The sequence below is a fragment of the Flavobacterium collinsii genome, assembly GCF_902804485.1.
Classification (GTDB): Bacteria; Bacteroidota; Bacteroidia; order Flavobacteriales; family Flavobacteriaceae; genus Flavobacterium; species Flavobacterium collinsii.
Genome location: NZ_CADCST010000102.1, coordinates 57,672 through 115,342 on the forward strand (window position 1 = coordinate 57,672; position 57,671 = coordinate 115,342).

The following is a 57,671-nucleotide window of genomic DNA, read 5'->3' on the forward strand; positions in this document are numbered from 1 at the left end:
GCGAAACCAAAAATTGCCGACTATCCTTTTACAACCTTAAAACCAAACTTAGGAATCGTTGCATACAGAGATTATCAATCGTTTGTAATTGCAGACATTCCTGGAATTATTGAAGGTGCTGCTGAAGGAAAAGGATTAGGTCATTACTTTTTGCGTCATATCGAGCGTAACTCAACATTATTGTTTTTAGTTCCGGTTGATACACCGGATATTAAAGCAGAGTACGATATTTTGGTAAACGAATTAACCAAGTACAATCCTGAAATGTTAGACAAAGAACGTCTTTTAGTAATCTCGAAATGTGATATGCTGGATGACGAACTTAAAGCCGAATTGAAAACGGAATTAGATGTCGCTTTCAAGGATATTCCATACATGTTTATCTCATCTGTGGCCCAACAAGGGTTAACGGATTTAAAAGATAAGCTTTGGAAGATGCTTAATGACTAAAAAAAATACAATTTGTAAAAAAGGTGTTCTGAAAAACAGAGCACCTTTTTTGTTTTATATAATGTTAAATTCGTAATGAAATGCTAAAAATTTGCTGAGATATTTAATTTCAGGATGGACTGCAATAATATAATTATGAAAATGAGTTATATTCGCGTCACTTAAACAAAATAACATGAAAAAAATAGTTTTATTCTTGACCATGTGTCTGATGGCTTTTCCTGTAAGGGCTGACGAAGGAATGTGGTTTTTGATGTTTATCGAAAGATTGAACCATAGAGATATGGAAAAAATGGGCTTGCAATTGACAGCCGAAGAAATTTACAGTATCAACAATCATAGTTTAAAAGATGCTATTGTACAATTTAACGGAGGTTGTACTGCAGAAATCGTTTCTAAAGAGGGATTGGTTTTAACAAATCACCACTGTGGTTACAATGCAATTGCAGAACTTTCTTCAGCAGAACAAAATTATTTGAAAGACGGTTTTTGGGCAAAACAAAGAAGTGCCGAAATGAAACCGAAATCACTATACGTGCGTTTCTTTGTACGTATGGACGATGTTTCTAAAAGAATTTTATCAAAAGTAAACGATAAAATGACTGAGACTGAAAGAAACAAAGCGATTCAGCAAGAAATTGCTTTGATCGAAAAGGAAAATAACGAAGGCGGAAAATATACCGTTTCTGTTCGTCCTTTCTTTCAGGGAAATGAATATTACTATTTCGTTTACCAGGATTATACAGACGTTCGTTTAGTAGGAACGCCACCTGAAAGTGTTGGTAAATTTGGAGGAGATACTGACAACTGGGAATGGCCTCGTCAAACAGGTGATTTCTCTATGTTCAGAGTTTATGCAGATAAAGACGGAAATCCGGCAGCTTACTCTAAAGATAATGTGCCTTTGAAACCTAAACATTACTTACCTGTAAGTATTAAAGGGGTTAAAGAAAATGATTTTGCAATGATTTTAGGATATCCTGGAAGAACAAACCGTTGGATGCCAGCTGGAGGAATTGAGCAAAATGTTAAGTTTGCTTACCCTGCATGGGTTGAAGGTGCTAAAACCGGAATGGATCAAATGAAAAAGTATATGGACAAAGATGCAACAGTTCGTTTGCAATATGCGTCTAAATATGCTTCTACAGCAAACTACTGGAAAAACCGTCAGGGTATGATCGATGCTTTAACAAAAGCGGGGACAGCAGAGATTAAAGCGGCACAGGAAGATAAATTCTATGAGTGGGCTACTAAACCGGCTAACAAAGAAAAGTACGAGAATGTAATTCCAACAATTAATGATTATTACAGAGCTACGAATCTAAAAGCAATCCACGATAATTACTTAACACAGCTTTTGCGTACCTCAAATTATGCTGGTGGGCCGGCTAATTTAGGAAATGCACTGATCGCCTACTACAACGAAAACGACGCTAAAAAAGCAGAAATGTTGCCAAAGATCAACGCATTAATCGAAAGTATTTATGGTGAATTTTATGCACCTCTTGAAAAAGATGTCTTAACGGCACAGTTGAATTTATATGCTTCCAAAGCTGCTGAATATGGTTTAGCGACACAGATTGCTAAAATGAAGTCAGAAAACAATGGTGATTTTACTGCTGATGTAGCAAAAGCAACTGAAATTAGTTATTTTACTTCTAAAGAAAAAGTATTGGCATTTATGGCTAATCCTAAACCATTAGCGATTGTACACGATCCTTTGTATATTATTTCTAACGACTTAATGACAAAATTCCGTTCTAAAACAGACGATCAGTTGAAAGCCGATGATGGTTTTGCAAGCGCATACCGCAAATTGGTGGAAGGTTTAAGAGAATCTAAATTGAATGCAATTCAATATCCGGATGCTAACTCTACGTTGAGATTAACTTACGGAAAAGTAAGAGCGTTACCTGCTGATCCACGTAACGATGCTAAAATAAATAATTATACTACCATGGAAAGTATGGTGAAAAAGTATAAAGCAGGAGATCAGGAATTTGATTTGCCAAAACGTTTATTAGAATTAAACAAAGCAAAAGACTTTGGGCAGTATGCTGATAAAGCAGGTTATATGCCGGTAAACTTCTTAACAGATAACGATATTACAGGTGGAAACTCAGGTTCTCCGGTATTAAACGGAAAAGGAGAATTAATTGGAGTTGCTTTTGACGGAAACATCGAAGCCATGGCTGGAGATGTTATTTTTGATTCTAAATTACAAAGAACAATTAACGTAGATATTCGTTACGTACTTTGGATTATTGACAAATACGCCGGAGCTAAAAACATTATCGACGAAATGACGATTATTAAATAATTCTGGTTTCTAAATAAAAATCAAAACCGACAGATTTCAAGAATCTGTCGGTTTTTTTGTGCTTTTTTTCGCCACGAATTCACGGATTAATTAAATAAAATTCGTGGCGGAAATTCTTTGCAACATTCTTTTGAAATTTGGGATTTTATTTTTTGGAATTTATTCAGGTTGTTAATTCACTTTTACTCTAATTCCTTTAGTATGACTTGTAAATTCTGGGGCATACATACTTTGAATTGTTGTAATCCCATTAGAGAATTCTCCGCTGTTGTTTACTCTTATATCATATTCTATAACATAAGTTCCTTTATTGATTCGGTCAAAGAAAAAGTGAGTTGCTGCATCCTTTGTACTCATATAGTAACCCAAACGATCTTTATACTGATATTGAGAAAGCACAGTTACGGGTTCAAAACAAGAAGCTCTCATGTCTTTTAAATGAATATATTCTGTGTCTTCTTTTGACGTAATGATTAATCGAACCGTAACTAAATCTCCGATTTTTAAAGAGTTTTTAGAAGTGATCTTTTCTAATTGATCTCCTTTTAATGTACTTTTCTTTAGATATAATTCCTTCGAAACGGATAGAACTGATCCTGAATTGGTTTTAATTTTATCCAAGTCTTCAAAGTACTGCCAGTAAGCTCCGCCAAATGCAGGGACTTTTGATTTGTTTTGAATAGTGATTGAAGCCATATCTTTTTTAACTTCATCGGCATTCCAGTTTAGTTTGATATAACCGGTTTCAGCTTCTTTTTCATTTTCAGCCAATTTTTTAGTTAGAATTTTTTGGTCTCCTAATTTTATAACAGTATTGTCTTTTACAGTAAGCCAGTCTGTGCCTTGCATTAATAAAGTATAAACAGCTTCGGTAGTAGATTTAGTCGTTGGCCAATTTTTGGTTTGTTTATTTTTTAATAGCCATACTTTCATTGCATCTACTGATTTGGTGTCCTGATTTACTTCGGCGAAAGCCTCAATTAATAGAGATTGAGTTTCAATAGGTGCCTGATACCAATTCCAACCTGCTTTATTGGCAATCCAGTACATTCCCCAATCTTCGTTGTTTGAAGATGTTTCTTTAAGACTTTCTACTATTTTTTTAGCGGTTTCTTTTTCTCCAAAACGATTCAGAGTTAATGCAGCCAGTCCTTTTTCATAAATAGAATAGTTTAGCCAATCTTTTTTAGCTGCTTCCAAATAAAGTTTGGTGGCTTTCTTTAAAGTGTCTGAAAGCGGATATTTCTCTAGATAAAAACTTCTGGTATATAAATAATGAAGATCAGAATATGGGTTGATCCAAATTAGCTTTTCCGCAGGTTTTAAATCTTTGGTTCTGTTTTTATAGTATTCTAAAAATTTATTGTCTAAAAACGGAATCCCCGTTTTTGCAATTTGGTCTATCTTATCGTCATCACTGGTTTTAGTCAACTTTGATAAATGACCTAAACCTGCCAGAATATGTCTGGTAATGTATTCGCTTTCATCGCTTCCTTCAAACCATGAAAATCCTCCGGATGCTTTTTGTTTTTGTTTTAATTTTTCGAAAGTGACCTCTTGAGAAGTTTTCATTTTCTCCAGATCAAACAAAAGTGCAAGATTCTTTTTCTTTTCATCTTCGCTTTGCGCATCATTTAGCCACGGAGTTTCAGCAAGAATAATCGATTTTAATTCTTCATTTTCTTCTAGTTTAGACGTTAGTTGTCCATTTTTTCTCCAATTTTCAAAAACAGTTGCAATCTTCGGATTATTTGAAATAATCTCCGAAGCCAAAGCATTGGCATAAAAACGGGCAAAAGTTTGTTCCGCACATTCATGCTCGTACTCCATTAAATAAGGCAAAGATTGAATGGCTATCCAAGATGGATTCGAAGTATATTCGAATGTAAATTGGTGATTCTTTAAAGTTGTTGAATTGTTGTTTTTTAGGTTGTTAAACGTATATTCTTTTGTTGAGTTTTCACGAACCCAGATAGGAATACTCTCTGTAACAAGCATATTGTTTGTCAAAACCGGAAGCATGTTTTCTTCTCCATCAGAAAAATTACCTGATTTAGCCAGAATTTTATATTGAACGCCTTGCAAACCTTCTGGAACAGAAATCGTCCAGGTTGCGGTTGTATTTCCAAAAGCAGCGACATTAAAATTTCTAACATTTTTCGCGTTAAGCATTTTGGCGTCGATGGGCTGCATGGTTACAGCATCAAAAAATTGTAAACTGGCGATTCCGGTTTTTGCTTCGGCAGTAACATTCGAAATTTTAGCACTAATTACTATAGTATCTTTTTCTCTGAGGTAGCGAGGGAAATTCGGCAGAACCATTAATTCCTTTTGAGTAATGACGCTTTTCTCTAAATAACCGGAAACAGCATCTTTATTGTGAGCCAATAAACGAAGTTTCCAAGAAGTTAAAGCTTCCGGAGATGTAAAGTTGAAACTTACTTTTCCGGTAGAATCTGTTTTTAAATTAGGTAAAAAGAAAGCGGTTTCAGAAAGATTTTTTCTAGTTTTTACTTGTGTTAAGGCTTCTAAGGCTTTTTTGGTGGTAATGATTATGGCTCCGTTTACGGCTTTTCTTCCATAAAGTGCAGTTGCTATGTCGGCTTTTAATGTGTTAATTGAAATTATTTCTGAGGAGCTCAGATTTTTTACAGTTTCTTCGTTAGAAATTTCCCCATCAACTACATATAGTGTAGATTCACCCATAACCAAAGATGTCAACCCTTTTATTGTTTTTTTTCCAGTAATAAATTTAGTTTTATTGGTTTGAGAATATTCAGGTTTTATAAATTTTACTTGGTCAATTTTAACCGATTGTTCTGCAAGAATAGCAACGGGAGCTCCCGCTCCTACAGGTTCATCAATGGTTAAAACAGCATCAGGATCTCCCTTAATCGTTTCGGTCCCTATTTTTTTGTCTCTAATCTCTACTCCGGTTATATGGAGCGAATCTCCGTATCGACTATTATTGAAGCCAAAACCAAACCAGTTTAATTGTGTTTCTTCCTGAAAGTATTTATGCATATGTAATACTCTATTTATGTTTTTTAAATAAGAATGCATTTTTTCGAAACCTAAACCTGATTTTATGTTTGATGTATTGTATCGGTAATTATTTAAATTTAAAATATTCCAGTCTCTTTTAGTAAATTGATCTAGTGAACTATCATACATTGAGGCTAGTACTTCGGCCTCAGTTTTTGTGTTAATTGATTTTAATTGAAACGACCACGTTTCATTACTTCCCGGTTCAATTTTATTTCTAAAACTTTCTATTAGCAATTCTAGTTTAGATTCTTCTGTTTTTAAAGGTATTTCCAGCTCATCATTAAAAATTTCGTTCTCAAAAATGCTTTGAAAACTTAAGCGAATCGATTTTTCGAATTCTTTCTTTAAAGGAACTTTGATCGTTAGTTCATTATTTTCTATATGATATGTGTTTTCGAAATAGTTTAGATTACCATAATTTCCGCTTGTAATAATATATAAATCGGGAATTACAGAAGAGAGCTTAATTTCGACAAAGCCATCTTTTTTAGGATCAGCGTTAATTTGTTCTGCAGTAAATAATTTACTTGGATTAAATTTGTCTTTGCTTTGCTTGACTTCAAAAGTAGAAACCGATTCTATCGGATTATTAAAGGTGTCTTTTGCAGAGAAAACAATTTTGTAATTCCCTGATTTGTAATTTGAAATAAAATCAAGAGTTATTTTTTTGTCTTTCTCGGTATCTACTTTTTTTGAAAACAATAAAGTTTCGTTTGTTTTATCTGTTTTAGTCTCGCGAATTTCATATGGAAATAGTTTTTCAAAATCAGATTCTGAAATGGTTTCTATTTCTGGTTTGAACCAGATTTGTTCCTTGAATTTAGTAGACAATGGACTTAGAAAGTATAATTTAAAGTCTCCTTTTGCTGCTAAAAATTCTCCGTTTAAATTAGTGCTCGTAAGTGTAACTTCATTTTTGTTTTTTGTTTCAATTTGACTTGGAATGTTCGCATTAATAATCAAGTCATGAAACCCTACTTTAATGATTGTTTCAGAAGTATGAGTTTCGCCATTAACATCAGTAACATCAGCAATAATTCTATAATTGAAAATAGGCAATTGTTCTTTTATCGCATTTTGTGAAGGTTTTGCAATAAATTCAATCACGAATTTTCCTGAAGCATCTGTTTTAGTTTCGCCGGTTGCTATGGTTTCATTTTGTTCTTGTCCATAATAATTTCTATAATAATTTGTAAATCTATTTACTTTATAAGTAACTTTTGAGTCAGAAATATTGCTTCCGGAAAATGCTTTTGCGGTTCCCTTTACTTTTATAGATTGATTGACCTGATAGTTTTCTTTTTTAGGGTCAAAATCTACTTTAAACTTTGGACGTTTGTATTCTTCGACTTTAAAATTAGTTTGTGAGCTTTCAAGTATTACGCTATCCCAAAAGGTTAAATTTGGTCTGTTCTTTAAATCAATATCTTCCTTTGTAGCCTCATCAGGTTTAACTGCATAAATATTGAAATTACCTGTCAAACTGTTTTTAGGTAGTATGAATTCTCCTGAAAATGAACCGAATTCGTTAGTAATAATTTCAAATTCTTTAAAGATTTGATAATTTGTATCCTTCACTAAAATTTTAAAAGTAGTATTTGAGACAGTGCTTGTTTTGCTTTTTTTCTTTTGAATTGCGATTCCTTTATAATAAACGGTTTGTCCAGGACGATAAATAGCTCGGTCCAGGTAAAATTCTACTTTGCCATTAAAGGTATTATCTTCTTTTTGGGTGTATTGTATTGTATGTCGAATATAGTTTTCCTCAATTGTAATGGTGTCATTTTGTAATGAAAATTCAATATGATTTTCATTTTCATCATCTTTATCTTCATCATCTTTATCTTCATCATAATTAATATTTGTCTCTGTGTAAGAAGCCAATCCGTTTAGATCTGTTTTAAGATTGTAACGAGATGTTTTGATTGTTACATTTTCAAGAGGTTTTCCGGTTTTTCTATTCAGAACCTGAAAGTTTTTCTTATTATCTTCCTGAGATGCGAGAATACTTAAATTAGAAATTGTAATAGTTTGAAATGCATAAGTTTTTTCATCCAGGGTATTTAAATCACTTTCAAAATAAACTAAATAACTGCCTGTTTCCAGATTTGGTAAAAGGACTTCTGTTGTGTATTGAAAATAATCTTTTTTATTTTGAAGCTGATATTCTCTAAACGCAATTTTGTTTTTGTTCTTTATAATTATTTCACTGATACTATCCTGGTTGTATTGAGATTCGGCTGTTAATTCTTTTATCTTTTTCTGATCTATTTTATAAAAAGAGATATTTAAACGATCTATGTTTTTGTAAGTAATTGATGCTCTTGTGTTCTCATTGTTGTAACTGTATTTTTGAAGTTCAACGCTTAGTGATTTTGAGGTAATGTTTCGCTTTTCGTCCAAAGCAGATTGCGCCGTATTAGTTTCGCTATTTAGTTTTATAATGCTATCATATATTTTTACAGCTTCAATATTATAATCAGGATGTAATTCTTTTGATGCCTGGTCAGCTAGAATTTCAGCTTTTTTTAATAAAATTTTTTGTGTAAGAATTATGTCATTGGATTCTTTCTCAAGTTTATCTAAAACTTTTTTGAGGTCATCTTTAGATTGTGGAAGGAAATCACTGCAGTAAATAATTCGGTCAAATTGATTTTCTAAAGATGGGTTACTTAATTCCAGTTTTTGATGCAGTTCCAAAATCTTTTTAAGATTTTCTTCTGTTATTATATTTAAATTAAACTTTAAAAAATCTGCGGAATTTCCTAAAAGCTCATTTTTATGGTTTTCAATTTCACTGCTTTCAGCTTGCCATGGATGAGATTTGTTACTAAAAAAATAGATGTTTTCTTTCAGGAGATAATCATACAAGTTTTCAGTTTTTAATTTTTCGATCGTTAAAAATTCAAAAATTGCCTGATATTTTATTAAAGGAGTTGCCTTTAAAACACTTTTATTTTCTAATGTTTTTTCCAGAATGGTTATGATTTCTTTTTCGGCTGTCAATTTATCAGACTGAAGATTGTAGTCTTCAATTGAAGGAATCACAACACTATCAGCTACAGCATACGCTTCTTCTTCGATAATAGCTGCAGTCTTATCAACAGTAAAAGCTACATACTCTTCATCTGAATATTCATTTAGACATTTCGCATAAACCAAGTTTAAAATTGCTTTTGAAGGGATAGAGACACGATTAATATCCGTTTTAAGATTAATTAAAATTTTCTTTTTAGCATTTTCGTCAACTACCTGCAAATATTTCGATTGATAAAAGAAACATTTTATCATTTGTACTTCATCTTTCTGCGCAACCGCTTTTTTATAGATCTGATTTACAACTTTAGAGGCAGATTTGATTTTACCATTATTTTCGTAAGATGAAACTTTTATCCATTTTTTGTCATTTTGCTGTGCAAATAATGCGGTTGAAAGCAGTAAGAAAACAAATAGTATATTTTTCATAAGTTAGTTTTAATAAAGAGAGTGTTGTTTTTTATTAAAGGTTGGGAGAGTACTCTAATAAATTTTGTACAAATTACTAATTTATCCTTAAAAGCAAATGAGACATTTTATAATTCCTTATTTTTGAAAAATAATTAACCGATTTAAGCGTTGAATTCTATTTTCGTTTTATCGAATAAACAGTTCAACAAACAAACGATTTAACGTATTCAATGAAAACACATTTCATCGCCATAGGCGGAAGCGCCATGCACAATTTAGCACTTGCATTGCACAATAAAGGATATCAGGTTACAGGAAGTGATGATGCTATTTTTGAACCTTCAAAATCAAGATTGGAAAAAAAGGGAATCTTACCGGTTGAACTGGGTTGGTTTCCTGAAAAAGTCACTGCTGATATTGATGCCATAATCCTCGGAATGCATGCGAAAGCGGATAATCCGGAGTTGCTAAAAGCGCAGGAATTAGGTTTGAAAATTTATTCTTATCCGGAATTTTTGTACGAGCAGTCTAAGAATAAAACCCGAGTGGTAATTGGAGGCTCTCACGGAAAAACAACAATAACTTCGATGATTTTGCACGTAATGCATTATCATAATATTGAAGTCGATTATATGGTTGGAGCACAGTTGGAAGGTTTTGACACTATGGTGCATCTTACTGAAGAGAATGATTTTATGGTTTTGGAAGGGGATGAGTATTTATCTTCTCCAATAGACAGACGTCCAAAATTTCATTTGTATCAACCTAATATTGCTTTGATCTCAGGAATTGCATGGGATCATATCAATGTGTTTCCAACGTATGAGAATTATGTTGAGCAATTTGAAATTTTTATTGGGAAAATTACAAATGGAGGTATTTTGGTTTACAACGAAAATGATCCGGAAGTAAAACGTGTTGCGGAAGCCGCTACAAACCCGATTCGAAAATTAGCCTATTCTACACCAAAGTATACAGTAAGTGATGGAGTAACTTTATTAGAAACTCCCGAAGGCGATATGCCAATTGAAGTTTTTGGAGCACATAATTTGAACAATCTGGCGGGAGCCAAATGGATTTGTCAGAACATGGGTGTTGATGAAGCTGATTTTTACGAAGCAATTGCCAGTTTTAAAGGAGCTTCAAAACGATTGGAGAAAATTGCTGAAGGAAAAGGAAAAGTAGCGTACAAGGATTTTGCACACTCCCCAAGTAAAGTCGCTGCGACTACAAAAGCAGTAAAAGAGCAATATCCAAACAGAACTTTAGTAGCTTGTCTGGAATTGCATACCTATAGCAGTTTGAATGCAGAGTTTCTCAAAGAATACGAAGGAGCTCTTGAATATGCAGATGTAGCGGTAGTATTCTATTCGCCTGATGCCGTAAAAATTAAACAACTAGAAGAAGTTACTTACGAACAAATTGCAAATTCTTTTAATCGCGAAGATTTGATTATTTATACAAATCCTGCTGAGTTCAAAGAATATCTGTTCAATTTGAATCTTGAAAATTCGGCATTATTGCTAATGAGTTCTGGAAATTACGGAGGTTTGAATTTTGATGACGTAAAAGGGCTGATTAATTAGTCAATTTGAAAATTAGATAATATGCCAATTGCAATTTTGCAGTTGGCATTTTTTTTTAGATTTTTTTGCGGATGTTTATTTCCAATAGCTATAATGTCCGGTAATTTTATACCGAAACAAACAGTCTTCAAGAACTTGCCCGCTACCAACATTGTGGACAATTAAGTTGCGTTTTCCGTCTGCTGATTTTTTACTGGTAACAATTCCAATATGGTCTAGTTTGTTGTTAATTAGCCAGGTGACAATTTCACCTGTTTTATAATCATTTGCATCTTGAGTGACAGGAAGCTTTTTACCTTTTCGTTCAAAGAAAACTTCTAAATTTGGAACTCTTCGATGATCTATATTGGTGTCGGTTGAAGTCAGTCCCCACTTTTGTAAAGACGGATATGCTTCGAAATTTGTAACCATATCTTCATGTACTTCTTTTTGTAGATCAATATTTAATTTTCGATAAGAGCGAATTATAACATCTGTACAGACTCCTTTGTTCGAAGGAATATCTCCATTCGGGTATTTTATTGAAAAGTAGGTGGGGTCATAGTCTATTGAGGAATCAATAATTAATAATGCCGCATTGGATAATCTTTCAGAAAAAGTGTTTGAAGCTGCAGATGACAAACTTTCTGTCACAATGCTTTTTCGCTCTTTTTGGTTGCAGGCGAAGAGTAGGAAGAGGATAGGAAAAATACACATTATTTTCATGCATTTAAAATAAAACATTTTTGCGAGCTGTGAGCTTAATTGAAATAAATTAATTTGAGATTAATGTTGTTTCATATGAATGATTTTTCTTATTTTTTATATATTAGCCATCTAAGAGTATTGTAAAATGAATGCAAGTGTGAAAGTTGTAAAAACAACAAGTGAGGCTCAAGATTTTGTAGCAACTTATTTTCCTATAACAGATTGGTCTGAAGAAGATCGTCCTCGCGAGAAATTGATACGTAAAGGTAAAGAAGCTTTGAGTGATGCTGAATTAATCGCACTGTTAATTCGCTCAGGTAGTCGAAATGAATCGGCAGTACATCTTAGTCGGAGAATTCTGGTGAGTGTTGATAGTCTCAATGCTTTAGGGAAACTATCGATTACGCAGTTGCTAAAATACAAAGGAATAGGAGAGGCTAAGGCGATTGCAATTATTGCAGCTCTAGAGCTAGGACGCAGACGAAGATCGGAGGATGCTGCCCAGTTTGCTAAAATCACTTCCAGTAAAATAGTCTTTGATATTATGCAACCCATAATTGGAGAGTTACCGCACGAAGAATTTTGGGTGCTTTTTCTGAATAATTCAAATAAAGTAATTTCTAAATCCCAGTTAAGTAAAGGTGGAATTACGGGAGCCATTGTCGATGTGCGTATTGTTTTTAAATTAGCACTTGAAATTGGTGCTACCGGATTGATTTTGTGTCATAATCATCCATCGGGAAATTTGGAGCCGAGTGATGCCGATAAAAAGATTACAAAAAAAATAAAATTAGCTGGCGAGAGCTTAGATGTTAAAGTTTTGGATCATTTGATTATTACTGAAACAAAATATTATAGTTTTGTAGATCAAGGAATTTTATAAATTATGAATACCACTATTACCGATGTCTTTTTTGATTTAGATCACACACTTTGGGATTTTGATAAAAACTCTGAAATGGCTTTTGATCGAATTTTTAAAAGTAAATATCCCGAGATTAAAACACAGGACTTTATTGAGAAATATGCTCCAATAAATCAAGCATGTTGGAAATTGTATCAAAACGATAAAATAACACATCTGGAGTTGCATTACAATAGATTGAAGTTTTCTTTTGATGCTTTGAATTATGTCATTTCAGATGAAAGCATCAATGAAATTGCCAATGATTATATCGAGTTTTTAACCGATAATAATCACCTTTTCGAAGGAGCAATTGAAGTTTTAGAATATCTGAAACCCAAATATAAATTGCACATCATAACCAACGGTTTTGCAAATGTTCAGGATAAGAAAATTAATAATGCCGCACTTTCGGGTTATTTTGAAACTATAACAAATTCTGAATTGGCGGGTGTGAAAAAACCAAATATTATTATCTTTGATTATGCGATAAACATTGCAAAAGCTTCGAAAGAGAGTAGCATTATGATTGGTGATTGTCTTGATGCCGATGTCAATGGCGCATTAAATGCAGGTCTGGATGCTATTTTTTTTAATGAAAAAAGAATCGAAGCACCGCAAAATATTAAACAAGTGAACCATTTATTAGAACTTAAAAAATATTTATAATTATGAGAATAAAATTTTTGTTGCTTGCATTTCTTACATCAGTTATCGGATTTTCACAATCGGTTAATGATTATAAAGCTGTTATTGTGCCGCTAAAATATGATTTTCTTAAAACAGAAAACCAGTATAGAACGTCAACAATGACAAAGGCAAATTTAAACAAAGCCGGTTTTCAGGCTTTTTATGCTAATGAGGTGTTGCCGGAAGGCTTTGGTGATCGTTGTGATCTTTTATATGCCGATGTGAAGAAAGAAAGTGGGTTTTTAATCACTAAGCTTTTTGTGGAATTTAAAGATTGTTATGGTAAAGTAATTTTTACATCAGCAATAGGAAAAAGTAAAGAGAAAGAGTATGAAACGGCTTACAGAGAGTGTCTTGATCTTGCATTTGTTTCGATAAATGCTTTGCGTTATAAATATAGCGGTAAAAGTGCCAATACAGCAAAAACTTCGATTCCTGCTACTCCGCTAACGGCATCAGCTGTTGCAACGAAAGTTGTAGAAGTAGCTCCGGTAGCCGATATGAAAGATCCTAATTTGTTGTATGCTCAGCCAACAGAAAATGGTTATCAGTTAATTGATAAAACACCAAAAGTAGTTATGAAGTTGTTAAAAACATCACGTCCTGACTCGTTTATAGCTATAAAAGATGGTGTTCAGGGATCTTTGAATGCAAAAGATAATCAATGGTTTTTTGAGTACTATAAAAATGATCAGTTAGTTTCTGAAAAAATTTCAGTAAAATTCTAAAATACGATACGGCTTTAATAGCCGTATTTATCTTTCCAGCGGTTCTTTAAAAATTCGCGGTTGCTATTCTCTCTTGAATTGTGCCCAGGATTGTAAAGAACCGTTTCTTTTATAGCATCAGGTAAAAATTCCTGCTCAGCAAAATTATTGGCATAATCGTGCGAATATTTATAATCATCGCCATAACCGAGCTCTTTCATAAGCTTGGTTGGTGCATTTCTTAAGTGAATAGGAACTGGTAAATCTCCGGTTTGTTTTACCAATTGCTGTGCATTGCCAATAGCCATGTACGAGGCATTACTTTTAGGAGAGGTCGCCAGATAAATAGCACATTGACTTAGTATAATTCTGCTTTCCGGATAGCCAATTGTCGTTACTGCCTGAAAGGTATTGTTAGCCATGATAAAGGCAGTCGGATTAGCATTTCCAATATCCTCACTGGAGAGAATAAGCATTCTTCGGGCAATAAATTTCACATCTTCACCACCTTCAATCATTCTGGCCAGCCAATAAACAGCCCCATTCGGATCACTGCCGCGAATAGATTTTATAAAGGCAGAAACAATATCATAATGCTGTTCTCCACTTTTATCATATAAAACGGTATTTTGTTGAACCAATTCGAAAACACGATCGTTGGTAATAATTATTTCATCACCTGCCGATGCATTAATGACAAGTTCAAAAATATTGAGCAATTTTCGTCCATCTCCTCCAGAAAGTCGGAGCAAAGCCTCAGTTTCTTTTAAGGTAATGTTTTTAGAAGCTAAATAAGTGTCTGTTTTTATAGCACGGTGCAGTAGAGCCTCTAGATCAGCTTTTGTGAACGCGTTAAGTACGTAAACCTGGCAACGTGACAATAATGCAGGAATGACCTCAAAACTTGGGTTATCTGTCGTCGCGCCAACAAGTGTAATCCAACCTTTTTCGACAGCAGCCAAAAGCGAATCTTGTTGTGACTTGCTGAAACGATGTATCTCGTCAATAAATAAAATAGGATTTTTAGCTGTAAACAGTCCACCGCTTTGTTTGGCTTTTTCGATTACATCACGAATGTCTTTTACACCTGAATTTATGGCACTCAGTATATAAAAAGGTCGTTTTGATTCTTGTGCAATGATTTGTGCCAAAGTAGTTTTTCCAGTTCCCGGTGGTCCCCAGAAAATTAATGACGGAATGATTCCTTTCGAAATTTGCTGCGTTAAGGATCCATTTGGTCCAACCAAGTGACTCTGACTGATATAATCTTCTAAATGTTGTGGGCGAATACGCTCGGCTAAAGGTGCTTCCATTTTGTAAAATTACTATTTTCAGTTTTAATTTTATAGTTTTTAGAAGCTATTCCTGCTGTCTGCTTTATCTTTTGCCTCCGCCGCGGCGGATACAAAAGGATGCCGCTCCCATCAGGGCTAAAAAGGCATTTGAGAATGTTATTGTCAACTGACAAATTATCAGTAAATCGTAATTGGATAGTTTTTTGATGTGATCATTTAAAATTAACTGATAAATTATGAACGACAACCACTTTAAATTTACGACTTCAGTTATAGGACTTCCGGTATTTTTTGTTCTTTTTTTGTGGATTGTTTACTGGGTTCAGATCCGTTTTGATTTTGACTTTTATCAGTATGGTATTTATCCTCGGGATTTTTTAGGTCTGCAAGGTGTCTTGTTCAGTCCTTTTATTCATGAGAATTTGAGTCATTTATACAACAATTCCATACCGCTTCTGGTATTATTAGCAGCACTACAATTTTTTTATCCAAAGCAATCCTTTGCGGTTATCGCTTATGGTATATTGTTTTCAGGATTCATAACTTGGATTATTGGTCGCGAAAACTTTCATATAGGTGCCAGCGGATTGATTTATGTTTTGGTAAGTTTTATTTTCTTTAAAGGGATACAAACAGGCTATTATCGGCTGGTTGCACTTTCACTATCGGTTATTTTGCTCTATGGCGGAATGATTTGGTACGTGTTTCCGGAGGTAGATAAAACCATTTCCTGGGAAGGACATTTGGCAGGTTTTATTACCGGATTTGCAATGTCTTTAATGTATAAAACTCCGGAGTACGCAAAGCCTATTGTCTATGAATGGCAGAAACCGGATTTTAATCCTGAAGAAGATCCTTTCATGAAGCATTTCGATGAAAATGGAAATTTCGTAAATACAGAGATTGTAGAGGACGAGCAGGAAGTATTAGTGACTTATTTTAATTCGGATGTTTCGGTTAACTATATTTTGACAAAGTCTGAGGTTGAGGAGGATAGGTAGTGTTGGGTGAAAATGTTTATTTTACCCGTAGCTTAAGTTTGTAATTAACAGTAATACAATTAAGCTACAGGTTTAAGAAAGAGTATTTAGGAGTATATTTTGAAGACATTAATTTGTCATCATAATTCTCAATTCTTTATATTATTTAACTTCTCTGGCGAACAGCTTCATACAAAAATGCACCGCAGGCAACAGAAACATTCAAAGATCCAATTGATCCAAACATAGGTAATTTTGCTTTTTCGTCTACAATTTTTAGCACAGAAGGATTTATACCCCTGTCTTCAGACCCCATAATGATAGCTACTGGTTCATTTAATGCAATGTCGTATATGTTCTGATCCGTTTTTTCAGTTGCCGCAACCGTTTTGATTCCTGATCCCTGAAGATAAAAAATTGCATCTTTAATGTGTTCAACTTTGCAAATAGGAACATTAAATACTGCTCCTGCCGAAGTTTTAACAGTGTCTCCGTTTACCGGAGCCGAACCTGCTTTCTGTACAATGATTCCGTTTACGCCGGTGCATTCAGCAGTTCTGATAATGGCACCAAAATTTCTTGCGTCTGAAATTTGATCCAGTATTAAAAATAAAGGTTTTGATCCTGATTCAATTGTTGATTCAACTAAATGTTCCAATTCTATAAAACCAATAGGGGAGATGGTTGCTACTGCTCCCTGGTGATTATTTGGAGTTAGGCGATTTAGTTTTTCTACAGGTACATACGAGAAATTAATGTTAGCGCGTTTCATCACTTTCATTAGATCTTTCATTAGTTCTCCGGAAATCTCTTTTTGAATAAATACTTTATCAACTTCTTTTCCTGCCTGAATGGCTTCTATAATGGCTCTAATTCCAAATATTTGATGTTCTTTTTCCATGGGACAAATATAGGTATAATGTTGGGATAAAAAAAAACCACTCTGACTGAACTGAGTGGTTTTAATAGGTTTATAAATGTATCAGGATTAATTATCCCACCACACTTTTGTTGTTAATGTAACATAAGGAATCGGAACTCCAGGTCCAGCAGCTAAAGAAGCACCGTTAACATTAATTTCTTTTTGAGGATATGGTAATCTTCTTGGAGTAACTCCATTGGTACGGTTAGTGGCAGGAGGAGTTAAAACAGGGAACCCTGTTCTTCTCCAGTCGACAAATGACTCATAAGATGCTTGATACATCGCGATCCATTTTTGGTTCATGATTCTTTGCAATGTATTGTTGTAAGCTACCGAAGGGTTAGCAATATAAGTTGCTATGTCACTATTTACGATGTGATCTATACCAGCTTCAATAAAAGGCTCTATTTTTGCTGCTTTTACATTATCTTCTACAGCATTACAGTCATTTGTTATGGCTTGTTCATATGCCGTTTTTGATTTTGCAAGGTCACCAGCCCTAAAATAAATTTCAGACTTAATAAATTCTACTTCTGCTGCACTAATAAAAGTAACAGGTGAGTTAATTGAAGCGTAAGCTGGGCCTACACGAGAAAATAGATTTTCTCCTGAATCGTCTAAATCCTGACCCGGAAGGTTACCTAAGTATTGTCCCTTTAAACCTGATCCGTTGTTTTTAACAGGTAAGAAGTATAAAGTAAGTCTAGGATCGCTTAAAGCTTTCATGTTGTCAACAAGGGTGCTACATACTGCCTGATCTTTTCTACCTGATAATACATCAAATTGATAAATAGGGTTTGCACCTGTAGCGATGTCTGTAAACTTCACTTGCGCATTATTCGTTGTAGTTGTTGTACTACGGGTAATTAGTAATGGGTTGGTTTGTAAAAAGGTCAGCGCTTGTGTTGGATTTCTTTTACTAAGATGATTAAGTAATCTTAATTTTAAGGAATTAGCAAATGCTTCCCATTGGGTTACATTACCACCATATATTAAGTCAGCCGATCCAGGATTAACACCGGCATTGCTTTTTATGTTTACAATTGCCTGATCTAAAACAATAAGTAATGCAGGGTAAATTGTTTCTTGTTTATCATAGGCAGGTGTAATGTTTGCTAGCCCTTTTAAGCTTTCGGTATACGGGATGTCTCCGAATATATCTGTTGCAACACTGAAAGTATAAACTTGAAGAACCCTGGAAATACCAAGAGTAAGATTGTCACCTGAAATCTTAGTTTGATCTTCAATTGACCTTAAATCTATTAATACATCGTAGAGACTTGCCCATAAACCATCAGTGTCTCCTGATGTGATGTTGTACTGTCCAAAATTTAAAGGCTGCCCTCTATGTCCGGAATAATGCTGTACAATACTTGCAGGCATTCTTGTCCCGTCTCCGCCAAGAGTATAAGCTAAGTTAACTTCTGCAGCTGATAATAATGTTACAAATGGAACTTCTGTTGGGTTGTTTGGGTCATTGTTTATGTCTAACTCATTTTCACAAGATACAAATACCGCCGCCAATGTAATTAAGCCGATATGAAATATTCGCTTAAAATATTTGTTGTCAATTTTTTTCATTTTCATTAATTTAAGTATTAGAATTGCGCTTTTAGGTTGAAACCAAAAGTTCTTGTAGTTGGGAATGCAAATCTGGAAACACCTTGTGCATTACCAGTTCCAAAAGAGCTCGATTCCGGATCGATATGAGGAACATCTGTCCAGATAAATAAATTACGACCATATACTCCCAGATCCAGAGAACGAATATATTTGTCTTTTAACTTGAAAGAGTATCCAAGAGTAACTTCTCTTAGCTTAACCCAATTGTTTTTGTAAACGTATTGTTCGTTAGGATAAGCGCCTAATCCATACCAGTTTGCATCACGTTTCACCACAACGTTATTGTCAGCTCCTGTAGTAGCATTTACTCCCGGGAAAATATAGTCATCGTTACGATTTAATGTCTCTTTACTAACACCATAAAAATCTAACAATTCACCAGTTCCACTGTATAAATAACCACCTTGTCTTATGTCAGCAAGTGCTGTAAAATAAATATTTTTGTAGTTAATGGCTGTGCTTAGACCACCAGTCCAATCTGCCTCAGTATGGCCAAGAATTTGACCGTCTAATATAGAAGGGATTCCGTCGTCATCTACTAATACTTTTCCGTTTGCATCTCTGGCGTACCCCGTTCCAACTATGGTACCTAATCTTTCCCCTTTTACAGCAAAGATTGCAGGGTTTCCGCCAAACCCACCAAGGAAAATTCTGTCTACACCCGGATAAGTTTCGTCAACACGTGATCTAATTCTACTAAAGTTGAAAGATACATCCCATCTGAAATCTTTTGTTTGAATAGGTGTTGTTCTTAACATAAGTTCAAAACCTTTCGAGCTAGTTTGTCCGCTATTGATAATTGTGGCAGTTGAACCTGTTGCAGGAGAAATATCTAATGGGATAATACCATCAGTATTCACGTTTCTGAAGTATGATGCATCTAAACCTATTCTATCTTTGAATAATTTTAATTCAACACCCACCTCATATTCTGTAGTGAATTCAGGAGTTAAATTAGCATTACTAATAGTATTTTGGATTGTGTATCCTGCCAGGTTATTAAATGGAAATTCTATTCCTATAGTAGTAAATCCATCTGCAAATATCCCTTTTCTGTAAGCAGGCTGTGTTAAATAAACATCAGCATCTCTACCTGTTTTCGAAGCACCTACACGTAATTTACCATATGTAAGTACGTCAGATTCGATTTTGAATGCATCCGTAAAAATTACAGAAGCACTTACTCCTGGGTAGAAGAAACTTCTGTTGTCTTTTGGTAATGTTGAGCTCCATTCATTTCTTGCAACCACGTTTAAGAAAAGATAATTGTCATAGCTAAGAGATAAGTCTCCAAATACTCCAAATAATGTTCTTCTTGAGTTGTAAATATATCCAGGAGAGAATGTCTTGATGTTGTTCGTATTGATAATTCCTGGAAGAATTAGTTCGGTTCCGGTAATTATTGAATTTTGGACAGTTCTATTGTTGTAATCTTGTCCAGCTGTTAAAGTGGCTTTAAACTTATCAGTGATATCTTTATTGAAAGTAGCAGTCAATGTAGAGTTGGTTTCCTGACGAGTAACATTGTCGTAACTTAGATATCCTCGTGGATTACCTCCAGTGTTGATGTCTTTGAAAAGAGTTCTTTTGTCAGATAAATAGTCATTACCAAGACGATAAGCTAACTTGAAGCCTTTAGCTACATCAAAGGCGAAGTTTAAACCTGTAATATATCTTTGGCTATCAGTACGAGCTGAGTTTTTGTTAACAGTCCAGTATGGGTTGTCAAAAGCTCCTCCACGGAAGTTAATTTGAGTTCCGTTCGGTCTTTCATATCCGTAACCTTTTAAATCCCATGAAACAGGAGCGTGGAATAATGCGAAAAATGGATTAGATCCGTCTTGTCCCGCATAAGCAAGGTCTCCTTCAGAAGCGTTGTAGCTTAAGTTAACACCAGCTGTAAATCTACTGCTGAATTTGTAGTTACTGTTAAAACGACCATTGAATTTTTGATATCCTTGATTAGGAACAATAGAAGTTTGTTTTGATTGTCCAATGGATACGAACATATCGTACGCATCAGTAGAATTTGAAAGAGAAATATTATTGTTATAAGTTATTCCTGTTTGAAGGAATTGCTTTCTCGGGTCAAATACTTTTAATTGAATTTGTTGTGCTCCTAATCCTTGAGCTGCACCTGCTCCAGGGCTTGATACAGTTTGTCCTGTAATTCTTGGACCAAATGATCTGGAAGTACCTTCTTGATAAGTTACACCGTTTGATCCCTGTGCATATTCAGTTTGAAAATCAGGTAAAACAAGAGCATCATCTATTCCTACGGAACTAGTGAATTCAATTACAGGTTTTCCTGCTTTATCAGAACCTGTTTTTGTTGTAATTAAGATAACACCATTCGAACCACGATTTCCATACAATACAGCTCCGGCAGCACCTTTAAGAACTGTTACGCTTGCAATATCATTTGGGTTGATGTCAGCGGCTCTGTTAGGGCTATTAAATCCTACTACAGTATTATCGTTACCATCGTTGGCATTACTCATTGGAATTCCGTCAATAACATAAAGAGGTTCATTGTTTCCTGTTATTGATTTGTTTCCTCCTCTGATTACCAATCTACTTGCTTGGCCTGGAGCACCTCCTGAAGCAGTTACTTGAAGACCGGAAACTTTTCCGCTAAGACCATTTACAAGGTTTTGGTTATTTCCTTTGTTAAGATCATTTCCAGATACTTTTGTTGTGGCGTAACCGATAGCTTTGTCAGATTTTTTAATACCTAATGCTGTTACGACTACACTTTCAAGTTCCACCGAATTATCGGCTAACTTTATGTTAACAGAAGTTGAAGATGCAGCTACTTCTTGAGATTTCATCCCGATGTAGCTAAATACCAAAACTTGATTTGATGAGGCTTTGATAGAAAATTTACCATCAAAGTCTGTTTGTGTTCCTGTTTTTGTTCCTTTAACTAGTACACTAACACCCGGTAAAGGCATTCCTGTATTGTCAGAAACTGTTCCAGAAACAGCTCTTTCTTGCGCAAAAGTAAGTTGCGCAACTAGTACTAATAAAAGTACTAAGAATCCATTGAACTTTAGTTTCATTTTTATGTGTTTTGAATTAGTTTGGTAAAAATCTTAATTATTTGTTAATCTACCTAATATAAAAAGCTTTTTTTTTACCCGTATTATTTAATTATTACGGAATGTATTTTTTTTGCGTTAAAATACGCCTGTTAATGCGGTATTGTTGATTTTTCGATTAAAATGTGATAATAGTGAGAATTATTGGAGTTTTATGAAATGTTAAATTTTGGAAATTGAAATTAAGATTGTTTCTTTTTTTTATCAATGTTCAAAAACAATATAAGAGATTGTTTTGTTTTAATATTTAGGAAAGGTGTAGATAAGAAAAAAGGGCACTCATCTTATGATGAATGCCCTTTTTAGGAGTTGTTTAGGAATTAAAAGATACTATTATCTAGTACCTCCAGCCCACCAAACTTTTTCTTTGTATACATAAGAACCGTCTCCGTAAAGCTCCTTAATGTTTGAATTCGTAACAACGTCAGATTGACCGTAAGCAAATCTTTGTGGGAACAATTCAGGTTTTGGATTTACCATAGGAATAAAACTTCCGTTACCCATTGCATGTAAACGTCTGATGTCGTTATAAGATTCGATACCTTCGTTTTCGTAGAAAGAAATATGTTTTTCTACCATTATTTTTTTCAATAAAGCATCACCAGTTAATACTCCTATTGAAGCAGTATAAGTATTAGCCTGAGATGCCGTAAAAGTAACCGCTTGTTTTTTAGTATAAGCCGCTTTAATGGCATCATTCATAGTAGCTTGTGCTTCAGGTAGACCTAATCTGGCCTGAGCTTCAGCTTTCAGGAATAATAATTCATGGTAGCTTAACAAGTAAATTGGATTTGCTTCACTCATAAGAGCTGAGATAGAATATGTATCTTGTAATTCGATGTCTTCTATTGAATTGTCAAAAGGACGTACTACACCATTCTTTTTTGTAAAAAATGAAACTGTACGAGCGTCTGTCGGCCCGTTAGCAATCATAGTATCGTAAAAGCTTTTAGCGACACATAAAGCACCTCTGTTTAATTCGAATCTAGCGAAAGGATTTGGAACACCTTTGCCTACAAGTTTAAGTTCGTCATCTGCATTAGCAAAAGAAGTATTTACGTAGTTTATTACACCTTGATAATCAGCTTTTCTAAGGGATAATCTCATGGTGTATCTGGCTAATAGTCCATTGGCTGCTTTTATCCATTTTGCTGAGTTTCCATTGTAAATAGGATCTTGTGCGAGTAAACTGGCGTATGTTGATGTTTTGTTTAGATTAGCAATACCTTCATTCAGGTTTTTAAAGATATCTAAATAAATAGCCTCTTGTTTGTCTGCTTTTGGCTGAAAAATTGCTCCCGGTTTTGTGGCTTCTGTGTAAGGAACATCTCCAAAAAGATCAGTAAGAACGGCTGTGTTATAAGCCTTTAAGATTTGAGCTACACCTAATGTTTGGAAGTTTCCTTTTTCTTCTCCAACAGTACATTTGTCAATAATGATATTCAACTCTCTTATTTGTCTGTAAATGTTGTTCCAGCTGTTATTGTAAGTTGTTGATGATTGTAGATCGCTTGTTCTGATCTGTGCTCTGTACATTTGGTTGTGATTTCCTGCACTTAGTTCAGAGTATAAACCAGCATAGAATGAGTTGTCAGCACCTGTTACTGAGAAGGCAGAATTGATCATAACATCCGTAATAATTAAACGGGTAGCCATATCTGCAGGATTGTTTACATTCTTATTTATCTCATCCATTTTGTCTTCAGAACAAGCTTGGAATAAGAATAAAGCCATTAAAGCTGTTATTGTTATTTTTATATTTTTCATTTGATTTTTTTTAATTAAAAGGTAAAGTTCAATCCAAAACCAATGCTCTTCGTTTGTGGCATTGTGAATTGTTCGAATCCACCAGAGAAGTTGTTGTTTCCTTGTGTCGCTTCAGGATCTAGGTTTGGCATTTTAGACCATAGCAAAATGTTTCTTGCAAAAACAGAAGCTCTAAGGTCGACAGTATTGTCGAGTAACTTAGGGAACTGGTATCCTAAAGTAACTTCTCTTAATTTTACGAAACTCGCGTCAAAAACAGCTGATTCCGCAATATCACTTAGTCTGCGTTGCAATGCCTGATGTCCGTTCGGATCAGCTGCGCCTCCTATTGCAATGTCGTTTGGTGTCCCGTCCGCTTTAACACCAGGATAGATATATTGAGAATCTCTGTCAGCTGTTCTTGCATCTACTCCGTAAAAGTTCATTAAGCTGTTTGAACCGCTATACATTTTTCCTCCGTTTTTCCAATCCACAACTGCTCCTAAAGAAACTCTTTTGTAGGTGAACTGTGTAGAACCACCTAAAGTGAATTTAGGGGCAACTTCTCCTAGTACTTTAGGTTTGCCATCTCTTGTAGGAAGTCCTTTGCTGTCTACAATGATATTGTTATTGGCGTCTCTTGCGAAACCATCACCAAAGATAACCGGGAAACGGTCTCCTACACTAGCTCTAAGTTGTGGGGTTGTAAATCCACCTAAAAAAATGTTGTCTACACCGTCTTTTAAAGCCAGTACTTTACTGTCAATTTGAGAATAGTTCACATTGAATGTCCAGTTAAAATCGGCAGTACGTACAGGATTAACCATTAAGCTAAGTTCATGCACTGTTGTAAGCATTTTTCCGCCATTGGTTACAAGAGAACTAGCTCCTGAAGAACCAGCTAATGGAACATTGAAAATTTGGTTTGTTGAATTTTGTTCAGAGTAAGTATAATCAAGTCCAATTCGGTTGTTGAAAAGTTTTACATCAGCACCTACTTCATACGATTTTGTATTTTGTGGTTTTAAATTTGGGTCATATAATGTAGTGTTAGGAATAAAGGAGCTAACACCGTCTAAAGGATACTGTATTGGATTTACAGACCAGAACCCACCACTATAGGATGGTGTTGTGTAAGAGTTTCCAATGTAGTCTCCTGATTGTCCTACTTCAGCGATCGATCCTCTTAGTTTGGCATATGAAAGAACTGAGCCGCCTTTTAAGCCCTCTAGTTCTGTTAGTACAAAACCTAAAGAGGCTGATGGGTAGACGAAATCTCTATTGTTTCTAGGCATATTAGAAGCAATGTCTTTACGGATAGTACCACTCAGGAAAATCATGTTTTTATAGGAAAATTCAGCGTTGCTAAAAAAGCCGAGAGTACGAACTTGTCTACGGGTTTCTATTGATGATACTGTCCTTGCATTGGCAATTGTTGGCCAGCCGCCAAAGTTTAAATTGATTCCAGTATCCTCATAAATTTTGTTGTTTCGATGGTTGTACTCGTTTCCTACTAAAATATTGAAGTTAAAGTCATCAGTGATGTTTAAGTTGTAGTTTAAGGTGAATAAAGAGTTAATCACATCTTGAGTTGTACCTGTAAGTTCTACACTACTACTTTTTCCTGATAAATCAAGTTTGTTTCCAAATTCAAAAATATCTCTATAGTTAGTTGTCCAGGAATCTACACCAGCTTGATATTTAACAGTAAGTTTTTGACTTCCGTCTTCACTAATAACCGGGGAGTATTGAATATAGGCGTTCCCGTAAACACGATTTGTTTTTTCGCTAAACTCATTGTTTTTAGCTGCCCAGTAAGGATTGTTGAAGTTAGTTGGTCTGAAATAGATTTGATCGTACGGGTTTGTTGGCGAAGCATAACCATTTCCTTTTAAGTCGTAACTTCTTGGAGCTGAAAATACTCCGGCAATTGCACCATCATTTGCAGAGGTACTTTTGTTTATTTTGGTTTGTACATAGTTAAAGGAGAAACCGGTTTTCCATTCGTTACTTAGTTTAGTATCTACAACCGCTTTCGCAGTGTATCTGTTCATGCCAGTTTCAGGGATGATACCGTCTTGTTTTGAAGTTCCTACACCGAATGAATAGTTTGTTTTTTCTGTTGACTGAGCAATATTCAAGGAGTTATTTATTGTTACTCCAGTATTGAAGAAGTCATTAATATTGTCATAAGCCTGAGGTGCAACCCATGGGTCTAATCCTGCTTTTGCTCTTTGTGGAACATAATATTTACCGGGCCTTAAAACTCCACCATTTAAAGCATTACTTACATTACCGCCATATTTAAGATCATTTGGCAATTCTGAAATTTTAGGTCCCCAGTTCATTGAAGAGTTTGGATCAAATACTCCGTTTGTACCTTGTGCATACTCATTTTGAGTACTTGGTTTTTTTGAAATGGTTTCAAAACTTGTAGAAGTGTTAAACGTAATAGTTGGCTTGCCACTTTGAGCTAGATTTTTCCCGCTTTTTGTAGTAATTAAAATTACACCATTTGAGGCTCTAAGCCCGTATAAAGCTGATGCAGCCTGTCCTTTTAAAACGTTGATAGACTCAATTTCGTTAGGGTCGATATCCACTGCTCTGTTAGCAACGTCAGCTCCGCTAACTCCATTTCCAGTGCTGAAATCTGCTTGCGATGTTACTGGCATACCGTCAATAACGTATAATGGAGTGTTATTTCCTGTGAAAGAACGGGCACCACGGATTACAATTTGTGATGAAGCTCCTGGAGCACCACTAGAAGGAGTGATTTGTACACCGGCTAGTTTACCTTGTAAAGCACCAGAAAGACTGTTGTTGTTTGCTCTTGTAATGTCTGCTGCCTTCACTTCTTGTGTAGCATATCCAAGGGCACGTGCACTTTTCTTAACGCCTAATGCCGTAACTACCACACTTTCCAATTCTACTGAATCGTCTTTTAGTTTTGCATTAACCGTAGTAGCGCTAGCTGAAACTTCTTGGGCTTTCATCCCAATGTAGCTAAAAACTAATACTTGATTTGGTGCTGCTTTGATAGAGTATTTTCCATCAAAATCTGTTTGTGTTGCTGTCTTTGTTCCTTTAACTAATACACTAACACCCGGTAAAGGTATTCCTGCATTGTCAGAAACTGTTCCAGAAACAGCTCTTTCTTGCGCGAACGTAAGTTGCGCAACTAGTACTAAGAAAAGTACTAAGAATCCATTGAACTTTAGTTTCATTTTTAAATATTTTGAATTAGTGCGACAAAAATCTTAATAATTAGTTAATATACCTAATCAAAAAAGTTTTTTTTTCAATGAAACGGCAGTTTTACTGACAGGAATTATTTTTTTATCGTTAAAATGCATTCGAAATTGCATAATTCATTGTTTTTTACTTAAAATGAAACTAATGTTTTAATTTGTACCGGCTGAATTAAGTGTTAAAATTTATAAGATGGGCTGTAGATTTTGGTTTTTTCTACGTTTTCAACAAAAAAACCACCCATTTTCAGGGTGGTTTTGTGTTAAATTATGTTATTTTATAGTATTTCCTATTTATCCCAAAAAATCTTGGTGGTTAGTTTGTCTCCTCCAATTGAAGTTGCTGCAGCATTGTAATTTGTTGCGTTTAGTGTTTGTTCTCTAATAGGGTAGGCCATTCTGGAGGGTATTTGTCCTCCGGCTGCCGCATCTGCAGATGCTGGTGGTGTTAGGACAGGGAAGTTTAATCTTCTGGTTGATGTCCAGCCTTCAAAACCTCTGTTAAACAAAGCATACCATGCTTGCTCTCCTACTTTTTGTTGCCAAGTTCCTGTAGCCGTAGCATAAGCAACGGCTGGTTGAGCAAGGTAGGCATTGGCGTCTGTTGATGAAACGCCCCAGTCTTCCATAGAGGCTAGAATTGCTGCGTTGTAATGTGATGTAATGGTGCCTCCAACTGCAACACCTCTCCCTGAAGCTTCTGCTAACAAAAATTCTACTTCTGCATAGTCTAATAAAGTACCGCTGAAATCTGGTGCTTTGATTTTATCACTTGCATGAGTATATTTTGACTGTGAATTTTTTACTCCAACGATTCCTCCTCTATAACCTGTTACAGTTATTAGTTCATCTGCAGCATTTGTATCTTTGTATGTTGGTTTGAAATAAGGTGTTTTTCTTGGGTCGTTTAATGTAACTAAAGCATCTACAAATGGTTTCGCAACTACAAAATCGTTTCTGCCTGAGAATACCATATCTACATATAGTGGGTTGGTATTTGGGAGGTTTAGCATATAGGGTAATTTTGCATTATCTGCATTTGATTTGAAGCCTCCTGCTGCACCAGATATAATTGTTGCGTCGGCAATTGCCGCTTCAAGACCTGATGCTTTTAGGTTTATACCTAGTTTTAGTTTTATGCTATTTGCAAATTTGATCCAGGCATTCAGGTTGTCTTTGTATATAACTTCAGCGCTTCCAAATGCAGGTTTTGAAGTGTCTAGGTCTGCAATGTCTTTGTTTAGTCGTACGATTAAATCTTTGTAGATGTCTACTGCTTTATCATATTTAGGTAGGTAATCGCCAGCTCCTAATAGTGATTCCGAATATGGAACATCTCCATAAGTATCTACTAAAATTTGATACGTATATACCATTAAAATGTCAATTAAGATCAATTGATTTTTTTGGGTTATTGTTTTTTTTGTGAACTCCGGGTCTGTAGGCGAGATTACTTCTTTCTCTAAAAAACCTTTTGCCTGAGCTAGATCAGCAAGTGCTCCTGCATAAAGTCTGTCCCAGTGATTGTCTGAAATTTTACGAGTCACCCAATTGTAATTAGATTCGTCTAAATAGGTAGTCTCAGTCCATTGCTGATTGACTAATCTAAATATGTTTCTGTTTACGTTGGTATTGATAAGTTGTTCTGTTAGACTTTTTTCGGCATTTGTGAATAAAGTGCTTGCGGGTACTACAGAAGGATTTTTTACATCTATATTTAAGTCTGTTAGGCTGCTATCGTCACAAGAAACTGTGAGTAGCATGATTCCTAAAGCATATATTAATTTTTTCATTTTATTTCTGTATTAAAATTTGAACGTTAAGTTAAAACCAATATCTCTGGTTGTTGGAAGTGATCCAACTGAATAACCTCTAGAGCTATTTCCTGAAGACAATCCGCTTTCTGGGTCTGCGTATGGTAGATTTTTACTGATTATCCATAAGTTCGAACCAACTAAGCTTGCTGATGCTGAGCTTAAGAATGTATTTTCGAACATGCTTTTAGGGAAGTTATAAGTGATAGATACTTCTCTTAATTTAACAAAAGAGGCATCGTAGATGAAGGCCTTGTTTGGAGCAGCTTGATATCCCAGGCTGTTTGCGATCGATCCGCCTTTTGTTTTTACTGTATTTGGAGTTCCGTTAGGGGCAACACCTTCATTTAATAGTCCATTTTCTCTGATGTCTCCTACAGCAGTTTCTCTGTAAAGTCCGGATGCAAGACCGTAATACATATCCAGTGAGTAAATATCTCCTCCTTTTTGAGTGTCAATTAAAAATCCGAAAGTTAAATTTTTGTAAGTGAATTTGTTTCTGACACCACCGATCCAGTCCGGAGTAATATTTCCGATTACGTTATTTGAACTTGTGGTAATCATGTATTTTCCTGTAGCTTGATCAATGGTAGGTTGTCCGTTTGTATAAACGAAGTCAGTTCCTTTAAGTGTGCCATAGGCTTCTCCTGGTGCAGCATTAACAGTGACACCGCCCTGAAATGTTCCAAGTTGAAGATTGTCAAGTCCATTTGGTAGTGAAATAACTCTACTTCTGTTGTTGGACCAGTTTACAATAATTTCCCAGCTGAAATCTTTTGTTTTGATTGGAGTTCCGTTTAATTGAATTTCAAATCCTCTGTTTTCTATGTTTCCACCATTTACTAGTCCGTTTGTGTAACCAGAACCTGAAGAAACTGCAGCTGCAACAATCTGATCAACTGAGTTTGTTTTGTAGTAAGTGATGTCAAAACCTAAACGTCTGTTTAATAAGCTTGTTTCTAAACCAACTTCGAATGATTTTGTTCTCTCAGGCTTAAGATCTGGATTTTTGTTAATACTACGGAATGGAAGTAATAATGAGTTTGTGTAAAGAGGTTGTCCTTGGAAATTGGAAACTCTTGTATAAGTATTATTTAGTTGAAGTGCGTCTGCATCATTTCCAACTTCGGCATAATTGACTCTGAATTTCCCTAGATTTAACCAGTCTGCCTTTACTACGTTTGAGAAAAGGAATGATCCCGAAATTGCAGGATATACATAAGAGTTGTTGTTATCTGGTAATGTAGATGAAACGTCTCTTCTGATAGAAGCATCTACAAAATAAGTATCTAAATAACCAACAGAGGCCTGAGCGTAGATACCATTAACTCCTGAAGATACTTTTGCTTCTCTTGGGAACGGAAGGTCTAAGCGTGAATTTGATAAAGCGTAAATTCCGGGAACTACTAATCCTCCAACTGTTGAAGAAAGTACATTGTCTCTTTTGTTGCGTCTTATGTTTGTTCCGATAACTCCATTTAGGCTAATGTTTTCACCGATTTTTTTATTGAAATTCAACATGAAATCGTAATTAATTTCTTGAAAATTAATGTCGTTTCTTTGGTAGCCTGATGATTCGTTAACCGGAGAAAGGCCAAATCCTGAAGCTATTGATCCTACAGCTCTTCTTTCTTCTTGAAGTTGTTTGTAAGTGTCAATAGAAACTCTCCCTAGTGCACTTAGCCATGGGGCAATATCATAATTTAGAGAAGCGTAGCTAAATAAGCGGGTTCTGTCGTCAGAAGAGTAATTTTGATAACGGGTGAAGTACGGGTTGTCCCAATAGGCAGGTACTAAACCTGAAGGCTCCGTTGGGTCTTTCCAGTTCCATGTTACGTTTTGACCGCCTGATGCAAAGTAAACATCTTTTTGAGCTTGTACGTCAGTGTTGGTTTGCCACCATTGTCTGAAATTGCCCAGGATGTTGTCATTGTAGCCAGTTGAGTTTCTACCAACGGTACTTTGTAGGGTAACTGCTGCGTAGGCGTTAGCAGTAAGTTTGTCTGTAACTTTTTGACTAAATCTTGCGCTTATCTGATTTTTTTTCAATTCACTGTTTGGAAGGATACCAGTTTGATTGGTGTTAACATAGCTTAAAGATAAGCTTGATCTTTCTGTTGATTTTTCAAGTGCAATACTGTTAACGAAAGTGTGAGCATTGTTAAAGAAAGTTACAGGGCCATTTTTTGCAGCTGCCCATGGAGTGGCTTTTCCGTAGTTTGGTGAAAACGGTGTAAAAGCATCCCATTGATATACGGGTTGATTGTTGAAAGCGTCTCCGTCAGAAGCATCATTAGATGTGTCTACTGTGTCTGGTGTACCGGTTCCTAAAAATGATGATCCAAAGCCGTAACCAGATCCGTATCTGTCTTGATATTTAGGAAAAGTTGATTTGTCAATGCTTCCATTTGTGAATCCACTTGAAAAAGAAAATCCTATTTTGTTGTCATTTGATTTTCCTTTTTTTGTTGTTACCATTACAACTCCATTTGCAGCTCTGGATCCGTATAGTGCTGTTGCGGCAGCTCCTTTAAGGATGTTAATGCTTTCGATGTCTTCTTGATTGATGTCTGAAGCGTTGTTACCGTAATCATAACCACCGTTACCAATTTGCTGAGAAGAAACGTTTGAGTTTGAGTTGTCAATTGGCACCCCGTCAATAACCCAAAGAGCCTGATTATTTCCTGTAAGTGATTTGTTTCCTCTGATTACAACGTTTGTAGAGCCTCCAAAGTTATTGTTTCTCTGAACTTCTACCCCTGCGGCTTTACCAGATAAGAGATTGGCAACGTTAGCGTTTCCGGCTCCGCCATTAACGTCTTTTCCGGAAATTTGTTGAGAGGCATATCCAAGAGATTTTTTTTCTCTTTTAATGCCCATGGCTGTAGTTACCACAACGCCTTCTAGTTGTTGGGCATCTCCAGATAACTTGGTGTTTACTTGTGATGAGCTTGCGGCAATTTCTTGAGTCTTCATGCCGATGTAGCTAAATACTAAAATTTGACTTGTGGTTGCTTTGATGGAATATTTACCATCAAAATCAGTCTGTGTACCGGTTTTCGTTCCCTTGATTTGTACACTTACGCCTGGTAATGGCATACCTGCATCATCGGTAACGGTCCCCGAAACGGCTCTTTCCTGCGCAAAGGTTAGTTGCGCGAATAGTACTAAAAGTAGTACTAAAAATCCATTGAACTTTGGTTTCATTTTTTCAATTATTTTGAATTAGTCTTACAATATTCTTAATAATTTGTTAATAATCCTAGTGTTGAGTTAATGAATTTTCTCACAAGGTTAAAATTTAACATTATAACAGATAGTAACTATTGTGTTAAATAATTGAATTTACTGGATGTTTGTTCTTGTTGTTTTTAGGAATAATTCTTGTAATCCCGCTTATTTCTTAGGATTTTTCAGAAATAGCAAGTTCTTAATAATTTGTTAATAAAGTAGATCTTGTGTTGGTGAATTTTCTCACAAGGTTAAAATTTAACATTGTAGTATATACTAACAATTGTGTTAAATAATTTAATTTCCTGAAGATTTTCTCCGCCATTGCTGAGATTAATTCGGAGTAGCCCGCTTGTTGTCTGGATTGTTGTGCCGATTCCGACTCCTGATAATTTTTGTAATTTATTAAGATTTTGATTGTTTGTTAAATCTTGATAGATTGCAAAGTCTATAATGGAATTGATGTATAAATTGTTGGATACTTTGTACCTGTATTCGGTGAGCAACATAGAGGCGAAATTACCCTGAAGGCTGTTTTCTGCGAAACCTCTTACGGAGTTTGTTCCTCCAAATCGAAATAGTTCGTTGGTGATATAATTTTGGCTTTTTAAATAAAAAATTTGGGGATTCAAAAAGATGAAATTCTTTTTGTTAAGCTCAAAATTGTAGGACAAATTAAGGTTGGTATAGAATTGTTTGCTTGATTCTACGGTTTGAGGACTGTTGTTGGTGTTTCTTTTTCCGTACCCGATTATGAGGCTTAAGGAAGCTTTCTTGGGGAGTAACGTGTTGAGATAATCAGTTTTTTTATACTCGAGAGTAGAGGTGATATAAGAGTTTTTGTAGTCGCTAATTGTGGTGTTGTTTGTGTTTTGAATGTTACTGGATTCTGTAGATTGGTAGCCTAGATATAGTCGTGAATTGTAGTTTAAGAAATAACCTAAGTCGATTGCGGTTTTGGTGTTTTGAAAAGTACTGTCTTGTTTAAAAATATTTAGCTGCGCTTTTATGCCCAGTGAAGATTGAAATATGTACGGAATTTCAATCTTTGTGTTAAAGGTTTTTTGTTGGTTTCCATCGCTTTTCCAATACAGGGAGAATTGTTCGCCGGCACGCAGTGTGTTTAATAGTGACAGATCTAAGTATCCGTTTAAGGTTGTTTTTTTGTTTTCGTCATTAGAAAATCCAATGTATCCGTCAAAAGTGTTTGCTTTTCTTTTTTCAATATAGGTATATACTTTTGTAGAGTCGTTTGTGAATAATATTTCGGGGTATTTAGTTTGGGTTATAAATTCAAACGCATTGATGTCATTGTGTAGTTGTTTTATGGTTTCTTGGTTGAACGTTTTGTTTAAGTATTTTTTGTTGAGTTGTTTTAAGTGTCCTTTTGGGAAATAATCTCGTTTTGAGTCATCTGTTTGGGTTAGAATAATGGAATTTACAGTGCGTTTTTTTTCGGATTTAAAATTTAACGTTGCGTAAATTATCGATTTCTTTTTTTGGATGTTTTCAAGTTTTATTTTGTTAAGGGCGAAACCGGCTTTTTCTGCATCTAATGTTTTTTGATTTAGATAATTTTCCAGTTCTCTGTAAGGAATGATTAAAGTATCGTTCTTGATTTTTACATCATAAAAAAAACTGTGATTTGCTCCTATATATATATGGACTTCTTTTGTCTTGCTTTTTAAGTCGATTATGGAGGTGAAAGTGCTGTCGTTTATTTTTTTTGTCTCGATTATATTGTGGTCCAAATATCCATTTTTGGATAGTTTTTCTGAGGTGTTTTTAACTTCTTCAAAAATTGATTTTAAATTAGGATGGTTTCTTGAATAGTTTAACGAATCAATAATTTGAGTTTCGGTTTGATTTGTTCCTTTAATTTGTAAATGAAGGTCTTGAGCATGTGAAGAAATGCTGGCAATGAAAAATAGGAGGTGTAAAAGCGGTTTCAAAGGCAATTGTTTCATTTATTAAAAGTATTGCAAATATCTATTGTTTGTTTGTAAAATCATAAGCTTAAATAATGTTATTGAAAATTAATGGATTAACGTTTGTATAGTGAAAAATATTTTATACATTTGCAACCCCGTAAAAAGCGGGAATTTAATATACATAATAAATTTTTAGTATTAATTATGCCAACAATTCAACAATTAGTAAGAACAGGAAGAACTCAGATAACTAAGAAGAGTAAATCGGTTGCTTTAGATTCTTGTCCTCAAAGAAGAGGGGTTTGTACGCGTGTTTACACTACTACACCAAAAAAACCAAACTCTGCAATGCGTAAAGTTGCGCGTGTACGTTTGACAAATGGTAATGAGGTGAATGCTTACATCCCTGGAGAAGGACACAATTTACAAGAGCACTCGATAGTATTAGTTAGAGGTGGAAGGGTAAAAGATTTACCAGGTGTTAGATATCATATCGTTCGTGGAGCGCTTGACACGTCAGGAGTTGCAGGAAGAACGCAAAGAAGATCTAAGTACGGTGCTAAACGCCCAAAAGAAGCAAAAAAGTAATTTAAAAACTTTTAAGAAAAAGACATGAGAAAAAGAGCGGCAAAGAAAAGACCACTTTTACCAGATCCGAGGTTTAATGACCAATTGGTAACACGTTTTGTGAACAACTTAATGTGGGACGGTAAGAAATCTACAGCTTTCAAAGTATTTTATGATGCAATTGACATCATTGAGTCTAAAAAGCAAGATTCAGAAAAATCTTCATTAGAAATTTGGAAAGATGCGTTAACAAACGTTATGCCTCACGTAGAAGTACGTAGTCGTAGAGTTGGTGGAGCTACATTCCAAATTCCAATGCAAATTAGACCAGACAGAAAAATTTCTATGGCAATGAAGTGGTTAATACTTTATTCTAGAAGAAGAAATGAAAAATCTATGGCACAACGTTTAGCGTCAGAATGTTTAGCTGCGGCTAAAGAAGAAGGTGCTGCGGTTAAGAAAAGAATGGATACTCACAAGATGGCAGAAGCTAATAAAGCTTTCTCTCACTTTAGATTTTAATTCGTAAGAAATGGCTAGAGATTTAAAATATACAAGAAATATCGGAATTGCTGCTCACATTGATGCTGGTAAAACAACAACAACTGAGCGTATCCTTTTTTATACTGGAAAGTCACATAAAATTGGTGAAGTACACGATGGTGCTGCAACAATGGACTGGATGGCTCAAGAGCAAGAAAGAGGTATTACAATTACTTCAGCTGCAACAACTTGTGAGTGGAATTTTCCAACTGAGCAAGGAAAACTTTTGCCTGAATCATTGCCATACCACTTTAATATTATTGATACTCCTGGACACGTTGACTTTACTGTAGAGGTAAACCGTTCTTTACGTGTACTTGATGGATTAGTTTTCTTATTTAGTGCTGTTGATGGTGTTGAGCCTCAGTCAGAAACTAACTGGAGACTTGCTGATCAGTACAGAGTTCCACGTATGGGATTTGTTAACAAAATGGACCGTCAAGGATCTAACTTCTTAGGAGTTTGTCAACAGGTTCGTGATATGTTGAAATCAAATGCTGTTGCGATCACTTTGCCAATTGGTGAAGAAAATGATTTCAAAGGTGTTGTAGATTTAGTAAAAAACCAAGCTATCATTTGGCATGATGCGACTCAAGGGGCAACTTTTGATATCGTTGAAATTCCTGCTGATATGGTTGCAGAGGTTAAAGAATACAGATCTATTCTTATTGAAGCGGTTGCTGATTACGATGAAAACCTTTTAGAGAAATTCATGGAAGATGAAAACTCTATTACCGAGGAAGAAATCAACAACGCTTTAAGAGCTGCTACTATGGATATGGCTATCATCCCGATGATCGCTGGTTCTTCTTTCAAAAACAAAGGAGTTCAATTCATGTTAGATGCAGTTTGTAAATATTTACCTTCTCCAATGGATAAGGAAGGTATCGAAGGAATTCACCCTGATGATGCTGAATTATTAGAAGAAGATCAAACTAAAATCTTACGTCGTCCGGACGTAAAAGAGCCGTTCGCTGCTTTGGCATTTAAAATTGCTACTGACCCATTCGTAGGTCGTTTAGCTTTCTTCCGTGCTTATTCTGGACGTTTAGATGCTGGTTCTTATGTTTTGAACACTCGTTCAGGAAGTAAAGAAAGAATCTCTCGTATCTACCAAATGCACGCTAACAAACAAAATCCAATCGAATATATTGAGGCTGGAGATATTGGAGCTGCTGTTGGATTTAAAGATATCAAAACTGGAGATACATTGTGTGATGAAAAACACCCAATCATTCTTGAGTCTATGAAATTCCCTGCACCGGTAATTGGTATTGCAATTGAACCTAAAACTAAAGCTGACGTTGATAAAATGGGTATGGCTTTGGCTAAATTAGCTGAAGAAGATCCAACGTTTACAGTTAGAACAGATGAGGCTTCAGGGCAAACTATTATCTCAGGTATGGGTGAGCTTCACTTAGATATCTTAGTAGATCGTATGAAACGTGAATTTAAAGTTGAAGTGAACCAAGGTGAGCCTCAAGTTGAATACAAAGAAGCGTTTACAAGAACTGCAACACACAGAGAGACTTACAAGAAACAATCAGGAGGTCGTGGTAAATTCGGTGATATCGTATTTACACTTGAGCCAGCTGAAGAAGTGGATGGAAAAGTTCCTGTAGGATTACAGTTTATTAATGCAGTAAAAGGTGGTAACGTTCCTAAGGAATATATCCCTTCTGTAGAAAAAGGTTTCCGTGAAGCTATGAAAACTGGTCCATTGGCAGGTTATCAAGTAGATAGTTTAAAAGTAACTTTGACGGACGGATCTTTCCATCCTGTCGATTCTGATGCACTTTCTTTTGAGTTAGCTGCTAGAATGGGTTATAGAGAAGTAGCTAAAGCTGCTGGTGCTATTATTTTGGAGCCAATCATGAAAATGGAAGTTATTACTCCTGAAGAAAACATGGGAGATATCGTTGGTGATATCAACCGTCGTAGAGGTCAGGTAAATGACATGGGTGACAGAAACGGTGCTAAAACTATTAAAGCTGATGTGCCTTTATCAGAAATGTTTGGTTATGTAACAACATTAAGAACATTGTCTTCTGGTAGAGCAACTTCAACAATGGAGTTTTCTCACTATGCAGAAACACCTTCTAATATTTCAGAAGCTGTAATTAAAAAAGCAAAAGGTAACGCTTAATTCTTAAGAAAATGAGTCAAAAAATCAGAATAAAACTAAAATCTTACGATCACATGTTGGTAGATAAATCTGCTGAAAAGATCGTAAAAACAGTAAAAACTACTGGAGCAGTTGTAACAGGTCCAATTCCGTTGCCAACTCACAAAAAACTTTTCACTGTATTACGTTCTCCGCACGTTAACAAAAAAGCGAGAGAGCAATTTGAAGTAATGTCATACAAGAGATTGATTGATATTTATTCATCTTCATCTAAAACTATCGATGCATTAATGAAACTTGAATTGCCAAGTGGAGTTGAAGTAGAGATCAAAGTATAATTAGATTATATTTTATATAGGAAAGCGAGACATTACTGTCTCGCTTTTTTTATGAGCAAAAGTTATTTGTTTAAAGTGGTGTTAATTGGTATCAATGTGAAAACCTGAGGATTTGTAAAATTGGACATGGGTATTAGTTGGTTTGAAAAGAATCAGGTTCAAAAGTTGTGGGGTGATAAAATTGGCATTCTCTTTATTGTAAAGGATTTTAAGGGTGAAAGTGGTAGTCTTTTGCAATCTTTTAAAGTTTTACTTTTTTCTAAGATTTCTTAATTGCAAAAAATAATAATAATTTACAGCTTACTCCATAAGAAAGAAGTATTTGGAATCTGTTGCTCTGAAAGAGCCTTAGCAGTAACATGGTGCGAAGTGCCATGAATAATGGTGGGTATTTTTTTAAGCCCTGAAAGGGCGAAAGCATTGTTCAAAAAGCATATATCTTATTTTATGATATTTCCTAAAGTTGGCAATTTTTAATCAAGATTTTACGTTTTATTTCTAACTGCTTATACCTCTTCATGGTAATATGAATCATTATCTAAATTTATAGTGTGTTGCGCTATTTTTATGCTTTTGGGTCTTCAGTCCTTTTTTTAACATTTCAAATATTTATACCGATAGAGAATACTAATTATAGAATCTGCTGTAATAAAATGATTTCTTAAATGAAGAGCTGAAATCGTCGATAAAAGGAATAGTCTCTATCGACTCCATAGTATTTTGTATCGATCCGTTAATTGGTGTTTTTTAAATTGTAGGAAAAATTATATTTTTGTTTCCATCAACAGGATGCGGACCTTTGGTGTGGTATACCAGATCAAATAGTTTTTTACCTAATACTTATTATAAAACTTAATTATTATCTTTGAATTATGAGCACACTAACAAAACCAAATCACATAGGGCGTAAGATTAGCCGTATTCGTGAACTTCGTGATATGAAGCAGGAGGCGCTGGCAATGGCATTAGGTATGAGCCAGCAGAGCGTTTCTAATATAGAGAATAGTGAAATAATAGAAGAAGAGAAACTTGCAGAAATAGCAAAAGCTCTTGGGGTGACAGTAGAGGCAATTAAGAATTTTTCAGAAGAGAATATGATCAACTATTTTAATACGTTTAATGAGGTTGTTACTAATAATCAAGGGGTCATTAATGGTAGTATAGATGATTATAGTCATCAATGCACATTTAATCCGCTTGATAAAGTGGTTGAGTTGTACGAGCGCTTGGTTCAGGCGGAAAAAGATAAAAACGAATATTTGGAAAAATTGTTTAAGGAGAGATAATTTTTTTAAACGGTGTAATAATTTCAAAAGAGACTATTTCGAATTAACGAGATGGTCTCTTTTTTTTTGCTATAAATTTTCATAATAATATTATGTTTCAATAGTTGAATCCGTTGACTATTTTTTTTGCTGTTGTTTTTGAAGTCTTTGGTTAAGATGTGTTAAGGGATTTTGGGTGTTGCAAAATATAAAGATACGGAAATCGCTATTTTAATATTTTGTAACTTTTTGGTATTGATACCGTGATCGTGGAGATTGTGTAAAAAGAGGATTTTTAATTTTATCAGTAGGGAGTAGATTGTGAATAATGATGTGAAATTTGGTTGGGGTTAGACTAAAGAAGTGAAAAGATTTTGTGTCTTTGTTTCTTTGTGATTGTGGCTCGGTATATAGTTCTTTTGTCTTTGTAGTTTGAACTTCTCGGAAAAGTAATGTCTTTATTAAAATGTAAAAAAAAAGAAGAGGCCTGTCGTGTTGTTCTGCGACAAATAGTTTTTTTTGCCTAATACTTCGTATGAACTTAATTGTTGTCCATGAATTGGGGATAGGCTATCGGAACTAAATCATAAAGTATGAATAATTGATGGTGTTCTTTGGTCTCATGATATGTAGTAGAGGTATTGGTTTTTAATTTTAAGGATGAGTGAGTGGATTTTTTCAGGGTAAAAAAAAAATGAGATAATTGAAGAGGAAGAGTTGCTAGAGATTAGGGAAGCTCTTGGATGACGGCATGGGTTGTTGGGGCTTTTTCTGAAGAAAATAGGAATTAACTATTTTGATGTTTTTGTGGATAATAATTTTAGTCAGTTTGGTGTGTTTGGAGGTGGTGATGAGAATAATCAGAGTACATTCGATTTGCGAGATAAAATAGTTGAGTTTTATGAGGGTTTGGTTTGGGCTGAAAAAAAAGGTAAAAAGGAGTGTTTGAAAAAAAAAATAAAAGTGAGGAGATTTTTTTTGCAAGCTGTGTAATAATTTTAAAAGGGGTCATTTCGAATAGCGAATAGGTCTTTTTGTTTTTGTCTCATAGGGTATAGTTTGGGGTTTTAATGTTGGGGATGGGGTGTTGTAAAGTTTTTCACAGCTTGACGTATTGATTTATTGTGAAAGGTTTGACAGAGGTTTGGAGTTGTAGAAAGATGAAAATTTTTCTATTTTATAATGTTTCTAAATTAAAAAATAAAGCGAAAGATGTTTTCTTTTTTTTAGAGTGTTAAAATTCTTTTTTTGGATTTTATGCAGTTGCTTTGGTTTGATGTTCTACACTTTTATAGTGTTAAATTTTCTTTTATTTAGGTTGCTACCAATGATTTTAGATGATTGGATTAAGGAATTGTTAATAAAAAAGTTTTCAGGTATTAAATTGCCTGACTTGTGTTTTTTTAATTCACAAAATGATGTGGGCGGATGCTTTGGTGCTTGAATTTTGATAATGAGCGATTTAATTTTTATAACCGTTTGGTATATTCAATTTTAATGTCTACTTTTGCACTCCCTGTTTGGAAATTTCTGTTATTTTCAAATTGAAGGGAATTTTAGTAATTAATAATTAATATTTATGTCTGGGTTAATTGGTAAAAAAATCGGCATGACTAGTATTTTCGACGAAAACGGGAAAAACATTCCTTGTACAGTAATCGAGGCTGGGCCGTGTGTTGTTACCCAAGTCAGAACCAAAGGTGTTGACGGGTACGAAGCGTTGCAACTTGGTTTCGATGACAAAAACGAGAAACATTCCACTAAAGCGGCTTTAGGTCACTTTAAAAAAGCTGGAACTGTTGCTAAGAAAAAAGTCGTTGAATTTCAAGATTTTGCAACTGAACAAAAATTAGGAGATCTTATTGATGTTTCTATTTTTGCTGAAGGAGAATTTGTAGATGTACAAGGTGTATCTAAAGGTAAAGGTTTTCAAGGGGTTGTTAAACGTCACGGATTTGGTGGTGTTGGACAAGCAACTCACGGTCAACACAACCGTTTAAGAGCGCCAGGTTCTGTAGGAGCATCTTCTTATCCATCTAGAGTATTCAAAGGAATGCGTATGGCTGGAAGAATGGGAGGAGACAATGTAAAAGTTCAAAACCTTAGAGTTTTAAAAGTAGTAGCTGAAAAGAATCTACTTGTTATTAAAGGATGTGTTCCTGGACATAAAAACTCTTATGTAATCATTCAGAAGTAATGGAAGTAAAAGTATTAGATTTCAACGGAAAAGATACTGGAAGAAAAGTTCAACTTTCTGATTCAGTATTCGCAATTGAACCAAACAATCACGCTGTATACCTTGATGTTAAGCAATATCTTGCTAATCAAAGACAAGGAACTCACAAAGCTAAAGAAAGAGCTGAAGTGACTGGAAGTACACGTAAGATTAAAAAACAAAAAGGAACTGGTACGGCTCGTGCGGGAAGTATCAAAAATCCATTGTTTAAAGGTGGTGGAACAATTTTCGGACCAAGACCAAGAAGTTATTCATTTAAATTGAATAAAAGCTTGAAAAGATTGGCAAGAAAATCAGCTTTCTCAATCAAAGCAAAAGAGTCGAATATCATCGTTCTTGAAGACTTTAATTTTGAAGCACCAAACACTAAAAATTTCATTAACGTTTTGAAAGCTTTAGGGTTAGAGAATAAAAAATCTTTATTTGTGTTGGGAGAGTCGAATAAAAATGTATATTTGTCGTCACGCAATTTAAAGGCTTCTAATGTCGTAACTAGCTCAGAATTAAGCACTTACGCTATTTTAAACACTAACAATTTAGTGCTTTTAGAAGGTTCTTTGGAGTTAATTGAAGAAAATTTAAGTAAATAATAGGAATATGAGTATCATAATTAGACCTATAGTAACGGAAAAAGTAACCAAAGAAAGTGAAGTTTTAAACCGCTTCGGATTCGTTGTTGACAAAAAAGCAAACAAAGTTCAAATTAAGAAAGCTGTTGAAGCTGCTTATGGAGTAACTATCGTTTCAGTTAATACGATGAACGTAAGACCGGATAGAACTACAAAATACACTAAAAGTGGTTTAATCAGTGGAAAGACAAATGCAATTAAAAAAGCAATTGTACAAGTACAAGAAGGAGAAACAATTGATTTTTACAACAATATCTAAGATAGAAAAATGTCAGTAAGAAAATTAAAACCTATTACCCCAGGTCAGCGATTTAGAGTTGTGAATGGTTATGACGCCATTACAACTGATAAGCCGGAACGCTCTTTGATAGCACCGATAAAAAACTCTGGAGGTAGAAATAGTCAAGGAAAGATGACCATGCGTTATACGGGTGGTGGTCACAAGCAGAGATATCGTATTATTGATTTCAAAAGAACTAAAGACGGAATTCCGGCTACAGTGAAATCAATCGAATACGATCCAAATCGTACTGCATTTATCGCTTTATTAGCTTATGCTGATGGTGAGAAAACTTATATTATTGCTCAAAACGGATTGAAAGTTGGTCAGAAATTAGTTTCTGGTCCAGAATCTCAACCTGAAATTGGTAATACATTGCCTTTAAGCAGAATTCCTTTGGGAACTGTAATCTCTTGTATTGAGTTACGTCCAGGTCAAGGTGCGGTAATCGCTCGTTCAGCTGGAACATTTGCTCAATTAATGGCAAGAGATGGAAAATATGCTACAATTAAAATGCCATCTGGTGAAACAAGATTGATCTTGTTAACTTGTTCGGCTACAATTGGAGCTGTTTCTAATTCAGACCACCAATTAGTTGTATCAGGAAAAGCTGGTAGAACAAGATGGTTAGGAAGAAGACCTAGAACAAGACCTGTTGCAATGAACCCTGTTGATCACCCAATGGGTGGTGGAGAAGGACGTTCTTCTGGTGGACATCCACGTTCAAGAAATGGAATACCAGCAAAAGGTTATAGAACTCGTTCTAAGAAAAACCCGAGTAACAAGTATATCGTAGAACGTAGAAAGAAATAATAAGATATGGCACGTTCATTAAAAAAAGGACCTTTCGTTCATTATAAGTTAGACAAGAAAGTTCAGGAAAACGTAGAAAGTGGTAAAAATAGTGTAGTGAAGACTTGGTCTAGAGCTTCTATGATTACTCCAGATTTCGTTGGACAAACTATCGCAGTTCATAACGGTCGTCAATTTGTACCAGTTTACGTAACAGAAAACATGGTAGGTCACAAATTAGGAGAGTTTTCACCAACTAGATCTTTTAGAGGTCATGCTGGAGCAAAAAATAAAGGTAAAAAATAAGAAGCAATGGGAGTTCGTAAAAGAGAAACAGCAGATGCGAGAAAAGAGGCTAATAAGTCTATTGCTTTCGCAAAATTGAATAACTGCCCTACTTCACCTAGAAAAATGCGCTTAGTAGCGGACTTGGTAAGAGGTCAGAAGGTAGAAAGAGCACTTAACATCTTAAGATTCAGTTCTAAAGAAGCTTCAAGAAAACTAGAAAAACTATTATTATCTGCAATCAACAACTGGGAGCAAAAAAATAGTGAAGGTAATTTAGAAGAGGCTGGATTATTTGTTAAAGAGATCAGAGTAGATGGTGGAATGATGTTGAAAAGACTTCGTCCAGCTCCACAAGGTCGTGCACACAGAATAAGAAAACGTTCTAATCACGTAACAATCGTGCTTGGAGCTATCAATAACACACAAAGCAATTCTTAAGCAGCATGGGACAAAAGACAAATCCAATTGGAAATAGACTTGGTATCATCAGAGGGTGGGACTCAAACTGGTATGGTGGAAATGATTACGGCGATAAACTTGCCGAAGATCACAAAATCAGAAAGTACATCCACGCTCGTTTATCAAAAGCTAGTGTATCTAAAGTAATCATTGAGAGAACTTTGAAACTTGTAACCGTTACTATCACTACTGCTAGACCTGGTATCATTATCGGAAAAGGTGGACAAGAGGTAGACAAGTTGAAAGAAGAACTTAAGAAAGTTACTGACAAAGAGGTTCAAATTAACATCTTTGAAATTAAAAGACCTGAGTTAGATGCTTATCTTGTGGCGACAAGCATCGCTCGTCAAATCGAAAGCCGTATTTCTTACAGACGTGCAATCAAAATGGCTATTGCTGCTTCTATGCGTATGAACGCTGAGGGTATCAAAGTTTTGATTTCTGGTCGTTTGAATGGAGCTGAGATGGCGCGTTCAGAAGGTTTCAAAGAAGGTAGAATTCCTCTATCAACTTTCAGAGCTGATATTGACTATGCTTTGGCTGAAGCTCACACTACTTACGGTAGAATGGGGATCAAAGTATGGATCATGAAAGGTGAGGTTTATGGAAAGAGAGATCTTTCCCCACTTGCAGGAATGGATAAAAAACAATCTGGAACTGGTGGTGGTAAAGGTGGAGATTCTCCAAGAGGAGACAGAAAGCCTTTTAATAAAGGTGGTAAACCAGACGCTCGTAAAAGAAAGTAAATTTTTAAACTAAAGAAAAATGTTACAGCCTAAAAGAACAAAATACCGTAAGGTACAGAAAGGTAAAATGAAAGGTAACTCTCAAAGAGGGCATGAACTTTCTAATGGAATGTTTGGTATTAAATCTGTACATGAAGATGGAATGTTCTTAACGTCTCGTCAAATCGAAGCTGCACGTATTGCTGCAACTCGTTTCATGAAGAGAGAAGGACAATTATGGATCAAAATATTTCCAGACAAACCAATTACTAAGAAGCCTCTTGAGGTACGTATGGGTAAAGGTAAAGGTGCCGTTGAATATTGGGCTGCCGTTGTTAAACCCGGAAGAATTATGTTTGAAGTTGGAGGAGTTCCTTTATCAGTTGCAAAAGAGGCTTTACGTCTTGCAGCTCAAAAGCTTCCAGTAAAAACTAAATTCGTCGTTGCTAGAGATTTCGAAGCATAATTAAATTTATATTATGAAACAATCAGAAATAAAAGATCTTTCTGCAGCGGAGTTGCAAGAAAAACTTAGTCAAACTAAGAAAATATATGCTGACCTAAAAATGGCTCACGCTATTTCTCCAATTGAGAACCCGCTTCAAATTAGAAGTGTAAGAAGAACAGTTGCAAGATTGGCTACAGAGTTAACTAAAAGAGAGTTACAATAATTGTATTCTGCTGAAAGATGGAAGAAAAAAGAAATTTAAGAAAAGAAAGAATAGGTGTTGTTACTTCAAATAAAATGGATAAGTCTATTGTTATTGCTGAAGTAAGAAAAGTAAAACACCCATTATACGGTAAGTTCGTGTTGAAAACAAAGAAATACGTTGCACACGACGAAACAAACGACTGTAACATTGGAGATACTGTAAGAATTAGCGAAACGCGTCCTTTAAGTAAAACAAAATGTTGGAGATTAGTTGAAATCTTAGAAAGAGCTAAATAATTATGGTACAACAGGAATCAAGACTAAAAGTAGCAGATAACACGGGAGCAAAAGAAGTTTTAACTATCCGTGTTTTAGGAGGTACCAAAAGAAGGTATGCCTCTGTTGGTGACAAGATTGTAGTATCTATTAAAGATGCAACTCCTAACGGTAACGTTAAAAAAGGAGCTGTTTCAACTGCAGTTGTTGTACGTACCAAAAAAGAAGTGAGAAGAGCTGATGGTTCTTATATCCGTTTCGATGATAATGCATGTGTTCTTTTGAACGCTGCAGGGGAAATGAGAGGGACACGTGTTTTTGGTCCGGTAGCAAGAGAACTTCGTGAAAAACAATTCATGAAAATTGTATCATTAGCACCAGAAGTGCTTTAATTCGTTTTAAGATGATAAAGCTAAAAATAAAATCAGGAGATATCGTAAGAGTTATTGCTGGAGACCATAAAGGTGCTGAAGGTAAAGTTTTACGTGTTTACCGTGAGAAAAATAAAGCGATAGTTGAAGGTGTAAACATGGTTTCGAAACATACAAAACCAAGTGCTAAAAACCCTCAAGGTGGTATCGTTAAGAAAGAAGCTTCTATACAAATATCTAACATTTCACTAATTGATCCTAAAACTAAGGAAACAACTAGAGTTGGTATTAGAGTAGAAGGAGATAAGAAAGTAAGATTTTCAAAAAAATCTAATCAAGTACTATAGTAATGGCATATACACCTAGACTAAAAGAAGAATATAAGAGTAGAGTAATCTCTGCTCTTAAAGAAGAATTCGGATATACAAACGTAATGCAAGTTCCTAAACTTGAAAAAATCGTTTTGAGCCGTGGAGTTGGTGCAGCTGTATCTGATAAAAAACTTATTGACTATGCAGTTGATGAGTTAACAAAGATCACTGGACAAAAAGCAGTATCTACAATTTCAAAGAAAGACGTTGCGTCTTTCAAATTGAGAAAAGGGATGCCTATTGGAGCAAAAGTTACTTTACGTGGAGAGAGAATGTATGAGTTTTTAGATAGACTTATTACTTCTGCTTTACCACGCGTTAGAGATTTTAGTGGTATCAAAGCTACTGGTTTCGACGGAAGAGGTAACTACAATCTTGGAGTTTTAGAGCAAATCATTTTCCCGGAAATTGATATTGACAAAGTAAACAAAATTTCAGGAATGGATATTACATTTGTTACTACTGCAAAAACAGACAAGGAAGCAAAGTCATTATTGGCTGAATTAGGATTACCTTTTAAAAAGAATTAAGACATGGCTAAAGAATCAATGAAAGCCCGTGAGGTGAAAAGAGAGAAAACGGTAGCTAAGTACGCTGAAAAAAGAAAAGCTTTATTAGAAGCTGGAGATTATGAAGGCCTACAAAAATTACCTAAAAATGCTTCACCAGTTCGTTTACACAATCGTTGTAAATTAACAGGTAGACCAAGAGGTTATATCCGTCAATTTGGTATTTCACGTGTAACTTTCCGTGAGATGGCTAATAATGGGTTAATTCCTGGAGTTAAAAAGGCATCTTGGTAATCTCGCAAAAAGTTATTACTTTTGCAAACCAAAAAATAATTTTAATTGATTAAAGGTTCGGGAGACGAGTGTCTCCCGAAAACCGTAATCGCAATCAAATACATATGTATACAGATCCTATTGCAGATTATTTGACTAGAGTTCGTAACGCTGTGGCTGCAAACCACAAAGTTGTTGAAATTCCAGCTTCTAATCTAAAAAAAGAAATAACTAAGATCTTATTTGATCAAGGTTATATCTTAAGTTACAAATTTGAAGACAACTCTGTTCAGGGTTCAATCAAAATTGCTTTGAAGTATGATAAAGATACTAAAGAGCCTGTAATTAAAGATATCCAAAGAATTAGTAAACCTGGTTTACGTAAATACGCAGGTGCTGCCAAATTACCAAGAATCCTTAACGGATTAGGAATTGCAATTGTTTCAACTTCAAAAGGTCTTATGACTGGAAAACAAGCGAAACAATTAAATGTAGGTGGTGAAGTAATTTGTTACGTATACTAATTTTAAAGACTAAATAAGATGTCAAGAATAGGTAAAAGCCCAATTGTAGTCCCTGCTGACGTAACTGTAGAAGTTAAAGACGGTATTATTACAGTAAAAGGAAAAAAAGGTCAACTAACTCAGGAGTTTTCGGACGTAACTGTAACAGTTGAAGGCGATCAAGTACAAGTTGAAAGATCGTCTGATCATAAAGACCAAAGAGCAAAACACGGATTGTACAGATCATTAATCAATAACATGATTATTGGTGTATCTGAAGGTTTTACAAAAGAACTTGAATTAGTTGGAGTTGGTTATAGAGCTTCAAACCAAGGTCAAAAGTTAGATTTAGCTCTTGGATATTCTCACAATATTGTTTTAGAAATTGCTCCAGAAGTAGCTTTAGAAACAATATCTGAAAAAGGAAAGAACCCTATCGTAAAATTAACATCGTTTGATAAACAACTTTTAGGTCAGGTAGCTGCGAAAATCAGAGGTTTCCGTAAGCCTGAGCCATACAAAGGAAAAGGTGTTAAATTTGTGGGTGAAGTATTAAGAAGAAAAGCAGGTAAATCAGCTTAAAAAATAAGATTATGTCATTAACAAAATCTGATAGAAGACAGAGAATTAGATTCAGAATTAGAAAATCGATTAGTGGTACTGCTACTAACCCAAGACTATCTGTATTTAGAAGCAACAAAGAAATTTACGCTCAACTTATTGATGACGTAAACGGAGTTACTTTATTAGCTGCATCTTCAAGAGAAAAAGAAATAGGAAAAGGTACTAACGTTGAAGTAGCTGCTGCTGTTGGAAAACTAGTTGCAGAGAAAGCGTTAAAAGCCGGGATTGATACCATCACTTTTGATAGAGGTGGATATTTATACCACGGTCGTATTAAATCATTAGCAGAAGGCGCAAGAGCGGCTGGACTTAAATTCTAATATATTATGTCTAAATACAAAAATGTAGAATTGGTAAAACCAAGTGGTCTTGAACTTAAAGATCGTCTGGTAAGTGTTAATCGTGTTACTAAGGTTACAAAAGGTGGTAGAGCTTTCGGTTTTTCTGCTATTGTAGTTGTAGGTGATGAAAACGGAGTAGTTGGTCATGGATTAGGAAAATCTAAAGACGTTTCTGAAGCAATTGCGAAAGCAGTAGAAGATGCTAAGAAAAATTTAGTAAAAATTCCTTTGAACGGACAATCTGTTCCTCACGAACAAAAAGGTAAATTTGGTGGTGCACGTGTATTCTTAATTCCTGCTTCTCATGGTACAGGAGTTATTGCTGGTGGAGCTGTTCGTTCAGTTCTTGAATCAGTAGGTATTCACGATGTATTATCTAAATCTCAAGGATCATCAAATCCTCATAACGTGGTAAAAGCAACTTTTGATGCTTTATTACAAATGAGAAGCGCTCATACTGTTGCAAAACAAAGAGGTGTTTCTTTAGAAAAAGTTTTTAAAGGTTAATTCAAGGAAATTATGGCTAAATTATTAGTAAAACAAGTAAGAAGCAAAATCAACTGCCCTCTTTCTCAAAAAAGAGGTTTGGAAGCTTTAGGTCTACGTAAAATGGGACAAGTTGTAGAGCATGATTCAAATCCTGCAATCCTTGGGATGATAAACAAAGTTAAACACTTAGTTTCTGTAGAAGAAGCTAAATAACAAATACTGTTATGAATTTAAGTAACTTACAACCAGCTGAAGGGTCAACACACAATCAAAATAAAAGATTAGGTAGAGGAGAAGGTTCTGGAAAAGGTGGTACTTCTGCAAGAGGTCACAAAGGAGCAAAATCTCGTTCTGGTTATTCTAAAAAGATTGGTTTTGAAGGAGGGCAAATGCCACTTCAAAGACGTGTACCTAAGTTTGGTTTCACAAACATCAATCGTAAAGAATACGAAGGTGTTAATTTAGATACGCTTCAATTATTAGTAGACAATGGTGTGATTACTGATTCTGTTTCTATGACAGATTTCGTAGCAAATCGTCTAGCTACCAAAAATGAAATCGTTAAGATTTTAGGTAGAGGAGAATTGAAAGCAAAATTAAAAGTAACTGCCCACAAATTTACCGCTACTGCAAAAGCTGCTATCGAAGCTGCTGGTGGAGAAGCTGTAATTATATAACTTATCTATTAAGATGAAGAAATTTATTGAATCAATAAGTAATGTTTGGAAAATCGAAGAACTGAAAAATAGAATCTTAATTACTTTAGGATTGCTTTTAGTATATCGTTTTGGTGCACATGTTACGCTTCCTGGAATTGACGCAACTCAGTTAACAGGTTTAGCGGGGCAAACTAAAAATGGTTTAGGATCTATCCTGGACATGTTTACGGGAGGTGCTTTCTCTAAAGCTTCAGTTTTTGCTTTAGGTATTATGCCTTATATTTCTGCATCTATTGTTGTTCAGTTGATGGGAATTGCGATTCCTTATCTGCAAAAACTTCAGAACGATGGAGAGAGTGGTAGAAAAAAGATTAATCAAATCACTCGTTGGTTGACTATAGCTATTACACTGGTTCAAGGTCCAACTTATATCTATAATTTGTATAGAACATTGCCTGGTAGTGCATTCTTACTGGGCTTTAATTCAGCTGAATTTTTGTTCTCATCAGTTATTATCTTAGTTACAGGTACAATTTTTGCTATGTGGCTTGGAGAAAAAATTACAGATAAAGGTATTGGAAATGGAATTTCATTATTGATTATGGTTGGTATCTTAGCGCGCTTACCGCAAGCTTTTATACAAGAATTTACAACCAGAGTTACCAATAACAATGGAGGTCCAATGTTGTTAGTTATTGAGATTATTGTGTGGTTATTAGTAATCATTTCTTGTGTATTGCTTACAATGGCAGTACGCAGAATTCCGGTTCAGTACGCTCGTCGTACAACAACTGGTGATTACGAGCAGGATTTAGCTGGTGGTAATAGACAATGGATTCCTCTTAAGCTTAATGCTTCTGGAGTTATGCCAATCATCTTTGCTCAGGCAATTATGTTTATTCCTGCAGCTGTAGCTGGATTGTCTAAATCAGACACATCACAATCTATTGTTGGTGCGTTTAGTAATATGTTCGGATTTTGGTACAACTTTGTATTTGCAACTTTAATTATTGTATTTACATTCTTTTATACTGCAATCACTGTTCCTACTAACAAAATGGCCGATGATTTAAAAAGAAGTGGTGGTTTTATTCCTGGAGTTCGTCCAGGAGCTGAAACTTCAGACTTCCTTGATAAAGTGATGTCTTTAATAACTTTCCCAGGATCTTTATTCCTTGCTTTGATTGCTGTGTTCCCAGCTATTGTTGTAAGTATTATGGATGTACAACAATCTTGGGCAATGTTTTTTGGAGGTACCTCATTAATAATTATGGTTGGAGTTGCAATAGATACTATTCAACAAATCAATTCATACTTGTTAAACAAGCATTATGATGGTTTAATGAAGACTGGTAAAAATAGAAAAGCGGTAGCTTAATATATTTATGGCAAAACAATCAGCAATAGAACAAGACGGATCAATCATCGAAGCATTATCAAATGCGATGTTCCGTGTAGAGTTAGAAAATGGACATATCGTAATTGCTCATATTTCTGGTAAAATGCGTATGCATTACATCAAGTTATTACCTGGTGATAAAGTGAAACTGGAAATGAGTCCTTATGATTTGTCAAAAGCAAGAATTACTTATCGATATTAAAGGATATTCACTATGAAAGTTAGAGCATCAGTAAAAAAGAGAAGTGCCGAGTGCATTATCGTGCGTAGAAAAGGGAGATTGTACGTAATAAACAAAAAGAATCCTAGATTTAAACAAAGACAAGGATAATTATGGCAAGAATAGCAGGGGTAGATATCCCAAAAAATAAAAGAGGTGTTATAGCACTAACCTATATCTTTGGATTAGGGAGAAGTAGAGCTATTGAGATTTTAGAAAAAGCTCAAGTTAGCCAAGACAAAAAAGTTCAAGATTGGAATGATGACGAGATCGGAGCAATTCGTGATGCAGTTGGATTTTACAAAATTGAAGGAGAATTACGTTCTGAAGTTTCTTTGAACATCAAACGTTTAATGGATATTGGTTGTTACAGAGGTATCCGTCATAGATCTGGTCTTCCGTTAAGAGGACAAAGAACTAAAAACAACTCTAGAACAAGAAAAGGTAAAAGAAAAACTGTTGCTAACAAGAAAAAAGCAACTAAATAATAAGTAATATGGCTAAAGCAACTGCAAAAAAACGTAAAGTTATCGTTGAATCAACGGGTGAAGCTCATATTTCTGCCACTTTCAACAACATTATCATTTCTTTGACTAACAAGAAAGGTGAAGTTATTTCTTGGTCTTCAGCTGGTAAAATGGGTTTCAGAGGTTCTAAAAAGAACACTCCGTATGCAGCTCAAATGGCAGCAGAAGATTGTAGTAAAGTAGCTCTTGAGGCAGGACTTAAAAAAGTAAAAGTTTATGTAAAAGGACCAGGAAACGGACGTGAGTCTGCTATTCGTTCTATTCATAACGGTGGAATTGAAGTTACAGAGATTATCGATGTTACTCCAATGCCTCACAACGGATGTCGTCCTCCAAAAAGACGTAGAGTTTAATTTTATTTATTCATAGTATAAACAAGGTAGAGCATAGATTATCGAAGGATTTGACCTGAATTCATAATCTCTACCTTAAATTAATTTTTTAGAAATGGCAAGATATACTGGTCCTAAAACTAGAATTGCTCGTAAATTTGGCGAGGCAATCTTCGGAGATGATAAATCTTTCGAAAAAAGAAATTACCCACCTGGACAACACGGGATGGCTAAAAAAAGAGGTAAAAAATCTGAATATGCTGTTCAGTTAATGGAAAAGCAAAAAGCTAAATATTCTTACGGAATTTTAGAAAAACAATTCAGAAATTTATTCAAAAAAGCATCAGCTACTAAAGGTGTTACTGGTGAAGTTCTTTTACAATTATGTGAAGCAAGATTAGATAACGTTGTTTTTAGAATGGGTATTGCTCCTTCTAGAAGAGGTGCTAGACAATTAGTTTCTCACAGACACGTTACTGTGAATGGTGAAGTTGTAAATATCGCTTCTTACCACCTTAAACCTGGTGATAAAGTTGCAGTTCGTGAAAAATCTAAATCTTTAGAAGCTATCGAACGTTCTTTATCAAATTCAAGTCATGTTTATGAATGGATTACTTGGAACAATGATCTTAAAGAAGGAACTTTCGTTTCTGTACCTGCGAGACTTCAAATTCCAGAAAACATTAAAGAACAATTAATCGTAGAGTTGTACAACAAATAATAATTGACTTAGTCGAAATTTATGGCAATATTTAATTTTCAAAAGCCCGATAAAGTTATCATGATCGATTCAACCGATTTTGAAGGTAAATTCGAATTTAGACCTTTAGAACCTGGTTATGGATTGACAGTTGGTAATGCACTTAGAAGAGTTTTGCTTTCAGCATTAGAAGGTTATGCAATTACATCTGTTCGTATCGAAGGTGTAGATCATGAGTTTTCTACTATTTCAGGTGTTGTTGAAGATGTTACCGAAATTATCCTTAATCTAAAACAAGTACGTTTCAAACGTCAAATCGAAGATATCGATAATGAAGCAGTTACAATTTCTGTTTCTGGTAAAGATCAATTAACAGCAGGTGATTTTCAAAAATTTATTTCAGGTTTTCAAGTTCTGAACCCAGACCTTGTTATCTGTAACTTAGATTCTAAAATCAAATTGAACTTCGATTTAACAATCGAAAAAGGTAGAGGATATGTTCCTGCTGAGGAGAACAAAAAACAGAACGCTGCAATTGGTACCATTTTTACAGACTCTATTTTTACTCCGGTAAAAAATGTAAAATATGCAATTGAAAACTTCCGTGTAGAGCAAAAAACAGATTACGAAAAATTAGTTTTTGAAATTAAAACTGATGGATCTATTAATCCAAAAGATGCCCTTACTGAAGCTGCTAAAGTTTTAATTCACCACTTCATGTTATTTTCTGACGAAAGAATTACACTCGAGGCTGACGAAATTGCACAAACAGAATCGTATGATGAAGAGTCATTGCATATGAGACAATTGCTTAAAACTAAGCTTGTTGATATGGATTTATCTGTGAGAGCATTAAATTGCTTGAAAGCGGCTGAAGTTGATACACTTGGTGATTTAGTATCGTTCAATAAAAATGATCTAATGAAATTCCGTAATTTTGGTAAAAAATCTTTAACTGAACTTGATGAACTTGTTGCGGTTAAGAATTTAACTTTCGGAATGGATTTAGCTAAATACAAATTAGATAAAGAATAATTCAATCCGCCGCGGCGGATTAAATTTAAAATAGCAATGAGACACGGAAAAAAATTCAATCACTTAAGCAGACAGACTGGACATAGAAAAGCTATGTTAGCTAATATGGCTTGTTCTCTTATTGAGCACAAACGTATTAACACTACTGTTGCTAAAGCTAAAGCGCTTAAACAATTTGTTGAGCCTTTAATCACAAAATCAAAAGAAGATACGACTCACAACCGTCGTATTGTTTTTGCTTACTTACGTAGTAAATATGCGGTAACTGACTTGTTCAGAGACGTAGCTGCTAAAGTTGGAGACCGTCCAGGTGGATACACTCGTATCATTAAAGTTGGAAATCGTTTGGGAGATAATGCTGATATGGCAATGATCGAACTTGTAGATTTCAATGAACTTTACAATGGTGGTAAAAAAGAAGTTAAAAAAGCAAAAAGCCGTCGTGGTGGTAAAGCTAAAAAAGCTGAAGGTACTCCTGAAGCTCCTGCTGCTGAATCAGAAACGACTACTGAAGCTTCTGAATAATTATGAAAGTAATGATTCTATAGAAATCAAGGATAAACTAATTTTTAGTTTATCCTTTTTTTTTGATTTTTTTTCAGTGAAACCAAAATTTAACTTATTTCAGTATATGGGTTTTATTTTTAGAGATGAAATTTTTAAAAAATTTTGGAAGCACTCTTTTAAAGAAGTAAATTTGCAAAATATCTAATTACAAATGAAAATCCTAAAAGGAATTTCATGAAACAATTAAAAAAACAATACAAATTAAAGAATGAAATACACGACACGACAAAGCGCCATTTTATTACTAAGTGATGGGACTATTTTTCACGGAAAATCTATCGGAATTAGCGGTAAGACTTTTGGTGAAGTTTGTTTTAATACAGGAATGACTGGATATCAAGAGATTTTTACAGATCCTTCTTATTTTGGCCAGATAATGGTTGCTACTAATACTCATATTGGAAATTATGGTGTTAATGATTCTGAAGTTGAATCTGAGAGCATCAAAATAGCCGGTTTGGTTTGTAAAAATTTTAGCTTTAATTATTCCAGAGAAGATGCCTTAGGTAGCTTGGAAGATTATTTTATAAAGCAAAACTTAATTTGTATTTCTGACGTTGATACAAGGGCTCTTGTAAGTTATATTCGTGACAACGGGGCAATGAATGCCGTTATTTGTACAGATGGTACTTCGATTGAAGAATTAAAAAAGGAGTTGGCTAATGTGCCGAATATGGAAGGTTTAGAGTTGGCATCAAAAGTTTCAACTACTGAACCTTATTTTTTTGGAGATGAAAATGCTACTTATAAGATATCTGCCTTAGATCTGGGAATTAAGAAAAATATCCTGAGAAATCTGGCGAAGAGGGATTGTTACATTAAGGTGTTTCCATACAACTCAACTTATAAAGATTTAGCTGAGTTTAATCCGGATGGCTACTTTTTATCAAACGGACCTGGAGATCCGGATCCGCTTTTTGGAGCTATTGAAGTGGCAAAAGAAATTTTAGCTAATGATAAGCCTTTGTTTGGAATTTGCTTAGGACATCAAGTAATTGCTTTGGCAAATGGAGTTCAGACGTATAAGATGTTTAACGGTCATCGTGGAATTAATCACCCAGTGAAAAATTTGATTACGGGTAAAGGTGAGATAACTTCACAAAATCATGGTTTTGCTGTAAATAAAGAGCAGTTGGACAATCACCCGGAGTTGGAAATTACCCATTTACATTTAAATGATCAAACAGTTGCGGGTATGCGCATGAAGAGTAAGAATTGTTTTTCAGTACAATACCATCCGGAAGCTAGTCCGGGACCTCACGATTCGTCGTATTTGTTTGATCAGTTTGTCGAGAATATAAAAGAAGTTACTGCTAAAACGATGTAGTTAATAAATAAAGATGTTTATTAGCTAGAATACGTTTTTACTATTAAATATTTTTATAATTTCGAAAAAAAAATATAATTTATTAATAAAAAAATAAAAATAATGAGTATTATAATTAAAGTTCACGCAAGACAAATTCTTGATTCCAGAGGTAATCCTACTATTGAAGTTGATGTTGTAACTGAAAATGGCGTTTTAGGTAGAGCTGCAGTTCCATCTGGGGCATCAACTGGAGAGCATGAAGCTGTTGAATTACGTGACGGAGGTAAAGCTTATCTTGGAAAAGGAGTTTTGAATGCAGTGAACAATGTAAATACTGTTATTGCTGAAGAGTTAGTGGGTACTTCTGTTTTCGAACAAAACACGATCGACCAGTTAATGATTGATCTAGATGGTACTCCTAACAAATCTAAATTAGGAGCTAACGCTATTTTAGGAGTTTCTTTGGCCGCTGCCAAAGCTGCTGCTAATGAATTAGGATTGCCATTATACAGATATGTAGGTGGAGTTTCTGCTAATACGTTACCTGTGCCAATGATGAATATCATCAATGGAGGTTCTCACTCTGATGCGCCTATCGCATTTCAGGAATTCATGATTTTCCCTGTGAAAGCAACTTCTTTTACACATGCTATGCAAATGGGAACTGAAATATTCCATAGCTTGAAAAAAGTATTACACGATAGAGGTTTAAGTACGGCTGTAGGTGACGAAGGTGGTTTTGCACCAAATTTAGCCGGTGGTACTGAAGATGCTTTAGATACGATTAAGTTGGCAGTTGAAAAAGCTGGATATTCTTTCGGTGATGAAATTATGATTGCTCTTGACTGTGCTGCTTCTGAGTTTTACGTAAACGGAAAATACGATTACACTAAATTTGAAGGTGAGACTGGAAAAATCAGAACTTCTGAAGAGCAGGCTGATTACTTAGCTGAATTGGCTGCTAAATATCCAATTATTTCTATAGAAGATGGTATGTATGAAGATGACTGGGATGGATGGAAATATCTAACAGATAAAATTGGGGATAAAGTGCAATTGGTAGGTGACGATTTGTTTGTAACTAATGTTGCTCGTTTATCTACAGGAATTGAAAAAGGTATCGCAAATTCAATTTTAGTAAAAGTAAACCAAATAGGTACTTTAACGGAAACGATTGCAGCTGTAAATATGGCTAAAAATGCTGGATATACTTCAGTAATGTCGCACCGTTCAGGAGAAACAGAAGATAATACAATTGCTGATCTAGCGGTTGCTTTAAACTGCGGACAAATTAAAACAGGTTCTGCTTCCCGTTCTGATCGTATGGCCAAATACAATCAATTATTAAGAATCGAAGAGGAGTTAGGAAGTACAGCTTATTTTCCTGGTCTAAATGCTTTTAAGATTAAATAATTGTAAGAGTTATATATTAAATTTAAACCATCCGCCGCCGCGGATGGTTTTTTTTTGGAGTTTTAACAAATTCATAGCAGGATTCTTTTTTTAATTAGTCTTAAATTCCTTAGATTTGATAAATTATTATTTTAAAGATTTATTTCCGATATATTATGTCAAAAATAGCTACATTAGAAGTAGATGGTCAAAAAATTGAACTTCCGGTAATCACGGGGAGTGAAAATGAATCAGCTATCGATATTAACAAATTACGTGATTTAACAGGTATTATTACCTTAGACCCTGGGTATAAAAATTCGGGTTCTTGTAAGAGTGAAATCACTTTCTTAGACGGAGAATTAGGTATTTTGCGTTACAGAGGATATTCAATTGAAGATGTTGCTGAAAAAGCAAGCTTCTTAGAAGTGTCTTATCTTTTAATTTTTGGAGAATTGCCAACAGCTAAGGAATTAGAGCAATTTGAAAATGGTATCAAAAAACATACTTTGGTAAACGAAGAAATGAAAAATATCATTGATGGTTTTCCAAAAACAGCCCACCCAATGGGAGTTTTATCTGCTTTGACTAGTGCTTTAACAGCATTTAATCCAAAAGCGGTAAATGTTGAAAACGAGAAAGAAATGTACGAAGCCATTTGTAAAACAATGGGTAAGTTTCTTGTAATCGCAACATGGACGTATAGAAAGACTATGGGGTATCCGTTGAATTATTATGATAATACAACTGGTTACGTTGAAAATTTCATGCAATTAATGTTTAAATTGCCTACAGGGCCTTACTCTGCTAGTCCTATCGTAATTGATGCATTAGATAAATTGTTTATTCTTCATGCAGATCACGAACAAAATTGTTCTACGTCTACAGTAAGAATGGTAGGTTCATCTCACGCTGGTTTATTTGCTTCTATTTCTGCAGGAGTTTCTGCGCTTTGGGGGCCTCTACACGGAGGTGCAAATCAGGCAGTACTTGAAATGTTGGAAGAAATCAACAAAGATGGTGGAGATACTGAAAAATTCTTAGCAAAAGCAAAAGATAAAAACGATCCTTTCCGTTTAATGGGATTTGGTCATAGAGTTTACAAAAGCTTCGATCCGAGAGCAAAAATCATCAAAAAAGCAGCT

The 57,671-nt window shown here is 35.0% G+C and carries 55 protein-coding genes (2 of these 55 cut by a window edge); 44 read left to right on the plus strand and 11 right to left on the minus strand.

Going from position 1 to position 57,671, the window contains the following annotated elements; all coding sequences use genetic code 11:
• Both obgE and FLA105534_RS16500 read left to right on the plus strand, forming a co-directional pair.
• Positions 1 to 450, plus strand: the end of a protein-coding gene (gene obgE, locus FLA105534_RS16495; protein ID WP_173967217.1) for a GTPase ObgE. It extends 552 nt beyond the left edge of the window; the window shows 450 of its 1,002 coding nt (coding positions 553-1,002); its start codon lies beyond the left edge, outside the window; its stop codon occupies positions 448 to 450.
• A gap of 175 nt (positions 451 to 625) precedes the next feature.
• Entirely contained in the window at positions 626 to 2,770 is a 2,145-nt protein-coding gene (locus FLA105534_RS16500) for a S46 family peptidase (protein WP_173967218.1), read from the plus strand.
• Positions 2,771 to 2,941: 171 nt separating this feature from the next.
• Here the strand turns inward: FLA105534_RS16500 and FLA105534_RS16505 are convergent, their stop codons facing one another.
• Positions 2,942 to 9,283, minus strand: a complete 6,342-nt coding sequence (locus tag FLA105534_RS16505) for an alpha-2-macroglobulin family protein (protein ID WP_173967219.1) — start codon at positions 9,281 to 9,283, stop codon at positions 2,942 to 2,944.
• A gap of 212 nt (positions 9,284 to 9,495) precedes the next feature.
• Between FLA105534_RS16505 and FLA105534_RS16510 the strand changes: the two genes are divergently transcribed.
• Complete coding sequence (locus tag FLA105534_RS16510; RefSeq protein WP_173967220.1) at positions 9,496 to 10,851, plus strand: UDP-N-acetylmuramate--L-alanine ligase; 1,356 nt, start codon at positions 9,496 to 9,498, stop codon at positions 10,849 to 10,851.
• Positions 10,852 to 10,926: 75 nt separating this feature from the next.
• Here FLA105534_RS16510 and FLA105534_RS16515 read toward each other — a convergent pair whose 3' ends face one another.
• The gene (locus FLA105534_RS16515; RefSeq protein WP_246253258.1) at positions 10,927 to 11,556 is read right to left on the minus strand and encodes a DUF1287 domain-containing protein; all 630 of its coding nucleotides are present in this window, start codon (positions 11,554 to 11,556) and stop codon (positions 10,927 to 10,929) included.
• Positions 11,557 to 11,683: 127 nt separating this feature from the next.
• Here FLA105534_RS16515 and radC point away from each other — a divergent pair, with 127 nt between their 5' ends.
• The 3 genes from radC to FLA105534_RS16530 are packed head-to-tail and all read left to right on the plus strand — an operon-like array spanning position 11,684 to position 13,860.
• Positions 11,684 to 12,421 (plus strand): RadC family protein, encoded by a 738-nt coding sequence (gene radC, locus FLA105534_RS16520; RefSeq protein WP_173967222.1) that lies wholly within the window; start codon positions 11,684 to 11,686, stop codon positions 12,419 to 12,421.
• Between the two features lie 3 nt (positions 12,422 to 12,424).
• Positions 12,425 to 13,111, plus strand: coding sequence for a YjjG family noncanonical pyrimidine nucleotidase (locus tag FLA105534_RS16525; RefSeq protein WP_173967223.1), 687 nt, complete (start codon positions 12,425 to 12,427; stop codon positions 13,109 to 13,111).
• Between the two features lie 2 nt (positions 13,112 to 13,113).
• Complete coding sequence (locus tag FLA105534_RS16530) at positions 13,114 to 13,860, plus strand: hypothetical protein (RefSeq protein WP_173967224.1); 747 nt, start codon at positions 13,114 to 13,116, stop codon at positions 13,858 to 13,860.
• A 14-nt stretch (positions 13,861 to 13,874) separates the two neighbouring features.
• Here FLA105534_RS16530 and FLA105534_RS16535 read toward each other — a convergent pair whose 3' ends face one another.
• A complete protein-coding gene (locus tag FLA105534_RS16535; RefSeq protein WP_173967225.1) occupies positions 13,875 to 15,152 on the minus strand; it encodes a replication-associated recombination protein A in 1,278 nt (425 codons plus the stop codon).
• Between the two features lie 218 nt (positions 15,153 to 15,370).
• Here FLA105534_RS16535 and FLA105534_RS16540 point away from each other — a divergent pair, with 218 nt between their 5' ends.
• Complete coding sequence (locus FLA105534_RS16540) at positions 15,371 to 16,135, plus strand: rhomboid family intramembrane serine protease (protein WP_173967226.1); 765 nt, start codon at positions 15,371 to 15,373, stop codon at positions 16,133 to 16,135.
• A 145-nt stretch (positions 16,136 to 16,280) separates the two neighbouring features.
• On the opposite strand, the gene rlmB is transcribed toward FLA105534_RS16540, so the two are convergent.
• From rlmB to FLA105534_RS16580, 8 genes are all read right to left on the minus strand, one after another.
• On the minus strand, positions 16,281 to 17,015 hold the full coding sequence (rlmB, locus tag FLA105534_RS16545; protein ID WP_173967227.1) for a 23S rRNA (guanosine(2251)-2'-O)-methyltransferase RlmB: 735 nt from the start codon (positions 17,013 to 17,015) through the stop codon (positions 16,281 to 16,283).
• Positions 17,016 to 17,102: 87 nt separating this feature from the next.
• Positions 17,103 to 18,617: a SusD/RagB family nutrient-binding outer membrane lipoprotein gene (locus FLA105534_RS16550; RefSeq protein ID WP_173967228.1), complete on the minus strand. Its 1,515-nt coding sequence runs from the start codon at positions 18,615 to 18,617 to the stop codon at positions 17,103 to 17,105.
• A gap of 17 nt (positions 18,618 to 18,634) precedes the next feature.
• Complete coding sequence (locus tag FLA105534_RS16555; protein WP_173967229.1) at positions 18,635 to 21,721, minus strand: SusC/RagA family TonB-linked outer membrane protein; 3,087 nt, start codon at positions 21,719 to 21,721, stop codon at positions 18,635 to 18,637.
• A gap of 372 nt (positions 21,722 to 22,093) precedes the next feature.
• A complete protein-coding gene (locus FLA105534_RS16560; RefSeq protein WP_173967230.1) occupies positions 22,094 to 23,527 on the minus strand; it encodes a SusD/RagB family nutrient-binding outer membrane lipoprotein in 1,434 nt (477 codons plus the stop codon).
• Between the two features lie 14 nt (positions 23,528 to 23,541).
• Positions 23,542 to 26,730 carry a SusC/RagA family TonB-linked outer membrane protein gene (locus tag FLA105534_RS16565; protein WP_173967231.1) on the minus strand — a complete coding sequence of 1,063 codons (3,189 nt, stop codon included), beginning with the start codon at positions 26,728 to 26,730 and terminating at the stop codon, positions 23,542 to 23,544.
• 314 nt (positions 26,731 to 27,044) lie between these two features.
• Complete coding sequence (locus FLA105534_RS16570) at positions 27,045 to 28,547, minus strand: SusD/RagB family nutrient-binding outer membrane lipoprotein (RefSeq protein WP_173967232.1); 1,503 nt, start codon at positions 28,545 to 28,547, stop codon at positions 27,045 to 27,047.
• 12 nt (positions 28,548 to 28,559) lie between these two features.
• Positions 28,560 to 31,775, minus strand: coding sequence for a SusC/RagA family TonB-linked outer membrane protein (locus tag FLA105534_RS16575; RefSeq protein WP_173967233.1), 3,216 nt, complete (start codon positions 31,773 to 31,775; stop codon positions 28,560 to 28,562).
• Positions 31,776 to 32,050: 275 nt separating this feature from the next.
• Entirely contained in the window at positions 32,051 to 33,766 is a 1,716-nt protein-coding gene (locus tag FLA105534_RS16580; protein ID WP_173967234.1) for a BamA/TamA family outer membrane protein, read from the minus strand.
• Between the two features lie 168 nt (positions 33,767 to 33,934).
• Between FLA105534_RS16580 and rpsL the strand changes: the two genes are divergently transcribed.
• The 37 genes from rpsL to FLA105534_RS16765 all read left to right on the plus strand — a co-directional run.
• Complete coding sequence (gene rpsL, locus FLA105534_RS16585) at positions 33,935 to 34,318, plus strand: 30S ribosomal protein S12 (RefSeq protein ID WP_007136570.1); 384 nt, start codon at positions 33,935 to 33,937, stop codon at positions 34,316 to 34,318.
• Between the two features lie 24 nt (positions 34,319 to 34,342).
• Positions 34,343 to 34,819 (plus strand): 30S ribosomal protein S7, encoded by a 477-nt coding sequence (gene rpsG, locus FLA105534_RS16590; RefSeq protein ID WP_007803600.1) that lies wholly within the window; start codon positions 34,343 to 34,345, stop codon positions 34,817 to 34,819.
• Between the two features lie 10 nt (positions 34,820 to 34,829).
• On the plus strand, positions 34,830 to 36,986 hold the full coding sequence (fusA, locus tag FLA105534_RS16595; protein ID WP_173967235.1) for an elongation factor G: 2,157 nt from the start codon (positions 34,830 to 34,832) through the stop codon (positions 36,984 to 36,986).
• A gap of 11 nt (positions 36,987 to 36,997) precedes the next feature.
• Positions 36,998 to 37,303, plus strand: a complete 306-nt coding sequence (rpsJ, locus tag FLA105534_RS16600; RefSeq protein WP_007803605.1) for a 30S ribosomal protein S10 — start codon at positions 36,998 to 37,000, stop codon at positions 37,301 to 37,303.
• Between the two features lie 872 nt (positions 37,304 to 38,175).
• The gene (locus FLA105534_RS16605; RefSeq protein ID WP_173967236.1) at positions 38,176 to 38,589 is read left to right on the plus strand and encodes a helix-turn-helix domain-containing protein; all 414 of its coding nucleotides are present in this window, start codon (positions 38,176 to 38,178) and stop codon (positions 38,587 to 38,589) included.
• Between the two features lie 786 nt (positions 38,590 to 39,375).
• Positions 39,376 to 39,561 (plus strand): hypothetical protein, encoded by a 186-nt coding sequence (locus FLA105534_RS16610; protein ID WP_173967237.1) that lies wholly within the window; start codon positions 39,376 to 39,378, stop codon positions 39,559 to 39,561.
• Positions 39,562 to 40,147: 586 nt separating this feature from the next.
• On the plus strand, positions 40,148 to 40,765 hold the full coding sequence (gene rplC / locus FLA105534_RS16615; protein WP_007803612.1) for a 50S ribosomal protein L3: 618 nt from the start codon (positions 40,148 to 40,150) through the stop codon (positions 40,763 to 40,765).
• Positions 40,765 to 41,394, plus strand: a complete 630-nt coding sequence (gene rplD, locus FLA105534_RS16620) for a 50S ribosomal protein L4 (RefSeq protein ID WP_065450855.1) — start codon at positions 40,765 to 40,767, stop codon at positions 41,392 to 41,394. Before rplC ends, rplD begins: the two co-directional genes overlap by 1 nt.
• A 7-nt stretch (positions 41,395 to 41,401) precedes the next feature.
• Positions 41,402 to 41,692, plus strand: a complete 291-nt coding sequence (gene rplW / locus FLA105534_RS16625) for a 50S ribosomal protein L23 (RefSeq protein WP_017495018.1) — start codon at positions 41,402 to 41,404, stop codon at positions 41,690 to 41,692.
• A gap of 9 nt (positions 41,693 to 41,701) precedes the next feature.
• The gene (rplB, locus tag FLA105534_RS16630) at positions 41,702 to 42,526 is read left to right on the plus strand and encodes a 50S ribosomal protein L2 (protein ID WP_173967238.1); all 825 of its coding nucleotides are present in this window, start codon (positions 41,702 to 41,704) and stop codon (positions 42,524 to 42,526) included.
• Between the two features lie 6 nt (positions 42,527 to 42,532).
• Entirely contained in the window at positions 42,533 to 42,811 is a 279-nt protein-coding gene (gene rpsS / locus FLA105534_RS16635; protein WP_012022488.1) for a 30S ribosomal protein S19, read from the plus strand.
• A gap of 6 nt (positions 42,812 to 42,817) precedes the next feature.
• Positions 42,818 to 43,231, plus strand: coding sequence for a 50S ribosomal protein L22 (rplV, locus tag FLA105534_RS16640; protein WP_007803631.1), 414 nt, complete (start codon positions 42,818 to 42,820; stop codon positions 43,229 to 43,231).
• A gap of 5 nt (positions 43,232 to 43,236) precedes the next feature.
• A complete protein-coding gene (gene rpsC, locus FLA105534_RS16645) occupies positions 43,237 to 43,998 on the plus strand; it encodes a 30S ribosomal protein S3 (RefSeq protein WP_007803635.1) in 762 nt (253 codons plus the stop codon).
• Positions 43,999 to 44,017: 19 nt separating this feature from the next.
• On the plus strand, positions 44,018 to 44,443 hold the full coding sequence (gene rplP / locus FLA105534_RS16650; RefSeq protein WP_007803637.1) for a 50S ribosomal protein L16: 426 nt from the start codon (positions 44,018 to 44,020) through the stop codon (positions 44,441 to 44,443).
• Positions 44,444 to 44,456: 13 nt separating this feature from the next.
• Positions 44,457 to 44,648 carry a 50S ribosomal protein L29 gene (rpmC, locus tag FLA105534_RS16655; RefSeq protein ID WP_007803639.1) on the plus strand — a complete coding sequence of 64 codons (192 nt, stop codon included), beginning with the start codon at positions 44,457 to 44,459 and terminating at the stop codon, positions 44,646 to 44,648.
• Positions 44,649 to 44,665: 17 nt separating this feature from the next.
• Positions 44,666 to 44,926, plus strand: a complete 261-nt coding sequence (gene rpsQ / locus FLA105534_RS16660) for a 30S ribosomal protein S17 (protein ID WP_007803646.1) — start codon at positions 44,666 to 44,668, stop codon at positions 44,924 to 44,926.
• Between the two features lie 2 nt (positions 44,927 to 44,928).
• Positions 44,929 to 45,297 carry a 50S ribosomal protein L14 gene (gene rplN, locus FLA105534_RS16665; protein ID WP_007803649.1) on the plus strand — a complete coding sequence of 123 codons (369 nt, stop codon included), beginning with the start codon at positions 44,929 to 44,931 and terminating at the stop codon, positions 45,295 to 45,297.
• A gap of 11 nt (positions 45,298 to 45,308) precedes the next feature.
• On the plus strand, positions 45,309 to 45,623 hold the full coding sequence (rplX, locus tag FLA105534_RS16670) for a 50S ribosomal protein L24 (RefSeq protein WP_007803650.1): 315 nt from the start codon (positions 45,309 to 45,311) through the stop codon (positions 45,621 to 45,623).
• Positions 45,624 to 45,625: 2 nt separating this feature from the next.
• Positions 45,626 to 46,177: a 50S ribosomal protein L5 gene (rplE, locus tag FLA105534_RS16675; RefSeq protein WP_017495015.1), complete on the plus strand. Its 552-nt coding sequence runs from the start codon at positions 45,626 to 45,628 to the stop codon at positions 46,175 to 46,177.
• A 3-nt stretch (positions 46,178 to 46,180) separates the two neighbouring features.
• Positions 46,181 to 46,450: a 30S ribosomal protein S14 gene (gene rpsN / locus FLA105534_RS16680; RefSeq protein ID WP_031456037.1), complete on the plus strand. Its 270-nt coding sequence runs from the start codon at positions 46,181 to 46,183 to the stop codon at positions 46,448 to 46,450.
• A gap of 104 nt (positions 46,451 to 46,554) precedes the next feature.
• Positions 46,555 to 46,953: a 30S ribosomal protein S8 gene (gene rpsH / locus FLA105534_RS16685; protein WP_017495014.1), complete on the plus strand. Its 399-nt coding sequence runs from the start codon at positions 46,555 to 46,557 to the stop codon at positions 46,951 to 46,953.
• Between the two features lie 18 nt (positions 46,954 to 46,971).
• Positions 46,972 to 47,514, plus strand: a complete 543-nt coding sequence (gene rplF / locus FLA105534_RS16690) for a 50S ribosomal protein L6 (protein ID WP_173967239.1) — start codon at positions 46,972 to 46,974, stop codon at positions 47,512 to 47,514.
• A gap of 11 nt (positions 47,515 to 47,525) precedes the next feature.
• The gene (gene rplR / locus FLA105534_RS16695) at positions 47,526 to 47,876 is read left to right on the plus strand and encodes a 50S ribosomal protein L18 (RefSeq protein ID WP_072960630.1); all 351 of its coding nucleotides are present in this window, start codon (positions 47,526 to 47,528) and stop codon (positions 47,874 to 47,876) included.
• A 3-nt stretch (positions 47,877 to 47,879) separates the two neighbouring features.
• A complete protein-coding gene (gene rpsE / locus FLA105534_RS16700; protein WP_085950926.1) occupies positions 47,880 to 48,404 on the plus strand; it encodes a 30S ribosomal protein S5 in 525 nt (174 codons plus the stop codon).
• Between the two features lie 12 nt (positions 48,405 to 48,416).
• Positions 48,417 to 48,599, plus strand: coding sequence for a 50S ribosomal protein L30 (rpmD, locus tag FLA105534_RS16705; protein ID WP_017495010.1), 183 nt, complete (start codon positions 48,417 to 48,419; stop codon positions 48,597 to 48,599).
• 11 nt (positions 48,600 to 48,610) lie between these two features.
• Positions 48,611 to 49,063 carry a 50S ribosomal protein L15 gene (rplO, locus tag FLA105534_RS16710; RefSeq protein ID WP_173967240.1) on the plus strand — a complete coding sequence of 151 codons (453 nt, stop codon included), beginning with the start codon at positions 48,611 to 48,613 and terminating at the stop codon, positions 49,061 to 49,063.
• Positions 49,064 to 49,076: 13 nt separating this feature from the next.
• Positions 49,077 to 50,423 (plus strand): preprotein translocase subunit SecY, encoded by a 1,347-nt coding sequence (gene secY / locus FLA105534_RS16715; protein ID WP_173967241.1) that lies wholly within the window; start codon positions 49,077 to 49,079, stop codon positions 50,421 to 50,423.
• A gap of 7 nt (positions 50,424 to 50,430) precedes the next feature.
• Positions 50,431 to 50,646 (plus strand): translation initiation factor IF-1, encoded by a 216-nt coding sequence (infA, locus tag FLA105534_RS16720; RefSeq protein WP_007136545.1) that lies wholly within the window; start codon positions 50,431 to 50,433, stop codon positions 50,644 to 50,646.
• A 12-nt stretch (positions 50,647 to 50,658) separates the two neighbouring features.
• The gene (ykgO, locus tag FLA105534_RS16725; protein WP_002987490.1) at positions 50,659 to 50,775 is read left to right on the plus strand and encodes a type B 50S ribosomal protein L36; all 117 of its coding nucleotides are present in this window, start codon (positions 50,659 to 50,661) and stop codon (positions 50,773 to 50,775) included.
• 2 nt (positions 50,776 to 50,777) lie between these two features.
• Positions 50,778 to 51,152 (plus strand): 30S ribosomal protein S13, encoded by a 375-nt coding sequence (gene rpsM / locus FLA105534_RS16730; RefSeq protein WP_031456033.1) that lies wholly within the window; start codon positions 50,778 to 50,780, stop codon positions 51,150 to 51,152.
• 8 nt (positions 51,153 to 51,160) lie between these two features.
• Positions 51,161 to 51,544 carry a 30S ribosomal protein S11 gene (rpsK, locus tag FLA105534_RS16735; protein ID WP_007803677.1) on the plus strand — a complete coding sequence of 128 codons (384 nt, stop codon included), beginning with the start codon at positions 51,161 to 51,163 and terminating at the stop codon, positions 51,542 to 51,544.
• Between the two features lie 94 nt (positions 51,545 to 51,638).
• A complete protein-coding gene (gene rpsD / locus FLA105534_RS16740) occupies positions 51,639 to 52,244 on the plus strand; it encodes a 30S ribosomal protein S4 (RefSeq protein WP_026982953.1) in 606 nt (201 codons plus the stop codon).
• A 21-nt stretch (positions 52,245 to 52,265) separates the two neighbouring features.
• Positions 52,266 to 53,258 (plus strand): DNA-directed RNA polymerase subunit alpha, encoded by a 993-nt coding sequence (locus FLA105534_RS16745; RefSeq protein WP_026109818.1) that lies wholly within the window; start codon positions 52,266 to 52,268, stop codon positions 53,256 to 53,258.
• Positions 53,259 to 53,294: 36 nt separating this feature from the next.
• Positions 53,295 to 53,783 (plus strand): 50S ribosomal protein L17, encoded by a 489-nt coding sequence (rplQ, locus tag FLA105534_RS16750; RefSeq protein WP_017495007.1) that lies wholly within the window; start codon positions 53,295 to 53,297, stop codon positions 53,781 to 53,783.
• A gap of 250 nt (positions 53,784 to 54,033) precedes the next feature.
• Positions 54,034 to 55,152, plus strand: coding sequence for a glutamine-hydrolyzing carbamoyl-phosphate synthase small subunit (gene carA, locus FLA105534_RS16755; protein WP_173967242.1), 1,119 nt, complete (start codon positions 54,034 to 54,036; stop codon positions 55,150 to 55,152).
• A 102-nt stretch (positions 55,153 to 55,254) separates the two neighbouring features.
• Positions 55,255 to 56,547 carry a phosphopyruvate hydratase gene (gene eno / locus FLA105534_RS16760; RefSeq protein ID WP_173967243.1) on the plus strand — a complete coding sequence of 431 codons (1,293 nt, stop codon included), beginning with the start codon at positions 55,255 to 55,257 and terminating at the stop codon, positions 56,545 to 56,547.
• Between the two features lie 155 nt (positions 56,548 to 56,702).
• On the plus strand, positions 56,703 to 57,671 hold the 5' portion of the coding sequence (locus FLA105534_RS16765) for a citrate synthase (RefSeq protein ID WP_173967244.1). The gene runs 309 nt beyond the window's last position; 969 of the gene's 1,278 nt are visible here — the first part of the coding sequence; it begins with the start codon at positions 56,703 to 56,705; the stop codon falls past the right edge of the window.

Excerpts from the sequence above, each read along its gene's own strand:
- FLA105534_RS16500 (WP_173967218.1), top strand. The coding sequence starts at position 626 with ATGAAAAAAATAGTTTTATTCTTGACCATGTGTCTGATGGCTTTTCCT.
- FLA105534_RS16505 (WP_173967219.1), bottom strand. The coding sequence starts at position 9,283 with ATGAAAAATATACTATTTGTTTTCTTACTGCTTTCAACCGCATTATTT.
- FLA105534_RS16510 (WP_173967220.1), top strand. The coding sequence starts at position 9,496 with ATGAAAACACATTTCATCGCCATAGGCGGAAGCGCCATGCACAATTTA.
- FLA105534_RS16515 (WP_246253258.1), bottom strand. The coding sequence starts at position 11,556 with ATGAAAATAATGTGTATTTTTCCTATCCTCTTCCTACTCTTCGCCTGC.
- radC (WP_173967222.1), top strand. The coding sequence starts at position 11,684 with ATGAATGCAAGTGTGAAAGTTGTAAAAACAACAAGTGAGGCTCAAGAT.
- FLA105534_RS16525 (WP_173967223.1), top strand. The coding sequence starts at position 12,425 with ATGAATACCACTATTACCGATGTCTTTTTTGATTTAGATCACACACTT.
- FLA105534_RS16530 (WP_173967224.1), top strand. The coding sequence starts at position 13,114 with ATGAGAATAAAATTTTTGTTGCTTGCATTTCTTACATCAGTTATCGGA.
- FLA105534_RS16535 (WP_173967225.1), bottom strand. The coding sequence starts at position 15,152 with ATGGAAGCACCTTTAGCCGAGCGTATTCGCCCACAACATTTAGAAGAT.
- FLA105534_RS16540 (WP_173967226.1), top strand. The coding sequence starts at position 15,371 with ATGAACGACAACCACTTTAAATTTACGACTTCAGTTATAGGACTTCCG.
- rlmB (WP_173967227.1), bottom strand. The coding sequence starts at position 17,015 with ATGGAAAAAGAACATCAAATATTTGGAATTAGAGCCATTATAGAAGCC.
- FLA105534_RS16550 (WP_173967228.1), bottom strand. The coding sequence starts at position 18,617 with ATGAAAAAAATTGACAACAAATATTTTAAGCGAATATTTCATATCGGC.
- FLA105534_RS16555 (WP_173967229.1), bottom strand. The coding sequence starts at position 21,721 with ATGAAACTAAAGTTCAATGGATTCTTAGTACTTTTATTAGTACTAGTT.
- FLA105534_RS16560 (WP_173967230.1), bottom strand. The coding sequence starts at position 23,527 with ATGAAAAATATAAAAATAACAATAACAGCTTTAATGGCTTTATTCTTA.
- FLA105534_RS16565 (WP_173967231.1), bottom strand. The coding sequence starts at position 26,730 with ATGAAACTAAAGTTCAATGGATTCTTAGTACTTTTCTTAGTACTAGTT.
- FLA105534_RS16570 (WP_173967232.1), bottom strand. The coding sequence starts at position 28,547 with ATGAAAAAATTAATATATGCTTTAGGAATCATGCTACTCACAGTTTCT.
- FLA105534_RS16575 (WP_173967233.1), bottom strand. The coding sequence starts at position 31,775 with ATGAAACCAAAGTTCAATGGATTTTTAGTACTACTTTTAGTACTATTC.
- FLA105534_RS16580 (WP_173967234.1), bottom strand. The coding sequence starts at position 33,766 with ATGAAACAATTGCCTTTGAAACCGCTTTTACACCTCCTATTTTTCATT.
- rpsL (WP_007136570.1), top strand. The coding sequence starts at position 33,935 with ATGCCAACAATTCAACAATTAGTAAGAACAGGAAGAACTCAGATAACT.
- rpsG (WP_007803600.1), top strand. The coding sequence starts at position 34,343 with ATGAGAAAAAGAGCGGCAAAGAAAAGACCACTTTTACCAGATCCGAGG.
- fusA (WP_173967235.1), top strand. The coding sequence starts at position 34,830 with ATGGCTAGAGATTTAAAATATACAAGAAATATCGGAATTGCTGCTCAC.
- rpsJ (WP_007803605.1), top strand. The coding sequence starts at position 36,998 with ATGAGTCAAAAAATCAGAATAAAACTAAAATCTTACGATCACATGTTG.
- FLA105534_RS16605 (WP_173967236.1), top strand. The coding sequence starts at position 38,176 with ATGAGCACACTAACAAAACCAAATCACATAGGGCGTAAGATTAGCCGT.
- rplC (WP_007803612.1), top strand. The coding sequence starts at position 40,148 with ATGTCTGGGTTAATTGGTAAAAAAATCGGCATGACTAGTATTTTCGAC.
- rplD (WP_065450855.1), top strand. The coding sequence starts at position 40,765 with ATGGAAGTAAAAGTATTAGATTTCAACGGAAAAGATACTGGAAGAAAA.
- rplW (WP_017495018.1), top strand. The coding sequence starts at position 41,402 with ATGAGTATCATAATTAGACCTATAGTAACGGAAAAAGTAACCAAAGAA.
- rplB (WP_173967238.1), top strand. The coding sequence starts at position 41,702 with ATGTCAGTAAGAAAATTAAAACCTATTACCCCAGGTCAGCGATTTAGA.
- rpsS (WP_012022488.1), top strand. The coding sequence starts at position 42,533 with ATGGCACGTTCATTAAAAAAAGGACCTTTCGTTCATTATAAGTTAGAC.
- rplV (WP_007803631.1), top strand. The coding sequence starts at position 42,818 with ATGGGAGTTCGTAAAAGAGAAACAGCAGATGCGAGAAAAGAGGCTAAT.
- rpsC (WP_007803635.1), top strand. The coding sequence starts at position 43,237 with ATGGGACAAAAGACAAATCCAATTGGAAATAGACTTGGTATCATCAGA.
- rplP (WP_007803637.1), top strand. The coding sequence starts at position 44,018 with ATGTTACAGCCTAAAAGAACAAAATACCGTAAGGTACAGAAAGGTAAA.
- rpmC (WP_007803639.1), top strand. The coding sequence starts at position 44,457 with ATGAAACAATCAGAAATAAAAGATCTTTCTGCAGCGGAGTTGCAAGAA.
- rpsQ (WP_007803646.1), top strand. The coding sequence starts at position 44,666 with ATGGAAGAAAAAAGAAATTTAAGAAAAGAAAGAATAGGTGTTGTTACT.
- rplN (WP_007803649.1), top strand. The coding sequence starts at position 44,929 with ATGGTACAACAGGAATCAAGACTAAAAGTAGCAGATAACACGGGAGCA.
- rplX (WP_007803650.1), top strand. The coding sequence starts at position 45,309 with ATGATAAAGCTAAAAATAAAATCAGGAGATATCGTAAGAGTTATTGCT.
- rplE (WP_017495015.1), top strand. The coding sequence starts at position 45,626 with ATGGCATATACACCTAGACTAAAAGAAGAATATAAGAGTAGAGTAATC.
- rpsN (WP_031456037.1), top strand. The coding sequence starts at position 46,181 with ATGGCTAAAGAATCAATGAAAGCCCGTGAGGTGAAAAGAGAGAAAACG.
- rpsH (WP_017495014.1), top strand. The coding sequence starts at position 46,555 with ATGTATACAGATCCTATTGCAGATTATTTGACTAGAGTTCGTAACGCT.
- rplF (WP_173967239.1), top strand. The coding sequence starts at position 46,972 with ATGTCAAGAATAGGTAAAAGCCCAATTGTAGTCCCTGCTGACGTAACT.
- rplR (WP_072960630.1), top strand. The coding sequence starts at position 47,526 with ATGTCATTAACAAAATCTGATAGAAGACAGAGAATTAGATTCAGAATT.
- rpmD (WP_017495010.1), top strand. The coding sequence starts at position 48,417 with ATGGCTAAATTATTAGTAAAACAAGTAAGAAGCAAAATCAACTGCCCT.
- rplO (WP_173967240.1), top strand. The coding sequence starts at position 48,611 with ATGAATTTAAGTAACTTACAACCAGCTGAAGGGTCAACACACAATCAA.
- secY (WP_173967241.1), top strand. The coding sequence starts at position 49,077 with ATGAAGAAATTTATTGAATCAATAAGTAATGTTTGGAAAATCGAAGAA.
- infA (WP_007136545.1), top strand. The coding sequence starts at position 50,431 with ATGGCAAAACAATCAGCAATAGAACAAGACGGATCAATCATCGAAGCA.
- ykgO (WP_002987490.1), top strand. The coding sequence starts at position 50,659 with ATGAAAGTTAGAGCATCAGTAAAAAAGAGAAGTGCCGAGTGCATTATC.
- rpsM (WP_031456033.1), top strand. The coding sequence starts at position 50,778 with ATGGCAAGAATAGCAGGGGTAGATATCCCAAAAAATAAAAGAGGTGTT.
- rpsK (WP_007803677.1), top strand. The coding sequence starts at position 51,161 with ATGGCTAAAGCAACTGCAAAAAAACGTAAAGTTATCGTTGAATCAACG.
- rpsD (WP_026982953.1), top strand. The coding sequence starts at position 51,639 with ATGGCAAGATATACTGGTCCTAAAACTAGAATTGCTCGTAAATTTGGC.
- FLA105534_RS16745 (WP_026109818.1), top strand. The coding sequence starts at position 52,266 with ATGGCAATATTTAATTTTCAAAAGCCCGATAAAGTTATCATGATCGAT.
- rplQ (WP_017495007.1), top strand. The coding sequence starts at position 53,295 with ATGAGACACGGAAAAAAATTCAATCACTTAAGCAGACAGACTGGACAT.
- carA (WP_173967242.1), top strand. The coding sequence starts at position 54,034 with ATGAAATACACGACACGACAAAGCGCCATTTTATTACTAAGTGATGGG.
- eno (WP_173967243.1), top strand. The coding sequence starts at position 55,255 with ATGAGTATTATAATTAAAGTTCACGCAAGACAAATTCTTGATTCCAGA.